This window comes from Flavobacterium sp. R1_16, assembly GCF_057652095.1.
The window spans coordinates 230686-288356 of sequence record NZ_JBYFCG010000002.1; the positions used below are offsets into that span (position 1 = coordinate 230686).

A 57671-nucleotide genomic window follows, 5' to 3' on the forward strand; every position below is an offset into this window, starting at 1 on the left:
ATATCTTTGAATTGAGTTGCATAGAAGATTACCTTTAGTTATAATTTTTTAAATATTTTTCTTTTTTGAAAATAGCTAAGTCCGCCTCCATCATTTCTTTAACTAACATGTCTAATGTATATTTTGGAGTCCAGCCTAATTTTGTTTTTGCTTTAGTATTGTCACCTATCAGCAAATCAACTTCGGTCGGCCTGAAATAAGCTGGATCAATTTGAACTACAACTTGACCAGGTTTAAACGCATACTCAGGATTAGAACTGGATACCACTATACCTTTCTCATTTACACCTTCACCTTCAAAATTCAACTCAACACCAACTTCTCTAAATGCCATTCTGATGAAATCTCTAACAGGAGTTGTTACCCCAGTAGATATTACGAAGTCTTCAGGCTTGTCTTGCTGCAATATCAACCACATGGCTTCTACATAATCTTTGGCATGCCCCCAATCTCTTTGAGAATCAATATTACCCATGAACAAGGTCTCCTGCATTCCCAGTGCCATTTGAGCCACACCGCGTGTAATCTTTCTAGTTACAAAAGTTTCTCCACGCAATGGACTTTCGTGATTGAACAGAATCCCATTACAAGCGAACATATCATAAGCCTCACGATAATTTACCGTAATCCAATACGCATACATTTTTGCCACTGCATAGGGTGAACGTGGATAAAAAGGAGTCGTTTCTTTTTGAGGAACTTCCTGAACTAAACCATACAATTCAGACGTTGATGCTTGATAAATTTTAGTTTTTTTAGTTAAACCTAACAATCGAACCGCATCTAGAATCCTTAATGTTCCTATTCCATCGGCATTAGCTGTATATTCTGGCACATCAAAACTTACTTTAACATGACTCATTGCTCCTAAGTTGTAAATTTCATCTGGTTGGGTTTCTTGAATAATTCGAATCAAATTGGTAGAATCACTCAAATCACCATAATGCAATTTAAAATGTTGATTATTGATGTGTGGATCCTCATAAATATGATCTATTCTTTGAGTATTAAATAAAGAACTTCTCCTTTTAATACCGTGAACCATATACCCTTTAGATAATAATAATTCAGCTAAATAAGCACCATCTTGACCCGTAACACCTGTTATCAATGCTGTTTTCATGTTTCGTATAACTATTTTTTAATAATTGTATGTAAAATATAAAAATTTTAATCTTAAATTTTGCCAAAGATAAATTATTTGACAAAAATACCTATGATTTATTTGTAACAAAAAAAGATAAGTTTTAGAAAGCTACCTAAAAGTAATACCTTTGTGCCCAATTTTTTCCAATAAAAATGCTAGAAAACAAGAATCCTGAAGTGAATGCTGAAGTTCATAAAGCGAATGAAGTGCTACAAAACGGTGGAATAATACTTTATCCAACAGATACCGTATGGGGAATTGGTTGTGATGCAACAAATCCCGAAGCTATAGCCAAGATTTACAAACTCAAACAAAGAGTAGAAACTCAAAGTATGATTTGCCTTGTTAATGGAGAAAAAATGATATACTCAATTTTCAAAGATATTCCTGAAGTAGCATGGCAAATTATGGATTTATCTGAAAAACCCACTACTCTTATTTTAGACAAACCCAGAAATGTAGCCCCAAACATAGTTGCTACTGACGATACCCTAGGAATAAGATTAGTAAAAGAGCCTTTTTGCTTCAAATTAATGGAACGAATGAAAAAACCATTGGTTTCCACTTCTGCAAATATTTCTGGGCAACCAACACCAAAAAGTTTCAAGGAAATTAGTCCTGAAATTATAAAAGGTGTTGACTATGTTGTAAATTTGAACCATGAAAAAATTTGCGATAAACCATCAACGATAATAAAACTCTCGTTAGACAATCAGGTTAAAATAATACGTAAATAAAATAACTTCATTTGTCATTTCAATTGGAGAAAAGATCAATTAATGAACTACGATAAAGCACTAAATAATCCTATTTTTAAAATCATTGCTCAAGCAAGTCAAGAACTTAATCTAGAAAGTTACGTTATTGGTGGTTTTGTGCGTGATTATTTATTGCAACGCGATTTCAAAAAAGACATTGATATTGTTGCAATAGGTTCAGGAATTGATTTAGCTTTAAAAGTATCCGAATTATTACCGAACAAACCCAAAGTTCAGGTTTTTAAAAACTATGGCACTGCCATGCTTCGTTATAAAGAAATTGATATTGAATTTGTTGGCGCAAGAAAAGAAAGTTATTTCGAAGACAGCCGAAACCCCTTGGTAGAAAACGGAACCCTTGAAGACGATCAAAATCGTCGCGATTTTACTATTAATGCTTTGGCATTCTCTTTGAATCCATCAGATTTTGGCACTTTAATTGACCCCTTTAATGGGCTAAATGATTTAGAAAACAAGATTCTAAAAACGCCATTATCTCCAGATATTACGTATTCTGATGATCCTTTGCGAATGCTCAGAGCCGTTCGTTTTGCTACACAACTAAACTTTACTATCGAAACGGCATCATTAGAAGCCATCTCAAGAAATGCAGAACGAATCAAAATTATTTCAGGCGAACGTATTGTAGATGAATTGAATAAAATTCTTTCTACAAAAAAGCCTTCAATTGGTTTTTTATTGTTGTATAAAACCGGTCTTTTAGACATTATTTTACCCGAATTAACTGACTTGAATCAGGTAGAAGAAATAGAAGGACAAACCCACAAAAACAATTTTTATCACACCCTAGAAGTTGTTGATAATATTTGCCCAAATACTGATGATGTATGGTTGCGTTGGGCTGCTTTATTACACGATATTGGAAAAGCACCTACCAAACGATTCCACAAAAAACAAGGATGGACCTTTCACGGTCATGAATTTCTTGGAGGTAAAATGACAAAAAAAATTTTTGAACGTTTACACATGCCTCTCAATCATAAAATGAAATTTGTTCAAAAAATGGTCACAATGAGTTCACGTCCCATTGTTTTGTCACAAGATACCGTCACTGATTCAGCAGTTCGTAGATTAGTATTTGATGCAGGCGAAGATGTAGATGATTTGATGACGCTGTGTGAAGCTGATATAACCACAAAGAATCCAAATAAATTCAAAAAATACCACCAAAATTTTGAAATCGTTCGTAAAAAAATCATCGAAGTTGAAGAACGTGATCATGTTCGAAATTTTCAACCACCAATTACTGGCGAAGAAATTATGGTTCTCTTTGACTTGAAACCGTCTAAGGAAATTGGAATCCTAAAAGAAGCCGTAAAGGAAGCTATTTTGGAAGGATTAATTCCTAATGAGTACCAAGCGGCATACCATTTTATAGTGGAAAAAGGTGAAAAATTAGGCCTCAAAAAAAATGATTCTAAATAACTAAAGATTAACTTTTGTTGATTCGCATTTTCAACAGATAAAAATAATTTTGCATAATAAATTACGTAATAATGGAAAATAATAAATCCGTCATCTATTGGTTACTTTCTGGATGTGTATTACTTTTTGTAATGGTAACAGTTGGAGGCATCACTCGTTTAACTAATTCTGGGCTTTCAATGACGGATTGGCATTTGGTCACCGATACTTTTCCACCATTAACCGAAGAAAAATGGAATGCCGCTTTTGAAGAATACAAGAAATTTCCGGAGTATCAAAAAATCAATATTCACAATGATTTTCAACTTTCAGATTATAAATTTATCTATTTCTGGGAATGGTTTCACCGCTTTATTGGTAGGATAATAGGTATTGTATTTATAGTTCCCTTTTTCTATTTTTTGTTAAAGAAAAAAATTGATGCCTCTACATTAAAAAAATGTTTTATCCTTCTGGGTATGGGTGCCTTCCAAGGATTCCTCGGGTGGTTTATGGTAAAAAGCGGTTTAATTGACAACCCTGATGTGAGTCATTTTAGATTATCATTGCACCTCACTTTTGCCTTTATAACATTTGCTTACACACTATGGGTGGCTTTAGACTTGATGTATCCTGAACGAAAAGAAGTTACTATTCCTCTTAAAAAGTTAGCACGCATAACGTTATTCTTTCTATTAATCCAAATTATTTACGGAGGATTTGTTGCGGGATTGAATGCAGGATTAATCCATAACCATTGGCCTTTGATGAGTGATAGTCAATTCTTTCATGAAAGCATCACTTTAGAAAAAAACTCTTGGTTGTTACGCTTGACTGAAGGCAAAAGTGGTGTTCAATTTGTACACAGAACTATGGCTTATATTGTGGTAGGTTTCATTTTATTTTTATACTACAAAAGTAAAAAATACACTCTCTCAACCCAACAACAAAATGGATTAAACACCCTAGTACTTATTGTATTTTTACAATTCACTTTAGGTGTTTTTACACTGTTATATAGTGTACCTTTGTGGCTTGGACTTATTCATCAAATAACTGCATTTATATTATTGGCTACCATGGTGTTTACCTTACATAGGTTGTCAAAATAAATACAATTTTTACAGATTTATTTGTAAATTTTACACAACCAATTAGATTACCCGACTATATTGTCACATTTACCTGATTACTTACTTTAAATGTCAAAACTTGCCGCTGAAGATAAATTTTTAGATCTATCAGATTACGGTAGAACTTTTGGAAAATTTATTGCTAATCTATTAAAAGACACCTCATTCACACCCATTCATATTACTTTACTTTTTGGACTTTCAGGCTTAATTGCCAGTTATTGTATCCTACAAAACCACTATTTCCTCGCTAGTTTTTTTATCATTTTAAAATCGTGTATTGATGCTGCCGATAGTGAATTGGCACGAATAAAAAGCACTCCTTCTTACACTGGGAGGTATCTTGACAGTGTATTTGACATCATCTTAAATTTTATATTTCTTACGAGCATTTGTTATGTCTCTGAAACTTCAATCCAACTAACTCTTTTTGCATTTGTATGCGTTCAATTACAAGGTACTTTGTATAACTATTACTATGTAATTTTAAGAAACAAGTCTGTTGGCGGTGATGCAACCAGTAAAATTTTTGAATATAAATCACCAAGAGCATTGCCTGGAGAAAGTCAAAAATCAGTTGATGTTTTGTATCAAATCTACAATATCGTTTATGGAACTTTTGATAAAATCATTCACACCTTAGACAGAGATGCTTACAAAGTAAAAACATTTCCAAATTGGTTTATGACTTTAGTTTCTGTTTATGGATTGGGTTTTCAATTGCTGCTCATAGCTCTAATGTTATGCGTAAATTTGATAGAATACATTATTCCGTTTTTAGTATATTACACATTATTGATTTTTGTAATTATTGGTATACGAAAAACAATTTTGAAGGTATAAAGTCGATATAGAATATATCTATAGTAGTAATTTAAAATATTGATAATTAATTATTTGAAAAATTTTAAATGAATTTATACTTTAGAATAAATTTATCCTATCCAAGACTTAAAATCTGTAACTTTTTCTCTGCTCACAATAACTTCTTCTTCCTTGTATGAAGGTAAAATTAGCTTTAATCTAGAATTATTGTACACTACAATTTCCTTAATTGCTTTGAAGGAAACGATAAATTTTCTACTGATTCTAAAGAAATCTTTTACATCTAATTCTTTTTCCAAAACTTCCAAACTACTATCGATTAGATAATTTCTATTATCAAAAGTATGTATGTAAGTACCTTTATTTTCACTAAAAAAACATTCTATTTCTTCTGCTGTAATTACCTTTAAATGCTGCCCTATTTTAATCGTAAATCGTTTTTTATACACTTTATCAAATGGATTGGAAAACATTTCTCTAATTTGATTAAAATCCAACTGCAACAACTCTTGTTTGGGTTGCCTATTTTTGAATTTAGTAATTGCCACCTCTAAATCTTCTTCATCAATGGGCTTTAGGAGATAATCTATACTATTCAATTTAAAAGCCCTAAGTGCATATTCATCGTATGCTGTTGTAAATATCACAGCGCTGTTTATACTTACTTTTTCAAAAATTTCAAAAGACAACCCATCTGATAATTGAATGTCCAGGAAAATCAAATCTGGATGTTGATGTATGGAAAACCATTCTATTGCCTCTTCAACTGAATGTAAAAGTGTTTTAACTTCCATACCAAGCTTTTCAATCTTTCGCTGGAGTAATCTGGCAGCAGGCTTTTCGTCTTCGATAATGATGATATTCATGGTTTGAACTTGATTATTTTTTACTACAAATTATTCCCATTTGTTATTTTTTTCTTTATCCATCAACTCTTTAATCTTTTTTTCTTCCCAATTTTTTCCCATTACCATGCTAGGTAAAAAAACGGACAATCCATGAGCAACTAAACCTATTCCCCAGAAGAAAGCTGTGGAAAAATTTTTGAATTGAAAATAACTTTCACCTTCACCTAGGTGTTGGATATTGACAATTGCAATCATCAGGTTTATTACCACATAAACAATAGCATGAGTGTAAAATCCTTTAATTTTTTTTACCCTTTTTAACGCCTCTTGGTATTTAATTTCGTCTAAATTTTCCATAACTTTTTCTTATTGTTTTTTGATATTTTCTTGCTCAATAAATTCCCTAATTTTTCTTTTTTCCCATTCTTTTATTGAAAACCAACGAAAAGCATGTGTAGCATGAAAAAAGAGTCCTATACCCCAACCAAACATAGTCCATAAAAACCATAAATACTCTGGAGTATACTTCAAATTAATATAGATTAACATTGCCATAATTATAAGATAAGTGGCAAAATGCACATAAAACCCCTTTATTTTCTCAACTTGTTTTCTGGCTCGTTGATATCTTTCGTATTCATTGTTTGCTTCCATTTTTAATTCCATTTGCTGTTATTCTCTTTATTTAATATCTCCTGAATTTTCTTTTCTTCCCACGATTTGCCATAACCAAAGGTTTCAAATGCATGAAAACTGAGTCCTAATCCCCAACCTAACATTGGGAACCAAAACCATTGAAAGCTTGTAGTACTAAGGTTAATTAGAATCAAAATGGGAATTACACAACAATACGAAATTAGATTACCGTAAAAGCCTTTGAGTTTCTCAACTCGTTCCTTAGCCCTAACGTAGGACATATTTTCTGTAAGTTTGTTTTTTGTTTCCATAAATGTGATTTGTTTGGTCAAAATTGGAATTAGCACTCTAAAAGCAAATTCGTTTTCGTCAATAAGCACTTTTCGCTCTGAAATAAGGGCGTAACGCGCAACGATATTCTGCAAGCCTACACCTTTTCTGTCTTGTAATACCTCTTTCTTTTGGAGATTATTTTCTATAACCAAATAATTATTTTCGATATAAATTTTAATGTATAAAGGTTTCTGCTCGCTAGCACTATTATGTTTAATTGTATTTTCTAAAAGAAGCTGCAATGATAGTGGTACAACTTTTGCCTCAGGATGATTATAATTAACGGGCAACTCATAGCTTATGCTATTTTCAAATCTCATTTTCAGCAAGTTCATATACGTTTTAGCAAAAGCCAATTCTTCTTCAACCAAAACCAATTCTTTATCTTTTTGTTCCAAAACATATCTGTAAATTTTAGATAAAGAAGTGGTAAATTTTTGGGCATTTTCGGGATTTTCCTCTATCAACGAGCTCAGTACATTTAAGCTGTTAAAAAGAAAATGGGGATCAATTTGATTTTTAAGACTTTCAAACTTAGCAGATGCATTTCCGGCTATTACTTTCTGTTCTTTGAGTTTATTTTCTTGATACCATTTATAGAGATAGATAAAGTGGACTATCAATAAAACTACAAATGTAAAAACCGATGCAACTATGTAATTTGAAGCCTTCTCCTCTTTAAAAAATATACTTAGTGATTGTTTTTCTATACCAACGCTAATAAAAAGTCTCAAAAGAAAAATCACAAATAAAGAAAGGACAAAAGAAGCTAAGAAACCAATGGCAATTCTTCGTCTTGAAAATCTTTCGTTGATAAAAATTTTATCTAACAATAGAAACAAATAGGTATTGGCAAGATGTAAAGCAAAACTGTACAAAAGTGTGTAGAAAAAAGTTAATCTTAATCGCTCATCAAATTGAACAGTTTCACCATTGAGAAACCTTATAAGATTAATTATTCCGAAAATAGTTAATCCTATAAAAAAGGCTCTTGGTAATTCTTTTATATAACTATTTTTCATTTCTTTCTTTTGCTTCTATTCTACTTGACTCAAACTTATTTACAATTTTTCAATGTTTCCTGAGCTCTTTCTAGTCCCCAGGTGGGAGAAAATGGTGTTTCAGGTTTAAAAGTAGCAAAAAGTCCAATAGCTTTTTCAATTTGAGCGCATAAAGGTTTTGTGTCAACTCCTGTCCATTTTGCTCCTCCCATTTGAAAATCGGCTTTGCCAAAAATCACTCGGGGATTATTTGGGTCAAGCGACTCTGCTTTATCATACATTTCCATTGTTTTGGCGGACAATTTCATCCCATTAGTCATTGGGTCATATACAATCCAAGCCGTATAAATTAGGGCTTGCAAAACATATAATTCAGCGTTATTTTGATTCTTTACCATCTCAATGTCTAAAGCATTTTGTGCTTTTGTAAGTAATCCATTTATTTTCTCTTTATCTTGAGTACCAAAAGAGGCAGTGGTGTTGACAAGTGCTACATAATAATTAGGCAACCAACTCGATTTTTCTGCTGATGCAATGCGTTCAAACAAGTCTGATGCTTCCGAATTTTTACCTTCGCCCCATAGTTGAAAAGCTTGTCCCATACCTTGCTCAAATTGACCTTGAGCTGACAATAAACTACTTATAAATAATGCGATTACAATACTAATTTTAGTCATGATTTTATTTTTTAATTGTTATTACTACTGATTTACTGAACAAATTTATTTTGAAAATTATTGCTTTAAAATTTAAACTTACTGAACTGTCGTTTTTAAAGGATGAACCGTTTATTCCTATAAATTTTTCAACTGATTGTCCTTCTTATTTTTACTTATCGTCCAAAAATAACCTATGAAGAAAAATTGATCTGCTGTTGGCTGTATCTCGGTTCTATCAAAAAAACCATTCGAATCAGGACTTGTTGAATAGTTGTATCCAAAAACATTCTTAGTACCTAAAACATTAGAAATAGATAAGTATAAAATCTTTTGAGAAGTTACTAAATAAGCCCAATTAAAGCTCAAACTGTTGTAGGATTTTGTTACTCCATTCATGAACTTCAATTCGTTGGGGTTATTGTAAGGTCGCCCGGAACTGAATGTATTAGTAAAACCAATTTGCGATTTCCAGTCTGTAATCCAATATTTTGTAACAATTGACAGATTATGATTGGAAACAAAGTTAGGTGTGGCTTGTATTGGAAAATTTTTATACTTTCTTTGGGTATCAATAAAAGAGTAAGAAATCCAATATTCTAAATTTTTAATCGTTTTCCCATCTCTCCAAAACAAATCCAAACCTTTTGCGAAGCCAGAACCCGTATTGGAATAAACTGAATTGAATTGTGGTACATCGTTTTCATATTTTACCAAATTATCATATTTTTTATAATACACTTCGGCTCTTAAGGTTTTATTTTCACGATTATATTGGTAATTAAAAATATAATGCTGTGCCTTTTCACTTTCAAACTGATGAAATTTAGAATACTTGATATAATCCACACTAGGCGTTTGAGTAAAATCACCATAAGCGAAAGACAATTGACTGCTTTTTGCTATTTTGTATGCCAATGAAACCCTTGGAGAAAAAGTAGTCTCACTTAATAAATCATTATTTGAAGCTCTTACACCTACTTTTGCAGCCATTTTTTTAGAGAAAAAAAGATCTGCTTCACTGTAAATAGCTGCAATAGAAGAATCATAACCACTAGTGCTAATTGCACTATAACGCTGTTTAAAATCTTCATCAAATTTCGTGATAAAATAGTCTGAACCAAACGATATCTTCAAACGTTCAAAAATACTCTTTTTAAGTTTCAGTTTCAAATGAACTGCGTTTTCTGAATTTGTAACTCTATCTAAATCAATATCTATATTATTTTTACTATAACCATAACTTAAACCAGAAACAATTTGCCAATTACCCCAAAAGTTACCTTTATAAGAAGCATTTGAATAAAAATTATTGTTTTTCAAATCAACTCTAGTTGTTTGCGGAAAATTAATATTCGTTTGATTAACATCAAATTGAGACGAGTCAAAAGCGGCATAGACTTTTAAAATTCCATTGTTAAAATTATACCGATACACCGACTCACCCGAAAGCGATTGAAAAGGAGAATTCCAACTCACATTTTGAGGAATCACAGCTTGATAAGGCGCAAGATTGATATAATTAGCATTAATACTCAATGAACTCTTGTTCCATTTTTGAGTATTCCCCAATCCAAGTCCAACGGTCATTAAACCTATATCTGTTTTACTTTGATCGGGTTCGTCTTGGGTATTCAACAATAAAACACTTGACAACGCTTCACCATATTCCGCTGAATAACCTCCAGTTGAAAACGAAATTCCACTAAATAAAAAAGGAGAAAATCGACCTCGAGTAGGCAAATTTTCGGTACTAGCGCCATAAGGTTGAGCCACTCTGATACCGTCTATAAATGTTTGTGTTTCGTTAGCTTCACCTCCACGAACGAACAGACGCCCATTCTCGCTCACATTTTGTGTACCTGGTAACGTTTGTAAAGCAGCAACAATATCGCCCAATGACCCTGCTGTAGTAACAATATCTAAAGGTTTCAGGACAGAAACCCTCGCCTTATCTCCAGCTTCTAGAGTTCCCGCAGTAATAACAACTGTATCAAGTGAAGTAACACTTTCTCTTAATTTGACCGTTTTATTTTTAAAATCTGAAACGTCTATTATTGTTCTTGAAGTTTCATAGATTAAAGAGCTTATAACCAAAGTATGATTCCCCTTTTGGTTCGTTACAAAAATAAAATCCCCATTATCATTACTAGAAGTACCATCATAAGTACCTTCTATAAAAATGTTCGCTCCAGCTATGGAGTTTCCCTTTTCATCCACTATTTTACCTGATAAGGTGTTTTGTGAAAAAATGATTGTAGTACAAAAAAGAATTAATAAAGTAAAAATTGCCCTCATAAATTTGAATTTTATGAAGCAAATGTATTACGGCTTTTTTTGTGATAAAATAGTAATGAACTGAACTGTTGAATTCTTGGGATGAATTGTAATTTTAATTGATTTCCATCAAAACCACTTCTTCTTTTTGAAATAATACACCATAGCTAATGCAATTGCTATCATTATCGCGATAACGATATAATATCCATAGGCATATTCCAATTCAGGCATGTGTTTAAAATTCATTCCATAGACTCCTACCAAAAAAGTCAATGGCATGAAAATAACTGAAACTACTGTTAGAATTTTCATGATCTCATTCATGCGATGGCTTTGAGAAGAAAAATAAAAACTAGAGGCACTATCCAACGTGTTCATGTCATACTCAATTTGCTCTAATATCTCTAATGATTTTTGGTGCAATCGAGCGAAAAAACTGTAATTTGCTTTATCAATTCCATCATAATCATCTTCATCATGCTCACTTTTTAAATTAAACAAAGCATCACGTAAAGGCAAAATAGAACGCTTTAAGAAATTCAAATCCTCTCTGTTTTTCTCAATTAGTACCAAAACATCTGGTTTATCGCTTGATTTGGCTTCTATCAATATCGCTTCTATACAATCTTCATAGTATTCTATAGTGATGTAAAAATTTTCCATAACAGCATCAAGAAGCAGATACAACAAATAATCGTTTCTTTTTTTACGAACAATTCCGCTGTGAGTTTTGATTCTCTCTCTTATATGGGTAAAAAAATCACTCTTTTTCTCCTGAAATGAAACTAATAAATTCTCTTTTAACAAAAAACTAATTTGTTCAACGTGCACATGGTCATCGTCTTCTCCTGGCAAAATGGATTTGATGCTAAAAAAAAGAATCTGATCCAATTCTTCCATTTTACTTCTTCTAGAAACATTTAAAATATCACTTATTATAAACGGTTCAATAAAAAGCATTTCACCTATTTTTTTTATTAGCTCCACATCATGTAATCCATGAATATTCAACCACTTTACATCTTCTGTTTGAAGTTCATCATTGATTTCCTTTTGAATTCTATCAAGAGAAACTTTTTTGTATTCTTCATAACCAGCATCATCATAAACAAACAACTGCATTTCTACAGGATCCGTTTTGTGAACACCCGTATATTCATAATAATTGGGCTGAATCTTTCTGACTTTTCTATATTTTATTCTTTTCATATGTGTAAATTTCATTTGTTTTGGGTCACATATGTAATCGCTTTCTTTTCATCGGAGTTTGTTTGCAACAAACTTATTAGTAATAGCGATGCCAAAACACAATAATTTGTCATAAAGATAGGAGTTTTTAAATTTCCATTTTACATTTACAGAAAAATCTCTTATGCAAACACTCATTGTCAATATAAAAGAATTACTGCAAGTAAGAGATACTACTATTGAAAAAGTATCTGGTAAAGAAATGGGAATCCTTCCTACTCTTAAAAATGCATTTTTATGGATAGAAAATGACGTTATTATTGATTTTGGGCCAATGGAAAATTGTCCAAAAATTAATCCCGACCAAACCATTGATGCATCAGGAAAAATAGTATTACCCTCATGGTGTGACAGTCATACCCATCTTGTCTATGCTGGCAATCGCGAACAAGAATTTGTTGACCGAATTAATGGATTGACCTATGAGCAAATAGCACAACGTGGCGGTGGTATTTTAAACTCAGCCAAAACACTACACAATACATCTGAGGAGGAGCTTTACAATCAATCTAAAATTCGATTAGAAGAAATCATAAGTCTTGGAACTGGAGCTGTTGAAATAAAATCTGGCTATGGACTTAGCCTAGAGGATGAATTGAAGATGCTTCGCGTTATTAGGCGTTTAAAAGAAGATTATCCTGTTGCTGTTAAAGCTACTTTTCTTGGCGCACATGCTTTTCCTGCCGAATTTAAAGAAAACCATCAAGGCTACATAGATGTAATAATTAATGAAATGCTTCCTAAAATTGCCGATGAACAGCTTGCAGAATTTATAGACGTTTTTTGTGAAAAAGGATATTTCTCTGTTGAAGAAACTGAACAAATTTTAAGTGCTGGAAAAAAATATGGATTGATACCAAAAATTCATGTGAATCAATTTAACGCTATTGGAGGAGTTCAGGCTGGAGTAAAACACCAAGCCCTTTCTATAGACCATTTAGAAATACTAACTCCTAGTGACATCGAGGCTATAAAAAACTCAGTAACTATGCCTGTTGCCTTACCATCTTGTTCTTATTTTCTTGGAATTCCGTATACCCCTGCAAGAGAAATAATTGATGAAGGACTACCTCTGGCACTAGCTACAGATTTCAATCCGGGTTCGTCTCCTTCGGGAAATATGAATTTTGTAGTTGCAACAGCCTGTATTAAAATGAAAATGACACCTGAAGAAGCCATCAATGCCGCTACAATAAATGGGGCTTATGCTATGGGAATTTCGCAAACTCATGGAAGTATTACCAAAGGTAAGAAAGCCAATTTAATTATTACCAAACCGCTACATTCGTTCTATCAATTACCGTATGCTTTTGGCAGTAATTTAATTGACCAAGTTATTATCAATGGAAAATAAAGTATAACATAAAAAAAGGAATCCAATTGGATTCCTTTTTCTAATTATTAATTCTTAACTCCTTCTATCTCAAACTAAAGCTTGATTTTGATACTAATTCACCATTGTCAAAAACATTTACAAAGTAAGTGCCTTTTTCAAAATCTTTTCCTGGTAAATCCTGAGAAACATCAACCGTTTTATTTTGGAATTTAACAGTAGTTACAAAACTATATGTTAATGAATTACTTCCGAAAGATTCGGTTTTCTTTTCACCTAAAACATTGTTTTTACTATCAATCACTTGAACATAGTAGGTTTTGTCACCTGATTTAGCTACTTTATTTTCAGCAATAGTGAAACTAATTTTTAAAATATCGGCTCTACTTGCTTTGTCAGTTTCAATTTGTTTTCCTGAACTTCTTAATTTATAAGCTGCTGTTTTCAAATTCAAAACACTTAATTTAGAAGCTATTTCAACTGTTTTAGCCAATTCTTCATTTTGACCAATAAGTACTTCATTGTATTTTTTAGATTCTCCTAGCACCATTACAGTACTATCTCTTTGTGTAGTAAGTGTTTCATTAGCTTTCTTTAATGCCTCATTTTCTTGCATCAACCCTTTCATTTTGGTTTCTAATGCAAAATATTGGCTTTTATACTTAGCCATTGAAGCGGCATCTCCTTTTGATTTTTTCAAATCAGCTAATAAATTCACCACTTTTTCTCTCTCAGCAATTAACTCATCAGACATCGAAGTATTTTCTGCAATTGCAGCATCATAGGTAGCTTTTAGCTCTTCTAAATCTTTCATAACCGCATCTTTTTCTGATATGGTCTTTGTCAATTCTGTTTGTTGCGCTTTGGCATCAGAAGTCATTTTAAAGATATACACCAAACTCCCTATAAGAAGTACCGCCAGTATTGCTATTACTGCTTTTAAATTTGAATTGTTTTTTTGTTCTTGATTTTCCATAGTTAAGTTTATATTGTTTTAACAAAAATAATAATATTTAAGGTAATAACGTATGTTTGTATTAATATATTATTTTTGAATGTTAAAAAAAGATACATGGAGAAATTAATTCCTTTTCATGCAAGTGATTTAACCAAGATTACTCACTACAGAAGCGGTGAGATAAAATTTGGAGAAAAAATGATTACTGTACCAAAAGGTGCTAACATTACAACATTTATAAAAAGTTGTCCCGCCAGATATGTTTTATTGGGCATTCCAGAAGATATTGGTGTTCGAGCCAATTTTGGCAGACCTGGAGCGGCTTCAGCTTGGGAATGCACCCTCAAAAGCATTGCTAATATTCAGTACAATCGTTTTTGCAAAGGAAATGAATTACTAATTTTAGGGCAATTAGATGTATCGGAAGAAATGAAAACTGTAGAAAATTTAAATTTTCATCATATCGCCGATAGAAAAAAACTTAGTGATTTAGTAGTTAGTATTGACAAAGAAGTTGCACATATCATCTCCATAATAGTTAAATCCGGGAAAATACCAATAGTTATTGGCGGTGGACACAACAATTCCTATGGAAACATAAAAGGAGCTGCATTAGCAAAAGGAAAACCCATCAATGCCATTAATTTTGATGCGCATTCCGATTTCAGAATTCTTGAAGGAAGACACAGCGGCAATGGCTTTTCCTATGCTTACGAGGACGGTTTTCTAAACAAATATTTTATCTTTGGTCTCCATGAAAACTATACTTCCAAAAAGGTATTAAGCAATATAAAAAAAATTCATAGTCGAGTTCGTTACAACACTTATGATGAAATTGCTATAAGAAAATATAAAAATTTTGAAAAAGAGCTCACAGTAGCCTTAGAATTTATAAAGAACGATTCATACGGTATTGAAATAGATTTAGATGCGATTCCGAACATTGCTAGCAGTGCGATGACCATCAGCGGATTCTCTGTTGAACAGTTGAGACAGTTTATCCATTTTTTTGGTAAAAATCAAAATGCTACTTATTTACATATTTGTGAAGGTGCTCCCGATTTATGCAGTGAAAAAGACAACAACCTCATAGGAAAACTTATAGGATACTTAATAACCGATTTCATGAAAGCCAATGACCCATTAGAGGGTATAATTAATGCTATAGAAGTGAAATTGTAACCATAATACACTGAAAATTAAATTATAATAAACAAAAACTAATCAATTATGTCAGACGATAAAAAAGTGATTTTCTCCATGCAAAAAGTGAGTAAATCCTATCAAGGAAGTGATAAACAAGTATTAAAAAACATCTATTTAAGCTTTTTTTATGGAGCAAAAATAGGTATACTTGGATTAAATGGTTCAGGAAAATCCTCTCTATTAAAAATTATAGCAGGAGTAGATAAAAATTATCAAGGTGATATCGTTTTTCAGCAGGGATACACAGTTGGCTACTTAGAACAAGAACCAAAATTAGATGAAAGCAAAACTGTAATTGAAATTGTCCGCGAAGGTGTAGCCGAAACAATGGCTATTTTGGATGAGTTCAATAAAATAAATGATATGTTTGGTTTGCCAGAAGTTTATGAAGATGCAGACAAGATGCAAAAACTAATGGACAGGCAAGCCGAATTACAAGACCGTATTGATGCTGCTGGAGCATGGGAAATAGATAACAAGCTAGAAGTAGCTATGGATGCTCTGAGAACTCCAGATGGAGATATGCCAATTAGTGTATTATCAGGAGGAGAAAAACGAAGAGTAGCTTTGTGTCGTTTGTTATTGCAACAACCCGATGTATTACTTTTAGATGAGCCTACCAACCATTTAGATGCTGAGAGTGTATTGTGGCTAGAACAACATTTGGCTCAATATGCTGGAACAGTTATAGCTGTAACTCACGATAGATATTTTCTAGACAACGTTGCTGGATGGATTTTAGAATTAGACAGAGGCGAGGGTATTCCATGGAAAGGAAACTATTCTTCTTGGCTAGACCAAAAGTCAAAACGTATGGAACAGGAAGAAAAAGTAGCCTCAAAGCGTAGAAAAACACTTGAAAGGGAGTTGGAATGGGTACGCCAAGGAGCAAAAGGACGGCAAACTAAACAAAAAGCGCGTTTACAAAATTATGACAAGCTTTTAAACGAAGATCAAAAACAATTGGATGAAAAATTAGAAATCTATATTCCAAATGGTCCGCGTTTAGGTACCAATGTAATTGAGGCTAAAGGTGTAGCAAAAGCATTTGGTGATAAGCTGTTGTATGATAATTTGAATTTTACTTTGCCTCAAGCTGGTATTGTAGGAATTATTGGTCCTAATGGTGCTGGTAAATCTACTATTTTTAGAATGATTATGGGTGAGGAACAACCTGACAGTGGTAAATTTACGATAGGAGATACTGTAAAAATTGCCTACGTAGATCAGTCGCATTCAAACATAGACCCTAATAAATCCATTTGGGAAAACTTTTGTGATGGTCAAGAGTTGATTATGATGGGGGGACGACAAGTCAATTCAAGAGCGTATTTATCTCGTTTTAACTTTGGAGGAAGTGAACAAAACAAAAAAGTATCGGCATTATCAGGAGGTGAACGTAACCGTCTGCATTTGGCGATGACATTAAAAGAAGAAGGAAACGTATTGCTACTCGATGAACCAACAAATGATTTGGATATTAATACACTTAGAGCACTAGAGGAAGGTCTAGAAAACTTTGCTGGCTGTGCCGTAGTAATTTCGCACGATAGATGGTTCTTAGACAGAATTTGTACCCATATACTTGCCTTTGAAGGCAATTCTGAAGTATATTATTTCGAAGGAGGTTTCTCTGAATATGAAGAAAACAAGAAAAAACGTTTAGGTGGTGATTTAACCCCAAAACGATTGAAATACAGAAAACTAATTAGAAATTAGGGCTCTACAATTTTTAACTTTCATTTAAAAAAAGCAGCACCATTTGAATTCAAATGATGCTGCTTTTTTAGTTGATTCTTATCAACTTCAATCAAGATTTATTTAACATCAATTCTTTTGGTTACTCTTTTTTTACTACCTTCTTTTTTAGCAATGGTAACATGAAGCACACCATCTTTGTAATTCGCATTAATTTTACTTTCGTCTATAGATTCTGGAAGATAAAATGAACGATAGAATGAATGATAACTGAATTCTTTACGAACATAATTATCTTTTTTTCTTTTTTCTTCGTGTTCTTCTTCTTTTTCAGATGAAATTTTAAGAATGTGATTTTCAATTTCTACTTTAAAATCTTCTTTTTTCATACCAGGAGCTGCCAATTCCACTTCTAATTGAGTATCTGTTTCTTTCAAGTTTGCAGAAGGTAAATTGCTACCAAGTGCAGTAAAATTTTTATCTGTCCAATCGAACAAATCTCTTGAAAAAAATTCGTCTAGAAAGGTGTTCACCATGGGGAACGATCCATTTCTTTTAACTAAAGTTTCCATAATTTTATATTTTAAAATGTTTATTTAATTTCCTTATTAAAGGTACTAAATAATTTCAGATTTCGAAACAAAAATCGAGGATATTTTTATGTTAAATAATTGACAGTAAGAACTTTAGTGTTAAAATATAAAACACCATTTAGAAGCATTTAAAAAGCTTTAGTACCAGCGTTTTTTATTCTGTTTTGAAGCTGTTGATTTTCTCGATTTATGAGATCCTCCACTCCTATTAGAATTTTTTTGTGGTGTTTTTTCTGTTGATTCTTGACTTCCAGAATGCCAAGGATAAGGATGATCTTTTATTGTGATGACCTCAACTTTTATTAATTTGATAATATCCTTCCAGTAAGGTTCTTCATCCTTGCTGCAAAAAGAGATGGCAATCCCCCCATTTCCTGCTCGACCTGTTCTACCTATTCTGTGAACATAGGTCTCAGGGATATTTGGTAAATCAAAATTGATTACAAATGGCAATTGGTCAATATCGATTCCGCGGGCAGCAATATCTGTGGCCACTAAAACTCCCACTTCTTTGTTTTTAAAGGCATCAAGAACTCTTTGTCTTGCGGTTTGCGATTTATCACCGTGAATAGCTTCAGCCGCTACTCCGTGTTTCCGTAAGGCCTTAACCACATTATCAGCACCATGCTTAGTTCTAGAAAAAACCAATACGTCCGATAGCTTTTCATTTCGAATTAAATGATATAATAAATTTCTTTTTTCTGATTTTTCAACAAAATAAATGCGCTGTTCTACCTTTTCTGCTGTCGATGATACAGGAGAAACTGTTACCGATGCGGGGTCTTTTAAAAACATCTCTGCCAATTCTCTAATAGCAATGGGCATAGTTGCAGAGAATAATAGGGTTTGCCTATTATTGGGTGTTAACTTTACTATTTTTTTTACATCATTAACAAAACCCATATCTAACATCTGATCGGCTTCATCCAATACTAAGGTGTGCAGGTGATTCAAGTCTATAAATCCCTGTTTGTGCAAGTCTAATAACCGCCCAGGAGTTGCTATCAAAACATCTATCCCTTTTCGCAAAACATTTACCTGCGGAATTTGAGAAACACCCCCAAAAATAGTCAGTTGAGTCAAATTGGTATACTTCCCATATTTATCAAAATTTTGACCTATTTGGACAGCTAATTCTCTCGTTGGTGTTATGATGAGTGCACGTATTGTTTTGGTTTTTTTGGAAGAACCCACCATTCGGTGCAATTGATGAATAATTGGTATAGCAAACGCTGCCGTTTTACCTGTACCTGTTTGTGCGCAACCTACCAAATCCCTTCCTGATAAAACGATGGGGATGGCTTGTTCTTGTATTGGAGTTGCTTCAGTATAGCCTTCTTCAAAAACGGCTTTTTGGATACTTTTGGAAAGTGATAAATCTTCAAATAACATTTTCTATATTTTAAAAATCCCTCAAAAGTGATAGGATTCAGGGCAAAGATAGTTTATTTAATTTACTTGTTTTTTTTGAATACCTTTATTACCAATTTTCATTTTACATATTTACTTGTTTCTACAGTTAAATCTAATTGTTTTTTCTAAAAATGAGTTTAAAAACACGAATGTCAAACAAGCTTCAGCGCCTATGGAAATTATTAGGTCCTGGTCTCATTACAGGTGCTAGCGATGACGACCCTTCTGGAATTGCTACCTATTCACAAGCTGGTGCTGCTTATGGCTTAGCTACACTTTGGACTGCTCCTATTGCTTTTCCTTTGATGGCTTCTATACAACAAATGTGTGCCAAAATTGGATTGGTCACTGAACAAGGATTAACGGGAACTTTAAAAGCCAATTATCCAAAACCTGTTTTATATTTAATGCTACTTTTCAGTTTTCCTGCTATCATAATGAATATTGGCGCAGACATTGCTGGAATGGGTGCAGTGGGTAATTTATTATTTCCAAATATCGAGGCTACTTTTTTTAGTGTTTTTTTTACAGTAGTGCTTTTAATTTTGATTATTTATTTACCCTATCAAAAAATAGCTTCTATCTTGAAATACCTATGTTTAGTTTTGTTGGTATACCTAATTGTACCTTTCTTATACCAACAAGATGTAATCAAAATTCTTAAAGCTACAGTGATTCCATCCATTGAACTCAACAAAGAGTACATAGGAATTCTTGTAGGCATCTTAGGAACTACTATTTCGCCTTATTTATTTTTTTGGCAAGCTTCCATGGAAGTGGAAGAGATGAAGCACAAGAAAAAACATTTAATGGTCAATAAAAAAATCATTCATGAAATGAAAGAAGATGTTGATTTTGGTATGTCATTTTCGGGTTTGGTCATGTTTTTTATAATTCTCACTACTGGTATCGTTTTGTACAATAGCGGTATTCATGAAATAAATACTGTTGAACAAGCCGCTAAGACCTTAAAACCATTAGCCGGAAATGCTGCCTATCTTCTATTTGCAATAGGAGTAATAGGCACAGGTCTTTTGGCAATTCCCGTATTAAGCGGTTCTTTATCGTATATTATTACCGAAACTTTCGGTTGGGAGCAAGGTCTAGATAAGAAGTTTCATGAGGCTAAAGCGTTTTATATCGTAATTGCTATCTCGTTATTATTAGGTTTATCCTTAAATTACATTGGTATTTCTCCAATCAAAGCTTTGATTTACACTGCAATTCTTTATGGCTTGACGGCCCCAGTTCTTATTGCAATTATTCTTCATATTTGCAATAACAAAAAAGTAATGGGGAGATTTACTAATGATAAAATAACGAATATTTTAGGATTCATAGCTCTAATTATTATGACTTTGGCAGCTATAACTTTGATATATCTTCAATTGAGGAGTTAGGAAAATTGGCTTAAAATCGTTAAAGAATTATTTAGTTGAAAATCTTGACCAACATTTCTTTAAGTAAATCACCAGTAGGCATCGCATTAGCACCAACTCCTTTGCTTTTTACATCAATATCTCTTAAAGTACCGACTATTTGACTCACTTTTTTCATGGGATACTGTTTTAAAGCGATATCATAATCTTTTAAAAAATAAGGATTGACTCCTAAAACAGTGGCAACATTTTTTGGATTTCTATCCTTCAATCCATGATATTTGAGAAGTTTTACAAAAAATCCAAAAACAGTGCTAGTAGTCACTACCATTGGATTTGCCTTTTCATTATCAGCAAAATAATTTGCAATTTGATAGGCCTTCAATTGATTTTTAGAACCCAATGCATTGATGAGTTCAAAATTATTATAATCCTTACTAAAACCAATATTATCCTCAATATGTTTAGGGCTTATGGTACTTCCTTTTGGTAAAATAATTTGTAATTTCTCTAATTCATTGTTTATTTTACTTAAATCGGTACCTAAAAATTCCACTAACATAGCAGAAGCCTTAGGTTCTATACCATAATTTTTTCCTTGTAACACTCTTTTAATCCACTCTCCTACTTGGTTTTCATATAGTTTCTTGCTTTCATAAATGAGACCAGATTTGGCTAGTTCTTTTGTTACTTTTTTACGCTTATCTAAGGTTTTGTATTTGTAACAAATCACTAAAACGGTAGAAGGCATAGGATTTTCGGCATAACTTTCTAATTTGTCAATGGTTTTGGATAAATCCTGAGCTTCTTTGACAATCACCACCTGACGTTCAGCCATCATAGGATAGCGTTTGGCAGTACCAATAATGTCTTCAATAGTGACATCTCTTCCGTAAATAACAGTCTGATTGAAGCCTTTTTCATCTTCAGTTAGCACATTTTCTTCTATAAAATCAGATAATTTATCAATATAGTAGGGCTCTTCACCCATCAAAAAATAAATAGGCTTGATATGACCGCTCTTGATATCGTTTACGATTTTTACGACTTCATCCATTATTTTAGTGTTCAGTTTTCAGTAACAGTGTTCAGACTGGATTTTATAATCAACCAGAACTTTAAACCTTAAACTTATTTAATACTTTTGTGCAATGCAACAACTCAATTTTCCATCCTATAACTTCCGTTTCAAAAATAGTGAAAATAAAGTCGCTATTTTTGACGAAATCAGGAAAAAATTTATCATTCTCACTCCTGAGGAATGGGTTCGCCAACATGTTGTACATTACTTTTTATTGGAAAAGAAATACCCTAAATCGCATATCAATGTCGAAAAACTACTTAAAATCAACGATTTAAAAAAAAGATATGACCTTGTTATTTTCAATCCAGACGGAAGTATACGCATTTTAGTAGAGTGTAAAGCACCCGAAATTACTATCACTCAAAAAACTTTTGATCAAATTGCTCGTTATAACTTGACTTTAAAAGCCCAATTTTTGATGGTGACAAACGGACATAATCATTACTTTTGCCAAATGGATTTTGAAAATGAAAAGTACATTTTTTTAAAAGAACTTCCTCATTTTGAGAGTAAATAATCTTAATACATCACTTTGAAAATAGCCGTAATCATACTCAATTGGAATGGAGAAAAACTGCTGGAACAATTTTTACCTTCGGTGGTAGAGCATTCTCCTGAAGCAACCATTTTTGTCGCTGATAATGCCTCTACAGACGCATCGGTATCTTTTATAAAATCCAATTTTCCCTCTGTAAAAATAATCGAAAACAAAGAAAATAGTGGCTTTGCTGGAGGTTACAATCAAGCTTTGATTCAAGTAGATGCTGATGTATATGCTTTGATTAATTCTGATATTGGAGTGACTGAAAATTGGTTAAATCCTATCCTAAAAACATTTGAAAAAGAGCCTAAAACAGCTATTATTCAACCTAAAATTTTAGATTTTAAGAATAAAGAATACTTTGAGTATGCTGGTGCTGCTGGAGGTTTTATAGATAAATTTGGTTATCCTTTTTGTCGTGGCCGAATTTTTGATACTATAGAGAAAGACAAAGGTCAGTATGATGATGATTGTGAACTTTTATGGGCTTCTGGCGCTTGCTTTTTTATCAGAAGTTCCGTCTACGAAGAATTACAAGGCTTTGATGCTGATTTCTTTGCGCATCAAGAAGAGATAGATTTATGTTGGCGTGCCTTCAACAAAGGATACAAAATTAAATACAACCATCAATCTACTGTCTACCATGTAGGTGGTGCCACACTACAACACCTAAATCCCAGGAAAACATTCTTGAATTTTAGAAATTCCTTGTTGATGTTGACCAAAAATTTGCCAAAATCTTCTTTATTTCATGTCTTGTTTGTACGTTTAATTTTAGACGGTATAGCGGGATTTCGATTTCTGATACAGGGAAATTTCTCTCATTGTTGGGCTGTTGTTAGAGCTCATTTTTCTTTTTACAGCCTATTTTTAAAAAATTACAACAAAAGAGAGCCATTTCAATCTAAAGCATACTATAAGACCAAAAGTATCGTTTTTAGTTATTATGTAAAAAATGGCACTATTTTTGAAAAATTGTTTTAACACTTTTTTATGTCTACATTAATTTCATTTTAATTTGTATTAACACTAAATTTGTAAAATAAACAAAAACACTTATTTATGAGAAAAATCATTTTAGCCTTATCAGTAGTTGCGTTGTTAACGACCTCGTGTGGTTCGAAAAAGAAAATCGCTGCCTTAGAAAGCAAAAACAAAGAAATTCAAGATTTATTGAACACTTGCACTGTAAAATTAAATACTTGTTTGACTGAAAAAGAAGCTATGGCAAGTCAGATGGAGTTTTTAAAGAAAAACAATTCCGATTTGATTAACAATATGGGAAACATGACTACTTTGTCTGCTAAAGGAGCTCAAAATATTGAAAAAGCATTGGAGACAATCAAAGAAAAAGATTTGAAAATCTCTAGAATGCAAGATGCTTTAACTAAGAAAGATAGCGTTACGCTCGCTTTAGTTACTAGTCTGAAAAGTTCTGTTGGAATTTCTGATCCAGACATTGAGGTTAATGTAGAAAAAGGAGTTGTTTTTATTTCTATCGCTGATAAATTATTATTTAAAAGTGGAAGTTATAACGTGAGCGACAAGGCTAAAACTGTTCTTGCTAAGGTTGCTAAAGTAATCAATGACAAACCAACTTTTGAATGTATGGTAGAAGGTCATACAGATAATGTTCCTTACATTGGAAATGGTGTTTTGATTGACAACTGGGATTTAAGTGTAAAACGTTCTACAGCCATCATTAGAGTATTGACGAAAGACTTAGGTGTTAAACCTTCACAATTAATTGCAGCAGGTAGAAGTGAATTTATTCCTTTAGTTGAAAATAATTCTGCTGATAACCGTTCTAAAAACAGAAGAACTCGTATCGTTGTATTGCCTAAAATTGATGAATTCTACGATATGATTGAAAAAGAAATGAAGAAAAAACAATAATATTAAAAAGTGATCAGTAATCTATAAAAGCTAAAACGCCCTGACAAATCAGGGCGTTTTTATTTTTATAAAAATTTGAAATCTGAAACAATTGAACACTATTTTTTTGAACACTGAACACTTTTTAAAGTATATCCAAACTTCCTTTTCCTTCTCTCACAACAATAGGTTCATATCCTGACAAATCGATTATGGTTGAACCAACGTTGTCTCCATAGCCTCCATCAATAACAACATCTACTCGATTTTGCCATTTCTCAAAAATCAATTCAGGGTCTGTTGAATACTCTAAAACCTCATCTTCATCACGAATAGAAGTTGAAACGATGGGATTACCCAACATTTTTACAATTTCTAGTGCAATAGAATTATCGGGAACACGAATTCCGACAGTAGTTTTCTTTTTGAATTCTTTAGGTAAATTATTATTTCCCGGCAAAATAAAAGTATACGGACCCGGTAACGCTCTTTTTAAAATTTTAAAGGTTGCAGTATCTATCTGTCTAACATAATCGGATAAATTACTCAAATCATGGCAGATGAAAGAAAAATTGGCTTTCTCCAACTTTACTCCTTTAATTTTAGCAATGCGTTCTAATGCTTTGGTATTAGTAATATCACAACCCAAACCATAGACCGTGTCGGTGGGATAAATCACCAAACCACCATTTTTAAGCACATCCACTACTTTTTTGATAGCAGCTTCATTCGGCTTGTCTTCGTATATTTTTATGAATTGTGACATCTCTTTTTGTTTAAAGTTTAAATTGTTTAAAAAGTTTAAAGTTGAATTGGCTTAAACAAGATTAAACCATCATTAAACAACCTTTAACCTTTTTCTACCCAATCACATCCAACTTCGCAAATCGCAATAATAACTTTTTAATTCCTCCCGTTTCAAACTTAATCTCCGCTTTTTTGTCGGCACCAGCTCCCTCAAGATTCAAGACTTCACCCTTACCGAAACGTTCATGCATAACTACATTTCCTATTGTGAGTTTGCTATCGAACAAATTAGTACTCGCAGAAGGCACATTTCCTGATACAGGTTTTAATTTGCGAATATTTACATTTGATTTCGGTTCATTGTCTGTGCTATATTTTGGAGGTGTTCCGCTAACAGGCTTTGATAGTCGTAGCTTCGACTTATCAACGTCACCAAAAATATCACTGTCAATCATGGGTTTATAGCGATAATTATTTTCTTCAGGAGTGAGGTATTCCAAATATTCTCCATTTATTTCTTCAATAAATCGAGAAGGTTCACTATCGGTCAGTTTACCCCAACGGTAACGCGATTGAGCATAGGTCAAATACGCTTGTTTTTCTGCCCTTGTAAGCGCCACATAAAACAATCGTCGCTCTTCCTCCAATTCACTTCGGGTGCTCATACTCATGGCGCTAGGAAACAAATCTTCTTCCATACCTACAATGAAAACATAAGGAAATTCTAATCCTTTAGCTAAGTGTATCGTCATTAGGGCAACTCTATCTTCATCGGCGGTATCTTTATCTAAATCGGTGGCCAATGCTACATCTTCTAGAAATTCTGATAGGGCTCCTCTCGCTCCGTCAACCTCTTTCTGACCTTCAGTAAAATCTTTAATACCATTTAAAAGTTCTTCAATATTCTGAATTCTCGCAATACCCTCGGGAGTAGCATCTTTCTTTAATTCTTGAACCAAACCTGTTTTTTTTGAAACATGATCGGCCAAGTAAAAAGCATCTTGCGTCTCATTGATGACTTGAAAACTTTGAATCATTGTCACAAAATCCAATAACTTCTGTTTGGTTCCCGAATTGAGTTTTAAATCTATTTTTTCGATGTTTTGCATCACTTCAAAAATAGAACGCTTGTAATGATTGGCTGCAATCGTCAATTTTTCGATAGTGGTATCCCCTATTCCTCTAGCGGGATAATTAATGACACGTATCAATGCTTCTTCATCTTTTGGATTAATAACCAATCGCAAATAACACAAAACATCTTTAATCTCTTTACGTTGATAAAACGACAATCCCCCATAGATGCGATAAGGAATATCTCGCTTTCGCAAAGCATCTTCCATCGCTCTCGACTGAGCATTCGTTCGATACAAAATGGCAAAATGTCCGTTGAGCATTTGGTTTTGCATCTTTTGCTCCCAGATAGTGCTGGCTACAAAACGTCCTTCTTCACCATCCGTAAGGCTACGATGTACTTTTATCTTATTTCCAAAATCATTGGCGGTCCAAACCACCTTATCTAATTTGGTTTTATTTTTGTCTATAATAGAATTGGCTGCTTCAACAATATTTTTGGTCGAGCGGTAATTTTGTTCCAATCGGTAGGTTTTTACGCCTTCGTAATCTTTCTGAAAATTCAAGATATTATTGATATTGGCACCACGAAAAGCATAAATACTCTGCGCATCATCGCCAACCACACAGATGTTCTGAAATCTGTCAGATAAGGCGCGCACAATCAAATACTGGGAATGATTGGTATCTTGGTACTCATCCACCAAAATATAGCGGAAACGATCCTGATATTTAGCCAAAACGTCTGGGAAACGATTCAATAACTCATTGGTTTTTAATAATAAATCGTCAAAATCCATAGCTCCAGCTTTGAAACAACGCTCGACATAGTTTTGATAAATTTCACCCAATCGAGGTTTTTTAGACATGGCATCGGCCTCTTGCAATTCAGGGTTATTGAAATAAGCTTTTACGGTAATCAGACTGTTTTTGTAGGAAGAAATTCTACCCAAAATTTGTTTCGGCTTGTAAATATCTTTGTCCAGTTGCATTTCCTTAATTATCGCCGAAAGCAGTCGTACACTATCTTGGCTATCGTAAATGGTGAAATTGGATGGATAGCCCAATTTATCCGATTCAGCTCTCAGAATTCGGGCAAAAACAGAGTGAAACGTTCCCATCCAAAGATTCTTTGCTTCGTTAGACCCTACAATATCTGCTATTCGCTTTTTCATTTCACGAGCAGCCTTGTTGGTAAAAGTCAAAGCTAGAATACTAAAGGCATCCACCCCTAGACTCATTAGATAAGCAATTCTTATGGTGAGTACACGTGTTTTTCCCGAACCTGCACCAGCAATAATAATCATAGGACCGTCCTTTTGGAGAACAGGTTCTTGTTGGGCTTCGTTGAGTTGGCTAATGTATTGTTGCATTTCAGGAATAGAATATTTGTATGCAAAAATAGCGATTTAGAATGAAGAATGCAGAGCTTGTATCGATTTCATTTTGAGATTTTATTTCTTCAAAAACACATCGTAAGCAAACCGAACTAAGGTGCCAATTACCACTATCAAAAAGAAGATGCGAATGAATGTATTTCCTTTAGTAATGGCTAATTTAGCACCGATAAATCCACCAATAGCATTGCAAATTGCCATAGGAATAGCAATCATCCAAATGATTTTTCCTTTGATAACAAACAAGCAAATGGATCCAAAATTTGTCGCTAAGTTGACCATCTTAGCATTGGCGGAAGCCTGAAGAAAATCGTAACCTAAAATGGTAATGAAAGCTACAACTAGAAAACTTCCTGTTCCAGGACCAATAAATCCATCATAAAAACCAATAAAAAAACTGATTGCTACACCATAAAAAATTTGTTGCTTCACAGAATGAGATTTAGCTACATGTAATCCAAAATTTTTCTTTATATAGGTGTAAATCACTAAAAGCGAAAGTACTACTAATAACAATGGTTTCATAAAATCATTACTCACATAGGTCAATACCGTAGAACCCAAAAAAGCAGCTATTACTGCCAATACCATCATGATGGACAGCAGTTTCCAATCCATCTTTATCGTTTTGAGATACTGAATGGCAGCAAAAAAAGTTCCGCTAAAAGACGGAATTTTTAAAGTCCCAATAACCGAAGCAACTGGCAAATTAGGCAATAGTACTAAACCTAAAGGCGTTTGAATCAATCCACCACCGCCGACTATAGCATCAACAAAGCCAGCCCCAAAAGCGGCTATGCACAACACGATTAGAATATAAGATTCCATGAAAGTTGAATTTTTACCAAAAGTACTCTTAAAATTGCAAAATAATATTCTTTTCCGTTTTAGTTCCAAGTGTAATATTCTATTTTTGCTTTCGTTTAAAAATAAAAATTTATGGATGCTTCAAAATTGTTAGAAATACTTGCTTACACTTTGCCTGCTTTAATTACTGGAACTGTAGCCTATTATTTTTTTGATTTACACACTAAAAACGAAGAAGGAAGAAGACGTTATCTGTTGAATAAGGAAGCTCAAAAAGATGCACTACCATTGCGATTGCAAGCTTTTGAACGCATGGTTTTATTTTTGGAACGCATCAACCCTACCAAGTTACTCATTCGCTTAACTCCTTTTTCTTCTGATAAAAATGATTATGAGAATTATGTCATTGCACAAATTGAACAAGAGTTTGAGCACAATTTGAGTCAACAAATCTATATGTCTGACGAATGTTGGACGATTATTGTTACTGCAAAAAATGCCACCATTCAAATGATTCGAAAAGCCAACATGAGTGAAAGAGTTGACAGCGCCGATAAATTGCGCGAGGTAATTTTGAGTGATTTGATGGAGAAAGCAACGCCTAGTAGTGCAGCTTTGAGTTTCTTGAAAAATGAGGTGAAAGAATTTTTATAATTCCTTACTATCACTCATCAACTCACTTTTGTTTTGAGCATATTGATATCCGTTGTCCCACCATTCTTTCATGTGCTTTTTATTAAAAACCAAAGCATTGTCAGTTAATTTTATTGGGGTATAATACAAATTGAGTTTGGCATCTTTATTCTTTGCTGCTAATTTGCCAATGGTAATGTCGTGTTTTTCCACCTGAATCAATAAGGTTTGAAATAAGTCCACCATCAACGAAAATGGATTTTTACCTATGGGTCGCTTCGAAATTTGAGTTTCTGTCTCTAAGATGATAACATCAATTTCTGTCGCTCCGCGGTTGATGGCTTCACGGATAGGAACCAGACTCGAAAATCCACCATCACCATAATCACATTCGTTTTTGTTGACTAAACTCATGAACGGAATATAGTTACACGAAATCCAAATCCAATCGCAAAATTCATCGTAATCAAAATCGCGAATGCACTTGTACTCGACTTCGTTTTTAGAAAGATTGGTAACGGTAACTACAATATTAGTTTTGGAAGCTTTGAGCGTATTGAATTCTGAGCGCGTAAAATTTTTTCTAATATAGTCCCTCAATCTATGGCTTTCACCAAAAGTTCTTCTTCCTCTCAAAAATTGCATAATAACATGAAAATGATTAATGGATACCGTATCTAATCCATCTTTATGCCTTACAACAAAAGGATTCACATCAAAAATCTTATCCATATTGACATTAGTATAAATACTATGAATCTTGTCAATTTTACCTAAAGCTAGATGAGGAATTAACAAACTTCCTGTTGAAGTTCCCAGAAGTAAATCGTATTGGTATTTTTTTTCTTGAAGCAAATATTGGGCAACGCCTCCAGCAAAAGCGCCCTTACTTCCTCCACCTGAAATGACTAATGCTCTCATAATTTACTATTTTCATCCAACAATCTCTGTAATTGTGTTTTTTCTCGAATGGGTAAATCGTCCAAAATCTTAACAAAAATCTCTCGGTATTGTGGTTCTTTAATTAGCTTTCTAATAGTATCTTTTGAAAACTTGACAAATTGCCAACGGTGATTTCCTGTGCCATAAGCTAGACTTTTGAAAACCGCTTCATTATATATTTTTAAATTCATTAAGCGCTCCAAAGCGTTCTGCTGTAGATTAGAATCGTTATTGGTTCCTGTGTAACTCAGCAATTCCGAATATGCTTTATTTTTTTCTTTTGTATCTTGGGCCGTTATAAAAGAAAGCGATAGGTACAACAATCTCAAATTTTTATTTTCAAATCCTATCCAGTTTTTAGCCAAGTCAAGATATCTTTTTTGATGTTGAGGAAATTGCTTCCACAAATTAAATAAAGCTATCTCTTGTGTTTCATAGGACTTATCATTCAGCAAGGTTTCATACTGCTCACGAAAGGTTTCTGGAATACTTGTCATGCTCGAAGCCACAGCTTGTCTCACTTTTACATCATTGGTTTGTAGAGCAGCTCTAAGAAGAAATTCTTTCGTTTCAAATGGCTTTGATGCCGATTGATAGACCAGCAATTCCTTAATGGGATAATAAACCTCGCTCTTCATAATTTTTAAAATCTCTTCTCTATCTTTCTCAATATCTAAAGGGTTTGACCTCAACTTGAGGTACTGCTTTAAGTACTCACTTTTTTGAAGTAAAGCCATAACTTCCTCTTCTGGAAATGCGGTTTGTTCCAACCAAACTTGACGAAACGACTTCACATCAAAATTAGAAACTAAAGCAATTTGTTCTAAAAAATCATCGGTAGTAACAGTCTTATAGGCAAAGGTTTCAAGATAGTTTTTAATCGCCAAGTCAAAAGTCGCATCACCTATAGCTTCATGTACAACGTGTAGCGCCCATGCCCCTTTTTGATAGAATGACAACGAACTGGCTTTTTCGTTTAGAACTGGAATAGAATCTTTTTTGGAAGCCTGTTTAATTTGCATTGCCATTTCATACAATCGATTGTAAAAATAGTCTTCGCCGAATACCTCTTTTTCAGCTAATAGTGCATAATAGCTAGCAAAGCCTTCTTGTAGCCAATGATCTTTTCCAGATTGAGCAGTGACCACATTTCCAAACCAATGGTGTGCCAATTCATGCGCATTAATATTGAGATAATTCCTATCGTTATAACCAATACTATCCACTACAAAATCTCTAGAGAAAAGTGTCGTAGTAGTATTTTCCATGCCGGCATACAAAAAATCCCGAACAGGAATTTGTCGGTAGATTTGCCAAGGATAAGTAAAACCAATCTTCTTTTCTAAAAAATCAAATGTCTTTTTGCTATAGCGGTACGTGGGTTCAATTCTGCTGCTGTCCTCTTTTTCATAATAATACTCTAAAGGAACTCCAGAACTTGCCGTTGATTTTTCGCTGTTAAAATGACCAATGCCTACCATCAACAAATAGCTACTCATAGGTTTATCCATTTGATAACTCCAAGTGAGATTATCACCATTTGGTGTTGTATTTACTAAAACCCCATTAGAGACAACCTGAAAACTCTTTTGAAAAGTAATTTCTAAGCCAAAAATCACTTTCTCATTTACATCGTCAAAACTGGGCAGCCAATTACTAGTATAACGTCCTTGTCCTTGAGTCCATATTTGCCCATTCACTTCTTCTGGGGTCGTAGTGGCTTTGGTAAAATCCCAATTCACGAAGTACATGGCTTGTGTGGGAAAGGCTTCATAATCAAAAGTGAGGGTGTTATTCCCCTTTTTAAAACCCTTAAAAAGTAGCAATTGTTTTTTGTTAGCTATGAATTTTACGGCAGCACCATTGATTTTCACATTCGAAAACTGCATCTTTTGAGCATCAATACTGATAGTGTCGGTTTTTTGTAGTACTTCAAAAGTGTAATTACACTTCCCTACTACATTGCGTTTTATGGGATTGATTTCTAAACTAGCGTGAATAGTCTTAAAATCAACTACTTTCGTTTGTTGGGCAAAAGTAAAAACCGAAACTAAAAGGAGCAGGAACTTCATTTTTTGTCTTAATCTAATTTGGGTAAACTAAAGGCATCCAAAACACTTTTCTCCTTCATTAAGGCTTCTATTGCATCCGATTTTCTTGGTGCCTCGGCTGATAAATTAATAGGGCCTTTCGTCGTTACCAGAATATCATCTTCAATTCGCACGGCAATTCCCCACCATTTTTTATCACAATTGCTCCCTATCGGAATATAAATTCCTGGCTCCACAGTAAGTACCATATTTTCTTCAAAGGTATTGTAAGCACCAGGGTCGTGAACATCTAAGCCAATATGATGAGAAGTCCCGTGCGGAAAATAAATTCTTGCATCTTCCAGCTTGTTGATGATTCCCAGTTTTAGCAAACCATTACTAATGATTTTTCGCGCAGCTTGATCGGGAGCGGCAAAACTCTTTCCTATTTGCACCTCTGCAATACCTGCCTCTTGAGCTTCATATACCAAATCATAAATCAATTTCTGCTCCTCTGAAAATTTGCCATTGGCAGGAATGGTTCGCGTAACATCGGCAGTGTAGCCATGATATTCAGCGCCCAAATCCATCAGCACCAATTCATTATCGACTTTAGTTTTACTGTTTTCTACATAATGCAACACACAGCCGTTGTTTCCGCCTCCTACTATCGAAGGATAGCCTTCGTATTCACTACCGTATTTTTTATAGATAAATTCATGAACCCCTTGTATTTCTGCCTCAGACATACCAGGATGCATGGCTTTCATGGTTTCGATTTGTCCTACTGCCGAAATGCGAATGGCTTTGGTTAGCAAAACCAGTTCTTCCTTAGACTTAATCTCGCGTAAACTCGCCATGTAGGTTTCTAAAGCCGATACATTGATATTCGCTCTTTTTGGTATTAGACTTTTTAGTTTGTTTTCATTTTGAAAATTGGAATCATTAGTAGCTCCAGTAGCAACATCATAACCTATTTGACTTTTAAATGAGCCAATCAATTTGAACAAATCAGCCTCTTCTCTTTTTTCATTTCGAACATCCTCTTCAAAATCGGTGAAGAGAACCGAATCAAAACTATAAAAATCGATACCCGATTTTAAGAACTCTTTTCCGTTCAAAGAATTCTCAAATCCCAACTTGTTTTTAGCACCTTCAACGCCAAGGCGAATGCCTGTCCACAGTTCTTTTTTAGGATTTTTTTCTTGTACATACAGCAGTTCGTTATAGGTCTTGCCCTCCTTGTTGGTTTGATTATCCGAGAAAATAAGCAATACGCTATTAGGCTCAGGATAACCTGTCAGATAATAAAAATTAGGGTCTTGATGGTACACATAATCCACATCATTGGCTCTGTTGCGAATGGGATTGGCGAAAAATACAGCCACACTGTTTTTAGGCATCTTTTTGCGCAAGGCTTCTCTTCTTTCCTTATGAAATTGATTGGTGAGATAATCTGTTGGTGTGCCACTTTGAGCCCAAGTCAAGGCTACGAACAAGATGCTGAATATGAGAGTAAGTTTCGATTTCATCGTAAAAAAGTTAGGTTTTGTTCTAGTAAATTTATGATTTTTAAAATACTAGCGTTGCATTTGATGCTTAATTAATAAATCTTTAGCATTTTTGGTAGTAGAAGCCTATCGTTCGTGGTACATTTTTAAGAGCTGCGTGACCGTATTCCAGTTGCGGATGGTAGCGGTGACGTTCAATTTCTTCTCAATATATTTTTGTTCCAATCGCGTTTTTCCTGCTCCAACTGCATATTTGATGTAAATTCTACTTCCATCAATATGGGCTTCATCGGGTTTAACCTGACTCATCTTTAAATCGTTGATGCTCTCGCTTCGCAGGCTGGTCGAGATAAAAGCCACATACAATTTCTTGGTATCGACTTCAGCCACTTTCAAAAAAGGATTGTTTTGGAAACAAGCTTCTAAGTCGGGTTTGCCAATGACGACAACGGGCACTTCATGACCAAAAACCCTGAAAATTTCCTGCTTGATGAGAAAGCCCACTTTGGCAGACTGCTCTTCTGGAGTATCTACAAAAACGTTGCCTGACTGGATGTAGGTCTGCACATTTTGAAAGCCCAAGCCCTCAAGAGTAGTTTTGAGTGCCTCCATTTTGAGGGTATTGTGACCAGAAACATTGATGCCGCGCAGCAGTGCAAGATGGGTTGTCATAGTGAGTTGTTTTCGTACCCAAATATAAGGATTCACACCAACAATAAAATTGAAGGGATTGAAAAAAATAGTATATATTGGAAATAATGGTCTGTCTTTAAATCATTTCGTTGAAATTTTATTTATCTTTATAATTCATTTTTAAGAAATCCAGCTAAAGAAGCTAAAATACAATACAACAACTGAACTTAATCAATTCAAAACTAAATTCATAAAAATTATGCATAATAGTAAAAAGACTGTAAGACTCACAAAAAGTATCAAATGGAAAGTAGTAATTCTATTTATTACTTACTCTTTTATAAGTATGAATAGCGCAAAAGCACAATTCACAGCGATACCTGATCCTGCTTTTGAAGCAGCTTTAGTGTCACTTGGGATAGATAATATAAACGGAGACCACCAAGTACTGACAACTGCTATTAGTAAAATAACAAATTTAAATGTGAGCAAAAAATATATAACTGATTTAACAGGAATAAAATCATTTACTTCTTTAACCGTTTTAGAATGTTATCAGAACGAACTAACAAGTCTAGACCTAAGTGGCATGACTAGTTTATCAAGTCTAAGTTGTGCTGAAAACCAACTTACAAATTTAAATCTAAACGGTTTGACTTCGTTGAACTGGGTTGCTTGTGGTTGGAATAAACTTCAAAGTTTAAATCTTAATGGCTTGTTGAATTTGGAAGTTTTGGGTTGTAGCAATAATCAACTACTAAATTTAGATTTGAGTGGATTAAAAAAATTACAATCTTTTAGTTGTAGTTATAACCAGTTAGCAAGTTTAAATCCAAGCGGACTAACTGCTTTAAGGACGCTGCATTGTAATGATAACCAGATTACTACACTTAATGTAAGTGATTTGACTTCGTTAAATACTCTTTTTTGCAATAATAATAATTTGGTAAGTCTTGATGTTTCTAAAAATGTAAAACTTAATGCCCTACTTTGTGATTCTAATAATCTGACAAATCTGAATATAAAAAATGGAACAAATACTGCTATGAGCACTTTCTATATGAATTTCAAAAACAATCCATCTCTAACTTGTATTCAAGTTGACAATAAAAGTTTTGCAGATCTCCATTGGTCAACATATAAAGATGCCTCTGTCAATTATTCGAATGATTGCATTGCTCTGGACATCAACAAGACTGATTTTGGGAGAATGTCGATTTATCCAAATCCATCTAAAGGAAAAGTGCATATTGATAATATAATTCTTAAAAAAGTAACTGTTTATGATACTTCGGGTAAATTAATACATTCGACTGGTTTTAATAGTAACTCTGAAACTAATACACTGAATTTGGGAAGTATGACTAGGGGCAAATATTACATTTTCATAGAAGCCGAAAAAGGTTCCATTGCTAAACAGATTATGATTGATTATTAGTTCTACAGTATCATATTGTAATATTTAAGAAAAAACAGATAGCGCGGATTTGTAATCCGTGCCCACAAAGTAAATCAAACAATCAAGAACCCAACAGTTCGGCTTGCCTAAAAATCTACCTTCAAAAGCAGCTAATTCAACACTAGTCTTGACGAATTCATAAAATGACCGCGGTCAATTAAATGAAAGATACGGACAAATGTTTAGCTTGGTCTTGTTGTTTATTTCAAATATGCTGTCGGTTACTTTTTATTTCCCTTTTTAGCATTCGCAAATCCTATTTCAATTTCTGTAAAATATAACTTTTTTTGTATTTTCGTTTTGCTTTACACTAACATATCAACAAACAACTAACCACTAAAAACCCATAAAAATGAAAAAAGAAAAAATACTATTTTGGACAGCAACCACTATCATCGCTTTATTTGAAGGTCTAATGCCTGCACTAACTTTTCAATCTGAAATGGCCAAAGAAGGGATTAAACATCTAGGATATCCAGAGTATTTTGGGAATGCCTTGGTGGTGTTTAAAGTGTTGGGTGTTTTGGCATTAATCATTCCTCAAATTCCTAAACGTGTCAAAGAATGGGCTTATGCTGGTTTTGCCTTCGACTTTATTTTTGCCACCATCAGCCACGGCGCTGTAGATGGCATTAACGGACAAACATTCTTCCCCTTGGTAGTGTTTGCAATATTGGCGGTTTCTTACATTTACTATCACAAATTGAACCCTGATAAAGTGAATTAATCCGTTGGGGGAAATTCAAATTAAATAAAAAAAGGAACCACATAGATGCATAGATTTACGATTAATCGTTAAAGAGTAGATAGAAATAATACTATTTTTCATATAGATTGGCTATGTAAAAAGTAAAATGCCTATCCAACTCTATTAAATACAAGCTACTTCTATGTGCCTATGTGGTTGAAAATTAATTTCACCCTAGGTGTTAAATTAAACTGTTTTTAAACCTTTTAGCAAAAATACTGTCCTACTAGCAAATTAAAACCGAAAAACGATGATAAAGTCTTTTGCCTATTTTATTCTGCTATCACTCACAATTTCAAGTTGCAGCAACAACGACTCTACTGACCAAACCACTCCAACAGAAGCGATGTATTTTCCTCCAACTACCACTTCTACATGGGAAACGAAATCAATCAGCAGTCTGGGTTGGAATGAAAGTGCAATACAAGACTTGAAAAAATTTCTTACTGATAAACACAGTAAATCCTTCATGATACTGGTCAACGGACGAATTGTTATGGAAGAATACTTCAATGGTCATACCGCAACTGACAGCTGGGAATGGAACAGTGCGGGTAAAACATTGGTAGCTACTACAACTGGTATAGCGCAAGAAGACGACTTATTGACTATCAACAACAAAGCTTCCGATTATTTGGGAACAGCATGGACAAATATGCCCTTGGCAAAGGAAAACTTAATCACTGTAAGAAACCTATTGACCATGACCTCCGGAATGGATGATACCAAACAATTGGTCATTAAACCGAATCTTACTTATGTCGCTGATGCAGGTACACGATGGGCTTACAGCAATGTTTTTCAGAAATTGACTGATGTAGTTGCCAGCGCAAGCGGAAAACCTTTTGAAACCTATTTCAACGAAAAGCTAAAGAACAAAATAGGCATGGACGGATTTTGGAATTTCGGTACCATTTTTACCATCTATCACAGTACGACTCGAAGCATGTCACGATTTGGTCTTTTGGCACTCAACAAGGGAAAATGGAATAATGAGCAGATTATCAACGAAACTTTTTTTAATGAAAGTACAACCACTTCACAAAGTATCAATCCTTCCTACGGCTACCTGTGGTGGCTCAACGGAAAAACAAAATACATGATTCCGGGTGAACAAACGGTTTTTCCGGGTTCATTAATACCCAATGCTCCTGCTGGTATGTTTGCAGCTATGGGAGCAAAAGACCAACGTATTTATGTGATTCCAAGCAAAAAAATGGTTGTTGTACGAATGGGTGATGCCTCTGACCCAGCCAATCCAAATTTTGCAGTATCAGGCTTTGACAGTGCGCTTTGGGAAAAAATAAATGCGGTGATAAACTAAATTGACTTTTTGAATCATTAAGAAAGTTAAGTTGGCTTCGCCACTTATTCTCGAAAGCTCTTTTTGTCCTAACTTCCTTAAATCTCTTAATGGTTTAAGGCGTTTAATAGTGGCTTTGATTAGATCTATCAATACACATCAATGGTATATTCTCCTTCCTCTCATTTCCAAATTTCCAAACAAAAAACTATCTTCGCTATCAATTAATTTAAAGATTGTAAGATTTAAAATTGAAAGATTTATGAAGTCCCTAAATTATAAATTTCTAAGCAGTCCAAAAATCTAAGATGTCGAATAATCTTCTTCAAACTCCCATCGAATACCTGAAAGGCGTTGGTCCCAGTCGGGGCGAATTGCTGCGAAAGGAATTGGGGATTCACAAATATGAAGATTTAATCAATTTGTACCCTTATCGCTACATTGACAGAACTCGATATTACAAAGTAAATGAGCTCCAAAATAATGCTGCCGAAGTGCAACTCATTGGTAAAATTATCCACATTAAAACGGTGGAACAAAAACGAGGCAAACGGCTTGTAGCCACTTTCACAGATGAAACGGGTCAAATGGAATTGGTATGGTTTCAAGGGCATAAATGGATTCGGGAAAGTTTGCAACTCAATGTGCCTATAGTAATTTTCGGGAAATGTACTTCGTTCAATGGCATTTTCAACATGGCACATCCCGAAATAGAACTGTTGAAAGAACACGAGCAAAACTTACGCTCTGCCATGCAACCCGTTTATCCATCAACCGAAACGCTAACCAATAGAGGGATATCTAATAGAGTGATTAACAAATTAATGCAGCAATTGTTTCTAGAAACGCAAGGTCTATTCACAGAAACACTTCCTGAGTATTTACTAAACGAATTAAAATTAATTCCAAAAAAAACTGCAGTATTCAACATTCATTTTCCTACCAACGCAGAGGCTTTAGCCAAAGCCCAATTCCGATTGAAATTTGAAGAACTATTCTTTATTCAATTGCAATTGATTACCAAAAACCTCATCCGAAAACAAAAAATAAAAGGACATCCTTTTACACATGTAGGCGAGTATTTTAATGATTTCTTTCAAAACCATTTGCCTTTTGGTTTAACCAATGCTCAAAAGCGCGTGCTCAAAGAAATCCGAAATGACATGGGCAATCCCGCACAAATGAATCGTTTATTGCAAGGCGATGTAGGTTCTGGAAAAACGATTGTCGCTTTTATGAGCATGCTTTTGGCTCTGGACAATGGCTTTCAATCCTGCTTGATGGCTCCCACAGAAATTCTGGCCAATCAACATTTTATTGGTTTGTCCGAATTGGTAAAAAATTTAAATATCAACATTAAAATACTAACGGGTTCTACCAAAACCACCGAGAAAAAAAATATTCACGAAGAACTCGAAAATGGCAGTTTGAATATCCTTATTGGTACGCACGCCTTGTTGGAAGATAAAGTACAATTTCAGAATTTAGGACTTGCTATTATAGACGAGCAGCACCGATTTGGTGTAGAACAGCGCTCTAAATTATGGAAAAAGGGAAGCAGCCTCCCCTCTGGGGAGGTTGGAGGGGCTACTATTCCTCCTCATGTTTTAGTCATGACTGCTACTCCTATCCCACGAACGTTAGCCATGAGTTTGTACGGCGATTTGGATATTTCGGTAATTGATGAATTACCACCGGGACGAAAGCCGATTCAAACCGTACATCGCTTTGACAGTAACCGATTGAAAGTATGGAAATTCATTCGAGATGAAATTGCAAAAGGCAGACAAATTTATATTGTGTATCCATTGATTCAAGAATCGGAAAAAATGGATTTCAAAGACTTGATGGACGGTTATGAGAGTATTTCTAGAGATTTTCCCTTGCCTCAATACGCTATTTCTATCGTTCATGGCAAAATGAAACCCGCCGATAAAGATGCAGAAATGAAACGCTTTGCCGAGGGAAAAACCAATATTATGGTAGCGACAACCGTGATTGAAGTGGGCGTTAATATTCCCAATGCTAGTGTAATGATTATTGAAAGCGCAGAGCGTTTTGGCTTGTCACAACTGCATCAATTACGTGGTCGTGTGGGTCGTGGTGCTGAACAAAGTTATTGTATACTAATGACCTCGCACAAACTATCTAGTGATACCAAAACCCGAATAGAGACCATGTGTCGCACCAATGATGGTTTCGAAATTGCCGAAGTAGATTTGAAATTGCGTGGTCCTGGCGACATAATGGGAACCCAACAAAGCGGTGTACTTAGTCTAAAAATTGCCGACATTGTTCGTGACAAGGACATCTTACTCTTAGCCAGACATCATGCTGTAAAACTATTAAAAGACGACGCCCCAATGCAAAAACCAGAACACGCTGCTTTAAGAGTTGCTTTTATGGAATTGTCTAAAAAGAAAACGATTTGGAATTATATTAGCTAAAATTATTACAAAATGATATCCTACAACACCAAAGATTGGTTCACCTTTATTTTTCGGTTTCATAAAGCCGATACGTTTAGAACGTTATTTCCAATAATGATAGCCATTGGGATTTATTCAGGAATTGTTGGCTACATGGAAGTAGAATATTGGCAGCTAACCGAAAAAAGCTATATCAAAAACATTACTATCATGCATGGCATGTTAGGATTTGTTATTTCATTATTACTTGTTTTTAGAACCAATACGGCATACGATCGCTGGTGGGAAGGAAGAAAAATGTGGGGCGCATTAGTTAATAACAGTCGAAATTTTGCTTTGAAGCTTGCGGTAATCATAAAAGATGAAAAAGAGAGACAATATTTCAAAAAGATAATTCCCACTTATGCAGCAGTCTTGCATCAGCACTTAAGTAATGATGAAACGAGTTTGCAATTATTTGATGATGTCGATTTAGAAATTAATCATCATTTGCATCAGCCCAATCAAGTAGCCAAAAAGATGTTTCAAAAAGTAAATGATTTGTATGAAACCCAAAAAATATCGGGTGACCAATTGATTATTTTGAACACCGAGATTCAATCGTTTACAGATATTTGTGGTGCTTGTGAACGCATAAAAAACACCCCTATTCCCTACTCCTACAGTGCTTTTATCAAGAAATTTATTTTCTTTTATGTGATGACCTTGCCTTTCGGATATTCCTTTAGTTTGGGGTATTACACAGCGCCAGTTGTCGTTTTTATCTTTTATGTTTTGGCCAGTTTAGAGCTTATTGCCGAAGAAATTGAAGACCCTTTTGGAGGAGATGCCAATGATTTGCCTACCCAAAAAATATCAGAAAATATCAAAAAGCATATAGAAGAATTGATGTAACTACAAAAACATTGTAATGATTACCCGTTGGGTATAATTAGTTTTTGATGAAAATTTTTCGTCAGTTCGAGTGATTTTTGATAAAAAATCGTATCGAAAACAAGAAAAATTTCATTAAAAACGATTCTCGATACCTGCCTGTGGCAGACAGGCATTTTTTGTTCCGTCCCGAAGCGTCGGGACTGCACAAAAAATACTCGAATTGACGTTTTTAATAATTACACCCAACGGGTTAATGATTATATTTGTGTAAAACAATAACACCATGGAAGAATGTATCTCCGTTTTTGATATGCTAAAAATAGGTGTCGGACCATCGAGTTCACATACCTTAGGACCATGGCGTGCTGCGGAGCGTTTTCTATCGGAATTGCGAAATCAGAAGATAATTGCACAGACCGATCGAATTCAAATCGATTTATACGGTTCGTTATCATTAACAGGAAAAGGTCATGCTACTGATTTAGCCATAATGCTGGGACTGAGCGGACAAGATCCTGAAACCATCCCTGTTCAAAATATTAATGGAATCATTCAATCCATCAAAGAGAAAAATGAAATTTATTTGGGAGAGGAACGTTGTATTCCTTTTCATTTTTCAGAAGATATTATTTTCAACAAGAACTTTCTTCCTTTTCATGCAAATGCGTTGACTTTTACCGCTTTTTTAGCTGATACAACAGCGTACTCCGCAACTTATTATTCCATTGGTGGTGGATTTGTTGTCAAAGAAGAACGAGTGAATGCCAAGAAGAAACTAGAATTAAAATGTGCCTTCCCCTTCCCAATTCAAAATGGAGAAGAACTATTAAACTACACCCGACAAGAACAGAAATCCATTTCAGAAATCGTATATGAGAATGAAAAATCGATGCGTTCCGAAGTTGAAATTCATAACGAACTGATGCGCATTTGGGAGACTATGCTGGAATGTATGTACATAGGATGTCACACAGAAGGAATTCTACCTGGAGGATTGAACGTTCATAGAAGGGCTTTTGATTTACATCAGGGATTGATTGGTTTGTCCCATTATAAAACACCACAAGAATGGTTACAGCAAATTAGAAAAACTGAAGTTAAATTTCGGCAAATTTTAAAATGGGTGTCTTGTTTTGCACTGGCTGTAAATGAAGTGAATGCCTCCTTAGGTCGGGTGGTTACCGCTCCAACAAATGGCAGTGCAGGTGTAATTCCAGCCGTTTTAATGTATTATCTAGTGATTGAAAATCATCAATCGGGCGAAAAAGAAATCAAGCAGTTTTTGATGGTGGCGGGAGAAATTGGCAGTATTTTCAAAAAAGGCTCCACCATTTCAGCGGCAATGGGTGGTTGTCAGGCAGAAATTGGCGTTTCCAGTGCTATGGCTGCTGGAGCATTATGCGAACTAATGGGCGGAAGCCCTGACCAAGTATTGATGGCAGCCGAAATCGCTATGGAGCACCATTTAGGATTAACCTGTGACCCTATAGGTGGTTTGGTTCAAATTCCTTGTATCGAACGAAATACCATGGGAGCCATCAAAGCCATACATGCAGCTGAGCTCGCTGTTGAATCGGATGCCAAAAATGCCAAAGTTAGCCTTGACGAAGTAGTCAATACCATGTGGCAAACGGCTAGAGATATGAATTCCAAATACAAGGAAACATCCGAAGGAGGACTGGCTGTCGCGGTGAATATGTCGGATTGTTAAATTATATCCTTCAATTAATCCATTGTCAAGATATTGCTTGTGCTAATTTTACATCAAAATAAACTAAAATAGTTCACCACAAAAACATTATCCAACAAATAGTATATCAAGACAAATACTATTTTCTTACTTTTACCAAATCAAATTGTAAAAAATGTCAGTATCCAAAAAAGATTACAAAAGAATTACTACCAAGTCATTGATAGAAATGAAAGCCGCTGGAGAAAAAATCTCTATGCTTACAGCCTATGACTACACAATGGCAAAAATTGTAGATACTGCTGGAGTAGATGTCATCCTTGTTGGTGATTCTGCTTCTAATGTGATGGCGGGACACGAGACCACTTTGCCTATTACTCTCGATCAAATGATTTACCATGCTTCAGGTGTGGTGCGAGGAATAGAACGGGCATTGGTTGTAGTGGATTTGCCTTTTGGAAGCTATCAATCTGATGCTAGAGAGGCTTTACGTTCTGCCATTAGAATTATGAAAGAAAGCGGTGGCCATGCTGTAAAATTAGAAGGGGGGAAAGAAATTAAGGATTCCATCAAAAAGATATTAAACGCTGGAATTCCAGTCATGGGACACTTGGGACTAACACCACAATCCATATACAAATTTGGAACCTACACCGTTCGAGCCAAAGAGGATGAAGAAGCTGAAAAATTAATGACTGACGCCATAATGCTTGAAAAATTAGGTTGTTTTGCCATAGTTGTCGAAAAAATTCCAGCTGCCTTAGCTGAAAGAGTAGCAAAAAGTATTTCAATTCCCGTGATTGGCATTGGTGCTGGTGGCGGAGTAGATGGTCAGGTTCTTGTTATTCACGACATGTTGGGTATGAATAATGAATTTAGTCCTAGATTCCTGAGACGCTACATGAACCTTTTTGAAGATATGACAAAAGCTATTGGTCAGTATGTTACAGATGTAAAATCTACTGATTTCCCAAATGAAAAAGAGCAGTATTAGTTTTTAGTATTCAGTGTTCAGTAAACAAAAAACCAGTGTCTGACAAAATCCTATCTAATAAAAATAATCTCCAAATTCTTCACGAAGACAATCATATTATTGTAATCAACAAGCGTGTGGGCGATATTGTTCAAGGCGATAAAACTGGAGATAAACCTCTAAGTGACATTGTAAAAGAATACATCAAAGACAAATACAAAAAACCAGGAGAAGTGTTTCTGGGAGTCATTCATAGACTTGACCGTCCCACCAGCGGCATCGTGGTTTTTGCTAGAACCAGTAAGGCACTAGCCCGAATGAATGAAATGTTTAGCAAAAGAGAAACCCAAAAAACCTACTGGGCTATTGTTAAAAATAAACCCGCAAAAAACCAAGACCAACTTGTTCATTACCTTAAACGCAACGAAAAAAACAATACCTCAAAAGCGCATGTAAAAGAAGTTCCTGACAGTAAGATAGCTAGTTTAGACTATACCATCATCAAAGAACTTACTTCCTATTTTGCCTTAGAAATTAATCTGCACACGGGACGTCATCACCAAATTAGAGCGCAACTTGCTGCTATTGGCTCACCTATAAAAGGAGATTTAAAATATGGCTTTGACCGAAGCAATCCTGATGGCGGTATCCATTTGCACGCCAGAAAATTGGTTTTTACTCATCCGGTTTCTAAAGAAAATCTAGAAATTATTGCTTCTACACCAAATGATGCAATTTGGAACGCTATTTAAAAAAAAACAGTAACTTTACGTTTTACGTTCTAGTTCAACACCAAAAGCTACACCAACTAAACTTTTAAATTATGAAACAGCTATTTCTAATTTCTTGCACATTATTATTTTTAAATGCCACTGCCCAAGATCACTTTGGAGGTATTACCACCTCTAAGCGAGTGGGAATTCTAAATGTTGGAATGAATCCATCAGAATTATCCAATTTAAAATCAAAATTCGAAGTGCAACTTTTTTCAACAAGCATCAACGTTGCTAATGATAAGATTGGATTTAAAGATATTACCAGTGACACCAATCTCGAAAACTTAATCTTTCAAGGTAATAAACCCGTAAATTTTAATATTGATACCGAATTTATGGGTCCTGGATTTGCAATGAAGGTTTTAAAATGGGGATTTGCCATTACCACTAAAGGTCACATAAAAGCCGATATTGTTGATGTCGACACCAATCTTGGTGCCGCATTAACCAATAGTACTATTAATTCTTCTGCTGATGGTGTGACCATTACCAATACATCAAACCAACGAATAAATTCAACCTCTTGGGGTGAAGTAGGATTTTCGGCAGCACATAAAATATTTGAAAACGACAAAAACATAATAAATGCTGGGGTGACCTTGAAACTTTTATTCCCTGGGTCTTTCGCCAATGTCGGTACAGGAGATTTTAATGGAACCATTACTACTGATAACAATGGGGATTTAATTCTTACCAATGCCAATGCTTACTTGAACATTGCCTATTCAGGAAGTTTAGGAAATAGTTTTTCTGATACTAGTGATTATACCCAATCTGTTTTTGGTAATTTAAATGGATTAGCAACTGATATAGGTATCAACTATCAACTAAAAGATGGTGATAAGAGCTATAAATTAAAAATTGGTGCTGCCATAAAAAACATGGGAAACATGACTTTTAAAGGCGATGATAATGTATCTAAAAATTACACATTGAAAGTTGATGAAAAAGGTTTTAATCTTAGTGATTTCGATAATGTAAACGGGATTAAAGACATTGAAAACGTATTGATTAATAGTGGTTTTGTTGATCTTAAAAATAGTAAAAAAGATTTTAAAGTAAAATTGCCAACGGTTTTTAATTTGTATGCCGATTTGAAAATTATTTCCAAATTGAATCTTACCCTATTCATGCAACAAAAAATGAATTCCAATAACGGAAACGACCAAATTACAGCACAAAATATGTTTTCTATAACTCCAAGAGTTTCACTAGGCTATTTTGAAGCCTATGTTCCTGTTTCATTCAATGAAGTATCAGGAACAACTGGCGGTATTGGATTTAGATTGGGAGGATTTTTTATTGGCTCAAACTCCATCCTAACTGCTGTGGCTTCAGATAGTAAGCAAGCTGATTTTTATACTGGCTTCCGCTGGGGGTTCCTATAAAACTGTTTTTTTATGACCTATAAAACGGATGTTTCTCATAGAAAAGAATCGTTAAAAAAATTATTGCATTCTATTTTAATCCATGAAGAAGCCATTATTGAGGCTTTGTATCAGGATTTTAAAAAATGCCCATTTGAGGCGATTGTAACAGAAACCAACTATGTTATTGCTGATTTAAAACATACCTTAAAGAACATCGATTCATGGGCTAAACCAAAGAGAATATTTCCTTCCATTTTAAATTTCCCTTCTCAGGATTTTATCTACAGTGAACCCTATGGGAATGTCTTAATTATAGCGCCCTGGAATTATCCTTTCCATTTGGCATTGTGCCCGCTAATAGCAGCAGTAGCAGCAGGAAACCAAGTGGTGGTAAAACCTTCAGAATTGACTCCTAACACATCTGCAATTATCAAAAAAATTCTGAGTCAATCTTTTGACATCCATCTTGTTGAAGTAATTGAAGGAGGTGTAGAAACTGCTACAAAACTATTAGCTCAGCGATGGGATTACATTTTTTTTACTGGAAGTGTCGAAGTAGGCAAAATTGTAGCTCAATCGGCAGCAAAATTTCTAACGCCCATTACCCTAGAACTTGGCGGAAAAAACCCTTGTATCATTGATGATTCAGCCGAATTACAATTGGCGGCCAAAAGGATTGTATGGGGCAAATTTGTAAATGCCGGGCAAACCTGTATTGCTCCAGATTATATTTTAGTTCATGCCAATGTAAAAGAAGAATTTATTTCTTTACTAAAAAATGAGATTAAAAATGCCTACGGAAAAAATCCCGAATTATCTCCTGATTTCCCGAGAATTATTAACCACAAAAACTGGCAACGTCTTTCGGAAATGTTGCAGAACAATACGATTCTATTTGGAGGACAAACTAACGAGGAAGCACTTTACATAGGTCCAACATTAATTGATGAACCATCAGAAAATCACGCGATAATGAAGAGTGAAATATTTGGTCCTTTGTTGCCTATCATCGCATTTAGCAACGAAGAGGATATTCAAAAAAGAATTTCAAAATATGAAAAGCCACTCGCTTTGTATGTTTTTTCAAAAAATTCTAGGTTTTCCAAGAAGATAATCCAAAACTATTCCTTTGGTGGTGGATGTATCAACGATACCATGATTCACTTTGCCAACAGACGATTGCCTTTTGGAGGTGTAGGACATTCAGGGATTGGGTCGTATCACGGTCGATTTGGTTTTGACACCTTTACTCATAAAAAATCTATTGTAAAAAAGAGTACTTGGATAGATATTCCCATCAGATATGCTCCATATAAAGACAAAATAAATTTTGTTAGAAAACTATTGAAATGGTTGTAAATTAGAACCAATTACTATTAACTTAAAAACTAAAGAAATGCCAACAACAACAGAAAAAATTTCCGCAATCAAAGAAAACGGTTTAGACATTGATTTCAGTAGAATATTTGAAAATGCTTTAGAGAATTATAAAAAAACAGCATTGATTTCTGGAATAGCTTTATTATTATTCATTCTCTTTATAGCTCTAGTAACAATTGGGCTTGTCGTCGTTTTCTATGGATTTAGTGCTATCTCTGAAAATATGGATTCCATGAATCCACAGCATCTTTCAGGCGTTGCTATCATAATTTATATTGGAATTATTGGATTAATTTCAGGTTTGGCAAGTCCTTTTACAGCGGGTCTTTTTAAAATAGCTCATTGTGCCGATACTGACACTGATTTTTCCTTAGGTACCGTTTTCGAATATTATTTTTCCCCTCATTTCAAGGAACTCTTTATAGCATCAACACTAATTGCCGTTGTTGGTACTGGTATAAATAGTTTGCTAGAAAGTTTTGGAATACGATTTTTAGGAATTATCATAACCTATGTCATTGCAATCTTTACTTTTCTAGTAATTCCTTTAATTATTTTCGGAAATCTTAAGGCAATTGAGGCAATCAAAGGAAGTTGTACTATTGTATCCAAACAGTTTTTTATCATATTAGGCTTAGTAATTGTAGCTGTAATAATAGCCTTCCTAGGACTTATCGGCTTTTGTATTGGAATATTCTTTACCCTTCCATTCATCTATTCGATGTATTATTCTATTTATAAAGATAGTATTGGATTTGATGAATAAACCCAAACTCAAATTAATAGCAAAATAATACATTCTATATTAAAAATAATTTCTTAAATTTCTAAACTTAAATTACAATTTAAAGTATATAAAATGGACTAAATTACCTTTATGTCATTTCAAAATTAGATTTAGATGTATCAATTTTAGTTTATTTTTTTTCATAAAACTCTGGTTTTCATGTTTATAAAAAACTTTCAAATGTTCAATCAGTCTATTCTGGATAGTACCACCCTATTCCTTTTTATACTAATAGTGATTGGTTTAGGAATTATTTTAATATACAACATCGTTAAAATCCGCTCCATCATAAACGACAAGTTTGAAGAAAAATCATCTGAAGCTGAATCAACCAATAAAGAGTACCAATTGTATCCTTTATTCATAGGATTACTTTTACCAATTATTGAAATTAGCTTTGAAATTTTCAATGTAAGACAAAAAAGTCTGCTGCTAATAAACTGTAGTATAGGGATATTTTTTATACTGCTCTATTTGGTTAGTAAAAAAATTGAATTTGTATTTCGACGAATGCGAATCATTTTCATCACTTTATTCTTTTTATATTTTTGCTTTGTATCGCGAAATATTATTCATCAGAACTTTAACCTTATAAGTATTATTGGATTCATTATCTTTTATTTCTTTTCCTATGATATTTTAAAATCAATAAAGTTATATTCCATTTTTTCTGGATTTATTTTCTGTTATATTTTTTTCCTATTTACTTATCATAAAACACAGCTAAAACTAAACGTTATTTTATTGAACTTTTCAGTAATTGTTTTGGTTATCAATTACATGAGAGACGTTATGTCTCAGAATACTAGAAATAAATTTCGGTTTTTGAATGAAATTATTAATAAAGGAAATACACTCACCATTGCTACTAACAAAAAAGGAGAAGTTACATTTTGTAGCGAAACCATAATTGATATTTTAGGATACACCCAAGAGGAAGTTAAAGGATTGAACTTTTGGATTCTAACCGAAGACCCCGATTTTATTGGAGAAGATTATCATATTGATTATAAAGATGACCGATTACATGTAAGAAAACTGAAATGTAAAAACGGCGAATACAAATACATCCAATGGAAAGATAAAAAATTTTCAAAGGATTTAATCATAGGAATTGGTCAAGATGTTACCAACGAGCATCGCATTCAAAATCAATACAAAAATCTTATTCAAAGTGCTACCGACATCATTTTTGAAGTAGATGATGATGGCAATTTTATTTTTGTTAATGATTTTACCATCAAAGTTCTAGGCTATTCTGAAAATGAAATTCTACACAAGAACTATTCTGAATTTATCCACAAAGATTATGTGGAAAAAATCATGCAATTCTATCAAAATTTAGATGGCAAAGAAGATAATTTCCCCACGACAGAATTTCCGTTAATGAAAAAAAATGGCGAAGAATTGTGGGTCTCTCAAAGGGTAATTATTCGCAGAAATGATTTAAATGAAATTATTGGATATTCTGGTATTGCTCGTGATATTTCTATTATTAAAAATATCGAGAAAGAACGAATTAAAAGACAGGAAAAGATTCAAAAGTACAATGAAACACTCAAAGATTTTACAGCAAAGAGCTATTCGAGCTACGAAAGTTTTGATACTTTACTAAAAAATATTCTCGAAATTACAACCAAAACATTAGGAGTACATAGAGCCAGCTACTGGGATTATTTTCCTAACGAAATTAGATGTCTCAATTTATACAACGCTAACACTAATGGATTTGAAAAAGGGATTATCCTTACAAAAAAACAATATCCAAACTATTTTTCAATCATAGAAAACGAAGAACAAATTGTCTCTTCAAACGTCTATTCTGACCAAACAACTCAAGAACTTTGTATCGATTATATTCCAGAAAATGAAATTGCGTCATTACTTGACACTCCTGTTTTTATCAATGGAGAATTGAAAGGCATTATCTGTTTTGAAACTATCAAAGAAAGTAAAAATTGGGATAATGAAGATATCAGTTTTGCTAGGTCGGTATCTGATTTGATTGTCATAGCTTTAGAATCACAAATGCGTTTGGAGAGCGAAGAAAAATTCCGATTGCTCGCAAACAATATTCCTGGAACAGCCTATTTATCTAAATTTGATGAAAACGCAACAAAAATTTATCTGAACGATAAAATTGAGATATTGACAGGATATCCGAGAGCAGACTTCGTCGAACATCATCTTTCCTTCCTTTCATTAATTCATCCCGATGATAAAGAGCGGGTTTTAAATGAACAAAAAAGTAGTTTAGAAACACGAACTCCTTTTCATTCGGTATATAGAATCAAAAGAAAAAGTGGCGAATATATTTGGGTAGAAGAATTTGGTGGCTTCATTATGAAAAATAATGTCATTGAATTCACGGTTGGAATTTATTTTGACATTACCAAACAAAAAGAATCTGAAGATGCAATAAAAGCTAAGGAATATGCCGTTGCAGCAAATAAAGCCAAGTCTGAATTCTTGGCCAACATGAGTCATGAAATTCGAACTCCACTCAATGGAATCATTGGTTTTACCGATTTGCTGATGAATACCAAATTAGAAGATTTTCAAAAACAGTATATGAACACCATCAATCAATCGGCTAATTCGCTGATGAGTGTGGTGTGTGATATTCTAGATTTCTCTAAAATTGAATCCGGAAAACTGGAACTCCATATCGAAAAATACAATGTTATTGACTTGTGTAATCAGGTGATAGAACTAATAGAATACGAGGCCAAATCAAAAGACATTGAAGTAATTCTCGACATCAAGGAAGATGTTCCAAAATCCATTTCTGCAGATTACATCCGACTGAAACAAATTTTAATCAACTTGTTGAGCAACGCACTAAAATTTACCGAAAAAGGAAAAATCGAGTTAACCATCTCACTGCTAGCATCCGAAAACAAAAAAAGCAAATTGCGATTTATGGTTAAGGATACCGGTATTGGAATTAAAAAAGCCAATCAGGAAAAAATCTTTCAGGCTTTTTCGCAAGAAGACAATTCCATGACCAAAAAATTTGGTGGAACAGGATTAGGATTGACCATTTCTAATCAATTATTGAATTTAATGGAAAGTCATTTACAACTGGAAAGCGAATTCGGAAAAGGAAGCTGCTTTTTCTTTGATGTCGAATTCCTAAGTTCTAAAAACAGTGTAAAAAGTCAAAACGAAAAAAATACTGCTGAAACTTCAGGAAAAGAATTGAACACTAAAAATCAACTCAAAAATGAACATATCCTAGTACTCATAGTAGAAGACAATAAAATCAATATGCTTTTAGCAAAAACTCTGATTAAACAAATTATACCACACTGCACTATTTTTGAAGCAGCTGATGGCATTGAAGCCATTGAACAATTTAAAAAAACCAATCCAAGCATCATTTTCATGGACATACAAATGCCTGAAATGAATGGCTATGAGGCTACCAAAGAAATTCGAAAATTGCAAGAAAAACACATCCCAATAATTGCCCTAACTGCAGGAACTGTTCTCGGAGAAAAAGAAAAATGCATTAACGCTGGAATGGATGATTATGCGTCTAAACCATTTGTAAAGGACACTCTAGAAAAAATTATTTCTAAATGGATTCAACTGTAAACAAATAATATTAAAAAATTAAATCGTATCTATATGAAATGGATTGGTAGAAGACAAAGCGACAATATGGAAGACCGAAGAGGACTTTCAGGAGGCAAAGTAGCTCTCGGAGGCGGTGCTATTGGAATCATTATTTTGTTAATCAACCTTTTTGGTGGACAAAATGCACAACAACTAACACCGCTGTTAGAACAACTACAACAAGGGCAACAAACCGAACAAACGACACAAGAATTATCTCCAGCCGATAAAGAAATGGGAGAATTCGTTAGTACTGTCCTAGCAGACACTGAAGATGTTTGGAAAAAAATATTTGAAGAAAACGGTCTAACCTATGAAGAACCTAAAATGGTATTGTTCAGAAATAATGTTGAAACTGCTTGTGGGTCTGCAACTTCAGCTTCAGGGCCATTTTACTGCCCAGCCGACAAAAAAGTATATATGGATTTGGCCTTTTTTGAAGAACTCAAAACCCGTTTTGGTGCTCAAGGTGGTGACTTCGCCATTGCTTATGTTATTGCCCACGAAGTAGGTCATCATGTACAAAATTTATTGGGAACTTCTACCAAAATGCGCCAATTGCAAGAAGGAAAATCAGAAGCCGAAGCCAATAAACTTTCTGTTGCCTTGGAGCTTCAAGCCGATTTCTTCGCTGGATTATGGACACACTACAATCAAAATCAGAATCAAATGTTAGAATCTGGCGATATTGAAGAAGCTTTGAGTGCCGCCAATGCCGTAGGTGATGATGCCATTCAAAGTAAAATGCAAGGTCATGTGGTACCCGATAGCTTTACGCATGGTACCTCAGAGCAACGCATGTATTGGTTTACTAAAGGATATAAATCAGGAGATATCAATCAAGGAGATACTTTTGCGGAGTTGATGAATTAAATACATTAACCCGTTGGATGTAATTAGTTTTTGATGAAATTTTTCGTCAGTTCGAGTGATTTTTGATAGAAAATCGTATCGAGAACAAGAAAAATTTCATTAAAAACGGTTCTCGATACTTTTTTTGTTCCGTTTTACTGCACAAAAAACACTCGAACTGACGTTTTTAATAATTACGCCTAACGGGTTACATTAATCATTTTCCTCCTCAACCCTATTCGATTTGGAATACCCTCTCCATTTCTCGATGGCATCTTTCATGTCTTGAGGTAATTCGGTATCAAAACGCATCATTTCTCCAGTAACAGGATGGGTAAATCCCAAGGTTTTAGCATGCAGTGCTTGGCGCGGTAGAATTTTAAAACAATTATCTACAAACTGCTTGTATTTGGTAAACGTAGTTCCTTTCAAAATTAAATCGCCTCCATAACGGGCGTCGTTGAACAAGGGATGTCCTATGTGTTTCATGTGAACACGAATTTGATGTGTTCTTCCCGTTTCCAATACACATGAAACCAAAGTCACATAGCCAAATCGCTCCAACACTTTATAATGTGTTATTGCAGGTTTCCCAATTTCAGGGTCGGCAAAAACGGCCATTTGCATTCTATCCTTTAGATGTCGGGCAATATTGCCTTCTATAGTTCCTTCGTCTTCTTTTACATTTCCCCATACGAGAGCAATGTATTCGCGTTCGGACGTTTTCGCTTCAAATTGTTTGGCCAAATGTGTCATTGCTGCTTCAGTTTTAGCAATCACTAAAAGTCCTGTAGTGTCTTTATCAATCCGGTGTACTAATCCTGGGCGTTCACTGCTGTTCATGGGTAGATTATCAAAATGATACGCCAACGCATTGACTAAAGTTCCCGTGTAATTTCCATGACCGGGATGCACCACTAAGCCTGCTGGCTTATTGATGAGCAACAAGGCGTCATCTTCATAAACAATATCTAGTGGAATATTTTCAGGATCAACCCGATTTTCAAATGGCGGATGCGACAACAAGATGCGCACCACATCAAAAGGTTTTACTTTATAATTGGATTTTACTGGAACATCATTCACATAAATGTCTCCTGCACTGGCTGCATTTTGAATTTTATTTCGGGTAGCATTGGGAATCAAATTCATCAAGAACTTATCAATTCGCAACAACAACTGCCCCTTTGGAACATCAAATCTAAAATGTTCGTACAATTCGTCTTCCAAAATGTCCTGATTATCATTTTTATTGTCCATCCACAGGTAGTTCTTCAGTTGCTGGTGCCAAGCTATCCAATTCAGTTTCTTCAAAGCCTACGTTTCCATCTCCAAGAACCAAGTCAATTTTTGAAGATTTGAAGACTTTATCTCCAGGATTTAGTTTCTTTCCATTATGATACATTTCAAGCACCATATCTTTACCTAAATAGGGTTTGTAGGTAATTTTTCCTTCTTCAAGTCCTAATGATTTAAGTGTGGGAATTGCCTGTCGATAGGTTTTCTCAATCAAGTCCGGAATACGAACGGTCTTAAACCCTGATGAATTAATTTTGATATAAATTTTTCTATCTTCTTTTACTTTAGCACCCGGCATTGGGTCTTGGTCTACAACACTGTGTTTTGGAAAATCTTTGTTGTAATCCACGCTATCTAAAAGAACATACTCCAGATTGAGTTCATCGAGTTTTTCTTCTACTTGTTGCTCGCTAAGTTTACGCAAATCAGGAACCGTAATTTCATGACCGTGTTGTGTGGTGTAAGTAATCCAATGCATAAACAAATAGCCTAAAATGGCAATAATCGCGGTAGCAATCAATAGTTGTATGAAAAAAACTCTACTTGTAAGATAATTTCGTAAACTCATATAAAATTTATTTGAAGCAAAGATATAAAAATTGTAGCGGCAATTCAGCTGTCTTTTTTATTGATTTATCTTTTCAACTTTTAAAAAAAGGATTAAATGAAAAACCGTCTCTTGGTTCCAAAAAAAATAATACTTTTGTTAAAAAATATAGGGAATTAACCCTGTTTCAGGAATTTCATCATTAGTATCACTCACAAAAAAGAAAAAGAAAACTGCATGAAAAACATTGCAATCATCATGGGAGGCTACTCCAGCGAATATAAAATTTCACTCATCAGTGGTAATGTCGTTTATAACTATTTAGACAAAACCAAATACACTGGTTTTCGCATTCATATTTTTAAAGAAAAATGGGTGTATGTTGATGACAATGAGGCTGAATTCCCCATGGATAAAAATGATTTTTCTGTGACTGTAAACGGAACCAAAATTACTTTTGATGCGGTTTTTAATGCGATTCATGGCACACCAGGTGAAGATGGTTTGATGCAAGCCTATTTTGAATTACTTCAAATTCCTCAAACCTCTTGCGATTATTATCAATCTGCATTAACGTTCAATAAAAGAGATTTACTCTCGGTTTTAAAACCTTACGGAATAAAAACGGCTACTTCCTATTACCTCAACAAAGGGGAACACATCGATACAAAAGAAATTGTGGACAAGGTGGGATTGCCTTGTTTTGTAAAACCCAATAAATCAGGCTCTAGTTTTGGAATTTCCAAAGTAAAAACTGAAGCGGAATTACCTATTGCTATAGAAGTAGCCTATAAAGAAGATAATGAAATCATCATCGAAAGCTTCCTTGATGGCACTGAGGTTTCTGTTGGTGTGATTAATTACAAAGGCACAATAACTGTTTTACCTATTACCGAAATCGTTTCTGAGAATGATTTCTTTGACTATGAAGCCAAGTATTTAGGAAAATCACAGGAAATCACTCCAGCGCGAATTTCTCCTGAAATGACTGAGAAAGTAAGTGCTATTGCCAAACGTGCTTATGAAGTTTTGAAAATGAAAGGCTTCTCTAGAAGTGAATTCATCATTGTAGATGGCGAACCTCATATGCTAGAAATGAATACCATTCCGGGATTAACCACAGAAAGTTTGATTCCACAACAAGCCAAAGCTGCTGGAATTTCATTAGAAGATTTGTTTACTAACGCTATTGAATTGGCTTTAGGTTAAATAAAACAATTATTTGGTTAACTTTGTGAAAAACGAAATCGTTATGATTGACTACGAACAATATATCGCAATAAATTCTGAAATCCGTTTTGGGAGACCAACTATAATTGGAACAAGAATAACAGTTTTTGATGTTTTAAATTGGTTGGCAAATGGAATCTCTGTAAAAGAAATTATTGAAGACTTTCCAGAGCTTAATGAAAATCAAATCAAGGCCTGTCTTTCTTATGCTGCTGATAGAGAGCATAAAATTCAAATTGCATCGTGAAATTATTGTTTAAAAATAAATTAAAAAATCCGTTAACATCTGCGTTTGAAAATCCGTTTCATCCGAGTTCCATTTTAATATTATAAAAATGAGAAAAGCGATATTCCCTGGTTCATTTGATCCCATTACTTTAGGGCATTATGACATCATTAAAAGAAGTATTCCTTTATTTGATGAAATCATCGTTGCCATTGGTGTCAATGCCGAAAAAAAGTATATGTTTTCTATTGAAGAAAGAACTCGTTTTATAAAGGAAGCCTTTGCCGACGAACCAAAAGTGAGTGTTGTCACTTATGAAGGTCTAACCATCGATTTGTGTCAAAAACTCAAAGCCAATTTCATCCTCCGTGGACTGCGCAACCCAGCAGATTTCGAATTTGAAAAAGCCATAGCGCACACCAATCGTTTATTATCTAAGATTGAAACCGTATTTCTATTAACAGCATCCAAAACGTCTTTTATCAGTTCGAGTATTGTTCGTGATGTGATTCGAAACGGTGGACAATATGAAATATTGGTTCCCGACTCGGTGAAAGTAAAATAAGAACTATTTTAAATAAATATAAAATAAAAGCCATTATAATGAGTATCGAAAGAGAATTAAACAAACGCAGCGGTTCAAAATGTGAACTTTGTGGCGCAACCGAAAACTTAAAAGTGTATACCGTACTTCCGACTAAAAAAGGAGGAATCGATGAAAGTATTTTAGCCTGTACAACCTGCATTGACCAAATAGAAAATCCAGACAAAGTAGATGTCAATCATTGGAGATGTTTGAATGAAAGCATGTGGAGTGAACACCTTCCTGTTCAAGTGGTAGCGTGGAGAATGTTGAGCCGATTGCGCAATCATGAATTACTAGACCAAATGTATTTAGACGAAGATACTCTAGCTTGGGCACAAGCAACGGGAGAAGGCGAGGATGATGACACTAAAATTGTTCACCGTGATAGCAACGGAGTAATTCTTGAACATGGAGATTCTGTAGTTTTAATCAAAGATTTAAAAGTAAAAGGTTCAAGTATGGTGGCTAAGCAAGGAACTGCTGTGCGCAACATCAGACTAGACCATGAAAACGCCGAATACATTGAAGGAAAGGTAGATGGACAGATGATTGTGATTATTACACAGTATGTGAAGAAGATATAAAACTGACACTACATAAATAATGTGTTTTAGTTATAATATTAAGTAGTAGAAAATTAATCAACTTATACCACCTTTTCCTCTTCAAATAATAACTTTATATTTTCATAGGAATTGGTCAAGGCTTCTTTGATTTGTTCTGGATTGAGCCAGGCTACTTTTTCGATGCCTTCTTCGGCTTGGCCTACAGTAGTGCCCTCAAAATCGGAGGTCATTTCAAACCAATGGGTAATTTTTAGTTTGTACCTACCATTACGCTTGAAGATATGGTAGGTTTTTTGCAGTTTTTTGGTAACTTTTAGTTTATTCACTCCTGTCTCCTCCTCTACTTCGCGTAGGGCAGCATGAGACATTTTCTCGCCTTTGTTCTTTCCACCTTTGGGCAAATCCCATTTTCCGTTTCTGAAAATAAATAAAACTTCCCCTTTTTTATTGTAAACAAACCCTCCACCCGCTCGCTGAACAGGGATTTTTTCCTTCAATTTTTTAAAAATCACCTTTTCGTCTGGGTAATATAAATAACATTTTTTGATTTTATTGTTAAACATCTTAACTATAATCTTCTTAATATCAATACTTTCCAATAAAAAGAGTTGAAAATCGGTTTCTTTTACGATTTCATTAGTTAAAAAAAGCGGTTTATCGTTGACAAAAACTTTATACATTTGTATTATGATTTTTAATAAAGACACAGCCGAAAAAACAGCCGAGTTGCTTTTGCAAATAAATGCAATTAAATTGAATCCGAAAAATCCTTTTACATGGACTTCGGGTTGGAAGTCTCCTATTTATTG

At 34.2% G+C, this 57671-nt stretch carries 54 protein-coding genes (2 of these 54 only partly in view); 30 read left to right on the plus strand and 24 right to left on the minus strand.

Translation table 11 applies throughout. The annotated features are described in order from the left end of the window. Nucleotides 1–22: the 5' portion of a GDP-L-fucose synthase family protein gene (locus tag AC23L6_RS05425; protein ID WP_487561037.1), read on the minus strand. The gene continues 905 nt to the left of window position 1, outside the view; the window shows 22 of its 927 coding nt (coding positions 1–22); the start codon lies at nt 20–22; its stop codon lies beyond the left edge, outside the window. A gap of 12 nt (nt 23–34) precedes the next feature. Beyond that, the gene (gene gmd / locus AC23L6_RS05430; protein ID WP_487561036.1) at nt 35–1123 is read right to left on the minus strand and encodes a GDP-mannose 4,6-dehydratase; all 1089 of its coding nucleotides are present in this window, start codon (nt 1121–1123) and stop codon (nt 35–37) included. A 176-nt stretch (nt 1124–1299) separates the two neighbouring features. Here gmd and AC23L6_RS05435 point away from each other — a divergent pair, with 176 nt between their 5' ends. The 4 genes from AC23L6_RS05435 to AC23L6_RS05450 all read left to right on the plus strand — a co-directional run bounded on the left by AC23L6_RS05435 (nt 1300) and on the right by AC23L6_RS05450 (nt 5306). Then, nucleotides 1300–1884: an L-threonylcarbamoyladenylate synthase gene (locus tag AC23L6_RS05435; protein ID WP_487561035.1), complete on the plus strand. Its 585-nt coding sequence runs from the start codon at nt 1300–1302 to the stop codon at nt 1882–1884. A 42-nt stretch (nt 1885–1926) separates the two neighbouring features. Next, entirely contained in the window at nt 1927–3351 is a 1425-nt protein-coding gene (locus AC23L6_RS05440) for a CCA tRNA nucleotidyltransferase (protein WP_487561034.1), read from the plus strand. A gap of 68 nt (nt 3352–3419) precedes the next feature. Beyond that, entirely contained in the window at nt 3420–4442 is a 1023-nt protein-coding gene (locus AC23L6_RS05445) for a COX15/CtaA family protein (protein ID WP_487561241.1), read from the plus strand. A 90-nt stretch (nt 4443–4532) separates the two neighbouring features. Further along, a complete protein-coding gene (locus AC23L6_RS05450) occupies nt 4533–5306 on the plus strand; it encodes a CDP-alcohol phosphatidyltransferase family protein (protein WP_487561033.1) in 774 nt (257 codons plus the stop codon). Between the two features lie 92 nt (nt 5307–5398). On the opposite strand, the gene AC23L6_RS05455 is transcribed toward AC23L6_RS05450, so the two are convergent. The 7 genes from AC23L6_RS05455 to corA all read right to left on the minus strand — a co-directional run bounded on the left by AC23L6_RS05455 (nt 5399) and on the right by corA (nt 12251). After that, the gene (locus AC23L6_RS05455) at nt 5399–6154 is read right to left on the minus strand and encodes a LytR/AlgR family response regulator transcription factor (RefSeq protein WP_487561032.1); all 756 of its coding nucleotides are present in this window, start codon (nt 6152–6154) and stop codon (nt 5399–5401) included. Nucleotides 6155–6184: 30 nt separating this feature from the next. Then, nucleotides 6185–6493, minus strand: a complete 309-nt coding sequence (locus tag AC23L6_RS05460) for a 2TM domain-containing protein (protein WP_487561030.1) — start codon at nt 6491–6493, stop codon at nt 6185–6187. Between the two features lie 9 nt (nt 6494–6502). Beyond that, the gene (locus tag AC23L6_RS05465) at nt 6503–6790 is read right to left on the minus strand and encodes a 2TM domain-containing protein (RefSeq protein ID WP_487561029.1); all 288 of its coding nucleotides are present in this window, start codon (nt 6788–6790) and stop codon (nt 6503–6505) included. 2 nt (nt 6791–6792) lie between these two features. Beyond that, nucleotides 6793–8127: a 2TM domain-containing protein gene (locus AC23L6_RS05470; RefSeq protein ID WP_487561028.1), complete on the minus strand. Its 1335-nt coding sequence runs from the start codon at nt 8125–8127 to the stop codon at nt 6793–6795. A 35-nt stretch (nt 8128–8162) separates the two neighbouring features. Further along, nucleotides 8163–8783: a hypothetical protein gene (locus tag AC23L6_RS05475; protein WP_487561027.1), complete on the minus strand. Its 621-nt coding sequence runs from the start codon at nt 8781–8783 to the stop codon at nt 8163–8165. Between the two features lie 117 nt (nt 8784–8900). Further along, nucleotides 8901–11060, minus strand: a complete 2160-nt coding sequence (locus AC23L6_RS05480) for a TonB-dependent receptor (protein WP_487561026.1) — start codon at nt 11058–11060, stop codon at nt 8901–8903. Between the two features lie 108 nt (nt 11061–11168). Continuing rightward, the gene (gene corA / locus AC23L6_RS05485) at nt 11169–12251 is read right to left on the minus strand and encodes a magnesium/cobalt transporter CorA (protein WP_487561025.1); all 1083 of its coding nucleotides are present in this window, start codon (nt 12249–12251) and stop codon (nt 11169–11171) included. A gap of 163 nt (nt 12252–12414) precedes the next feature. On the opposite strand from corA, the gene hutI reads away from it, so the two are divergent. Beyond that, on the plus strand, nt 12415–13644 hold the full coding sequence (hutI, locus tag AC23L6_RS05490) for an imidazolonepropionase (RefSeq protein WP_487561024.1): 1230 nt from the start codon (nt 12415–12417) through the stop codon (nt 13642–13644). A 64-nt stretch (nt 13645–13708) separates the two neighbouring features. Here the strand turns inward: hutI and AC23L6_RS05495 are convergent, their stop codons facing one another. Beyond that, nucleotides 13709–14599: a hypothetical protein gene (locus tag AC23L6_RS05495; RefSeq protein ID WP_487561023.1), complete on the minus strand. Its 891-nt coding sequence runs from the start codon at nt 14597–14599 to the stop codon at nt 13709–13711. A gap of 96 nt (nt 14600–14695) precedes the next feature. Between AC23L6_RS05495 and AC23L6_RS05500 the strand changes: the two genes are divergently transcribed. Further along, nucleotides 14696–15763, plus strand: a complete 1068-nt coding sequence (locus tag AC23L6_RS05500; protein ID WP_487561022.1) for a formimidoylglutamase — start codon at nt 14696–14698, stop codon at nt 15761–15763. Between the two features lie 48 nt (nt 15764–15811). After that, a complete protein-coding gene (gene ettA, locus AC23L6_RS05505) occupies nt 15812–17506 on the plus strand; it encodes an energy-dependent translational throttle protein EttA (RefSeq protein ID WP_487561021.1) in 1695 nt (564 codons plus the stop codon). A gap of 98 nt (nt 17507–17604) precedes the next feature. On the opposite strand, the gene AC23L6_RS05510 is transcribed toward ettA, so the two are convergent. Next, nucleotides 17605–18057, minus strand: a complete 453-nt coding sequence (locus AC23L6_RS05510) for an Hsp20/alpha crystallin family protein (RefSeq protein ID WP_487561020.1) — start codon at nt 18055–18057, stop codon at nt 17605–17607. A gap of 159 nt (nt 18058–18216) precedes the next feature. Next, on the minus strand, nt 18217–19470 hold the full coding sequence (locus AC23L6_RS05515) for a DEAD/DEAH box helicase (RefSeq protein ID WP_487561019.1): 1254 nt from the start codon (nt 19468–19470) through the stop codon (nt 18217–18219). Between the two features lie 170 nt (nt 19471–19640). On the opposite strand from AC23L6_RS05515, the gene AC23L6_RS05520 reads away from it, so the two are divergent. Next, nucleotides 19641–20891 carry an NRAMP family divalent metal transporter gene (locus tag AC23L6_RS05520; protein ID WP_487561018.1) on the plus strand — a complete coding sequence of 417 codons (1251 nt, stop codon included), beginning with the start codon at nt 19641–19643 and terminating at the stop codon, nt 20889–20891. Between the two features lie 31 nt (nt 20892–20922). Here the strand turns inward: AC23L6_RS05520 and holA are convergent, their stop codons facing one another. After that, entirely contained in the window at nt 20923–21927 is a 1005-nt protein-coding gene (gene holA / locus AC23L6_RS05525) for a DNA polymerase III subunit delta (protein WP_487561017.1), read from the minus strand. Between the two features lie 94 nt (nt 21928–22021). On the opposite strand from holA, the gene AC23L6_RS05530 reads away from it, so the two are divergent. The 3 genes from AC23L6_RS05530 (at nt 22022) to AC23L6_RS05540 (ending at nt 24391) form a co-directional block, all read left to right on the plus strand. After that, a complete protein-coding gene (locus tag AC23L6_RS05530) occupies nt 22022–22471 on the plus strand; it encodes a type I restriction enzyme HsdR N-terminal domain-containing protein (RefSeq protein ID WP_487561016.1) in 450 nt (149 codons plus the stop codon). A 15-nt stretch (nt 22472–22486) separates the two neighbouring features. Continuing rightward, nucleotides 22487–23479: a glycosyltransferase family 2 protein gene (locus AC23L6_RS05535; protein ID WP_487561015.1), complete on the plus strand. Its 993-nt coding sequence runs from the start codon at nt 22487–22489 to the stop codon at nt 23477–23479. A gap of 78 nt (nt 23480–23557) precedes the next feature. Continuing rightward, nucleotides 23558–24391: an OmpA/MotB family protein gene (locus tag AC23L6_RS05540; RefSeq protein WP_487561014.1), complete on the plus strand. Its 834-nt coding sequence runs from the start codon at nt 23558–23560 to the stop codon at nt 24389–24391. Nucleotides 24392–24515: 124 nt separating this feature from the next. On the opposite strand, the gene AC23L6_RS05545 is transcribed toward AC23L6_RS05540, so the two are convergent. The 3 genes from AC23L6_RS05545 to AC23L6_RS05555 form a co-directional block, all read right to left on the minus strand. Beyond that, on the minus strand, nt 24516–25136 hold the full coding sequence (locus AC23L6_RS05545) for an L-threonylcarbamoyladenylate synthase (protein ID WP_487561013.1): 621 nt from the start codon (nt 25134–25136) through the stop codon (nt 24516–24518). Between the two features lie 94 nt (nt 25137–25230). Further along, nucleotides 25231–27564, minus strand: coding sequence for an ATP-dependent helicase (locus tag AC23L6_RS05550; protein ID WP_487561012.1), 2334 nt, complete (start codon nt 27562–27564; stop codon nt 25231–25233). A gap of 81 nt (nt 27565–27645) precedes the next feature. Next, nucleotides 27646–28416: a sulfite exporter TauE/SafE family protein gene (locus AC23L6_RS05555; RefSeq protein ID WP_487561011.1), complete on the minus strand. Its 771-nt coding sequence runs from the start codon at nt 28414–28416 to the stop codon at nt 27646–27648. Between the two features lie 111 nt (nt 28417–28527). Here AC23L6_RS05555 and AC23L6_RS05560 point away from each other — a divergent pair, with 111 nt between their 5' ends. Further along, nucleotides 28528–29049, plus strand: a complete 522-nt coding sequence (locus AC23L6_RS05560) for a DUF7935 family protein (RefSeq protein WP_487561010.1) — start codon at nt 28528–28530, stop codon at nt 29047–29049. On the opposite strand, the gene AC23L6_RS05565 is transcribed toward AC23L6_RS05560, so the two are convergent. The 4 genes from AC23L6_RS05565 to AC23L6_RS05580 form a co-directional block, all read right to left on the minus strand. Then, nucleotides 29044–29949, minus strand: coding sequence for a patatin-like phospholipase family protein (locus AC23L6_RS05565; RefSeq protein ID WP_487561009.1), 906 nt, complete (start codon nt 29947–29949; stop codon nt 29044–29046). The two genes, AC23L6_RS05560 and AC23L6_RS05565, sit on opposite strands and share 6 nt — an antisense overlap. After that, nucleotides 29946–32042, minus strand: a complete 2097-nt coding sequence (locus AC23L6_RS05570; RefSeq protein ID WP_487561008.1) for a M1 family metallopeptidase — start codon at nt 32040–32042, stop codon at nt 29946–29948. Before AC23L6_RS05570 ends, AC23L6_RS05565 begins: the two co-directional genes overlap by 4 nt. A gap of 8 nt (nt 32043–32050) precedes the next feature. Further along, entirely contained in the window at nt 32051–33532 is a 1482-nt protein-coding gene (locus AC23L6_RS05575) for an aminopeptidase P N-terminal domain-containing protein (protein ID WP_487561007.1), read from the minus strand. A gap of 105 nt (nt 33533–33637) precedes the next feature. Then, a complete protein-coding gene (locus tag AC23L6_RS05580) occupies nt 33638–34183 on the minus strand; it encodes a DUF1697 domain-containing protein (RefSeq protein ID WP_487561006.1) in 546 nt (181 codons plus the stop codon). Between the two features lie 220 nt (nt 34184–34403). Between AC23L6_RS05580 and AC23L6_RS05585 the strand changes: the two genes are divergently transcribed. The 11 genes from AC23L6_RS05585 (at nt 34404) to AC23L6_RS05635 (ending at nt 47914) form a co-directional block, all read left to right on the plus strand. Continuing rightward, entirely contained in the window at nt 34404–35582 is a 1179-nt protein-coding gene (locus AC23L6_RS05585; protein WP_487561005.1) for a T9SS type A sorting domain-containing protein, read from the plus strand. 373 nt (nt 35583–35955) lie between these two features. After that, a complete protein-coding gene (locus AC23L6_RS05590; protein WP_487561004.1) occupies nt 35956–36330 on the plus strand; it encodes a DoxX family protein in 375 nt (124 codons plus the stop codon). A gap of 271 nt (nt 36331–36601) precedes the next feature. Further along, entirely contained in the window at nt 36602–37675 is a 1074-nt protein-coding gene (locus AC23L6_RS05595) for a serine hydrolase domain-containing protein (RefSeq protein WP_487561003.1), read from the plus strand. 287 nt (nt 37676–37962) lie between these two features. After that, complete coding sequence (gene recG / locus AC23L6_RS05600; RefSeq protein ID WP_487561002.1) at nt 37963–40101, plus strand: ATP-dependent DNA helicase RecG; 2139 nt, start codon at nt 37963–37965, stop codon at nt 40099–40101. A gap of 12 nt (nt 40102–40113) precedes the next feature. After that, nucleotides 40114–40977 (plus strand): bestrophin family protein, encoded by an 864-nt coding sequence (locus AC23L6_RS05605; protein ID WP_487561001.1) that lies wholly within the window; start codon nt 40114–40116, stop codon nt 40975–40977. Nucleotides 40978–41242: 265 nt separating this feature from the next. Then, a complete protein-coding gene (locus AC23L6_RS05610) occupies nt 41243–42670 on the plus strand; it encodes an L-serine ammonia-lyase (protein WP_487561000.1) in 1428 nt (475 codons plus the stop codon). A 154-nt stretch (nt 42671–42824) separates the two neighbouring features. Then, entirely contained in the window at nt 42825–43643 is an 819-nt protein-coding gene (gene panB / locus AC23L6_RS05615; protein ID WP_487560999.1) for a 3-methyl-2-oxobutanoate hydroxymethyltransferase, read from the plus strand. A 35-nt stretch (nt 43644–43678) separates the two neighbouring features. Then, nucleotides 43679–44374 carry an RluA family pseudouridine synthase gene (locus AC23L6_RS05620; RefSeq protein ID WP_487560998.1) on the plus strand — a complete coding sequence of 232 codons (696 nt, stop codon included), beginning with the start codon at nt 43679–43681 and terminating at the stop codon, nt 44372–44374. Nucleotides 44375–44445: 71 nt separating this feature from the next. Continuing rightward, a complete protein-coding gene (locus AC23L6_RS05625; RefSeq protein WP_487560997.1) occupies nt 44446–45786 on the plus strand; it encodes a DUF5723 family protein in 1341 nt (446 codons plus the stop codon). A gap of 12 nt (nt 45787–45798) precedes the next feature. Next, nucleotides 45799–47127 carry an aldehyde dehydrogenase gene (locus tag AC23L6_RS05630; RefSeq protein ID WP_487560996.1) on the plus strand — a complete coding sequence of 443 codons (1329 nt, stop codon included), beginning with the start codon at nt 45799–45801 and terminating at the stop codon, nt 47125–47127. A gap of 37 nt (nt 47128–47164) precedes the next feature. Then, nucleotides 47165–47914 (plus strand): hypothetical protein, encoded by a 750-nt coding sequence (locus AC23L6_RS05635; protein WP_487560995.1) that lies wholly within the window; start codon nt 47165–47167, stop codon nt 47912–47914. Between the two features lie 209 nt (nt 47915–48123). Here the strand turns inward: AC23L6_RS05635 and AC23L6_RS05640 are convergent, their stop codons facing one another. Next, nucleotides 48124–48300 carry a hypothetical protein gene (locus AC23L6_RS05640; RefSeq protein WP_487560994.1) on the minus strand — a complete coding sequence of 59 codons (177 nt, stop codon included), beginning with the start codon at nt 48298–48300 and terminating at the stop codon, nt 48124–48126. A 379-nt stretch (nt 48301–48679) separates the two neighbouring features. Here AC23L6_RS05640 and AC23L6_RS05645 point away from each other — a divergent pair, with 379 nt between their 5' ends. After that, complete coding sequence (locus AC23L6_RS05645) at nt 48680–51535, plus strand: PAS domain S-box protein (RefSeq protein WP_487560993.1); 2856 nt, start codon at nt 48680–48682, stop codon at nt 51533–51535. A gap of 33 nt (nt 51536–51568) precedes the next feature. Next, nucleotides 51569–52429, plus strand: a complete 861-nt coding sequence (gene ypfJ, locus AC23L6_RS05650) for a KPN_02809 family neutral zinc metallopeptidase (protein ID WP_487560992.1) — start codon at nt 51569–51571, stop codon at nt 52427–52429. 192 nt (nt 52430–52621) lie between these two features. Here ypfJ and AC23L6_RS05655 read toward each other — a convergent pair whose 3' ends face one another. Both AC23L6_RS05655 and AC23L6_RS05660 read right to left on the minus strand, forming a co-directional pair. Further along, entirely contained in the window at nt 52622–53668 is a 1047-nt protein-coding gene (locus tag AC23L6_RS05655) for an RluA family pseudouridine synthase (RefSeq protein ID WP_487560991.1), read from the minus strand. Further along, nucleotides 53658–54275 carry a PASTA domain-containing protein gene (locus AC23L6_RS05660; protein WP_487560990.1) on the minus strand — a complete coding sequence of 206 codons (618 nt, stop codon included), beginning with the start codon at nt 54273–54275 and terminating at the stop codon, nt 53658–53660. The genes AC23L6_RS05655 and AC23L6_RS05660 overlap by 11 nt, the downstream gene beginning before the upstream one ends. Nucleotides 54276–54491: 216 nt before the next feature. On the opposite strand from AC23L6_RS05660, the gene AC23L6_RS05665 reads away from it, so the two are divergent. From AC23L6_RS05665 to AC23L6_RS05680, 4 genes are all read left to right on the plus strand, one after another. Then, nucleotides 54492–55463: a D-alanine--D-alanine ligase gene (locus AC23L6_RS05665; protein ID WP_487560989.1), complete on the plus strand. Its 972-nt coding sequence runs from the start codon at nt 54492–54494 to the stop codon at nt 55461–55463. A 43-nt stretch (nt 55464–55506) separates the two neighbouring features. Continuing rightward, a complete protein-coding gene (locus AC23L6_RS05670) occupies nt 55507–55731 on the plus strand; it encodes a DUF433 domain-containing protein (RefSeq protein ID WP_487560988.1) in 225 nt (74 codons plus the stop codon). A gap of 88 nt (nt 55732–55819) precedes the next feature. Then, the gene (gene coaD, locus AC23L6_RS05675) at nt 55820–56275 is read left to right on the plus strand and encodes a pantetheine-phosphate adenylyltransferase (RefSeq protein WP_487560987.1); all 456 of its coding nucleotides are present in this window, start codon (nt 55820–55822) and stop codon (nt 56273–56275) included. 38 nt (nt 56276–56313) lie between these two features. Continuing rightward, entirely contained in the window at nt 56314–56880 is a 567-nt protein-coding gene (locus tag AC23L6_RS05680) for a PhnA domain-containing protein (RefSeq protein ID WP_487560986.1), read from the plus strand. A gap of 62 nt (nt 56881–56942) precedes the next feature. Here AC23L6_RS05680 and AC23L6_RS05685 read toward each other — a convergent pair whose 3' ends face one another. After that, on the minus strand, nt 56943–57542 hold the full coding sequence (locus AC23L6_RS05685; RefSeq protein WP_487560985.1) for an NUDIX hydrolase: 600 nt from the start codon (nt 57540–57542) through the stop codon (nt 56943–56945). 7 nt (nt 57543–57549) lie between these two features. On the opposite strand from AC23L6_RS05685, the gene pyrE reads away from it, so the two are divergent. Further along, a protein-coding gene (gene pyrE / locus AC23L6_RS05690) for an orotate phosphoribosyltransferase (RefSeq protein WP_487560983.1) crosses the window boundary here: on the plus strand, nt 57550–57671 show its 5' portion. 526 nt of this gene lie beyond the right edge of the window; the window shows 122 of its 648 coding nt (coding positions 1–122); the start codon lies at nt 57550–57552; its stop codon lies off the right edge, out of view.

Excerpts from the sequence above, each read along its gene's own strand:
- panB (WP_487560999.1), top strand. The coding sequence starts at position 42,825 with ATGTCAGTATCCAAAAAAGATTACAAAAGAATTACTACCAAGTCATTG.
- AC23L6_RS05575 (WP_487561007.1), bottom strand. The coding sequence starts at position 33,532 with ATGAAATCGAAACTTACTCTCATATTCAGCATCTTGTTCGTAGCCTTG.
- holA (WP_487561017.1), bottom strand. The coding sequence starts at position 21,927 with ATGGATGAAGTCGTAAAAATCGTAAACGATATCAAGAGCGGTCATATC.
- AC23L6_RS05455 (WP_487561032.1), bottom strand. The coding sequence starts at position 6,154 with ATGAATATCATCATTATCGAAGACGAAAAGCCTGCTGCCAGATTACTC.
- AC23L6_RS05475 (WP_487561027.1), bottom strand. The coding sequence starts at position 8,783 with ATGACTAAAATTAGTATTGTAATCGCATTATTTATAAGTAGTTTATTG.
- AC23L6_RS05660 (WP_487560990.1), bottom strand. The coding sequence starts at position 54,275 with ATGAGTTTACGAAATTATCTTACAAGTAGAGTTTTTTTCATACAACTA.
- AC23L6_RS05450 (WP_487561033.1), top strand. The coding sequence starts at position 4,533 with ATGTCAAAACTTGCCGCTGAAGATAAATTTTTAGATCTATCAGATTAC.
- AC23L6_RS05635 (WP_487560995.1), top strand. The coding sequence starts at position 47,165 with ATGCCAACAACAACAGAAAAAATTTCCGCAATCAAAGAAAACGGTTTA.
- ettA (WP_487561021.1), top strand. The coding sequence starts at position 15,812 with ATGTCAGACGATAAAAAAGTGATTTTCTCCATGCAAAAAGTGAGTAAA.
- AC23L6_RS05630 (WP_487560996.1), top strand. The coding sequence starts at position 45,799 with ATGACCTATAAAACGGATGTTTCTCATAGAAAAGAATCGTTAAAAAAA.
- AC23L6_RS05460 (WP_487561030.1), bottom strand. The coding sequence starts at position 6,493 with ATGGAAAATTTAGACGAAATTAAATACCAAGAGGCGTTAAAAAGGGTA.
- gmd (WP_487561036.1), bottom strand. The coding sequence starts at position 1,123 with ATGAAAACAGCATTGATAACAGGTGTTACGGGTCAAGATGGTGCTTAT.
- AC23L6_RS05540 (WP_487561014.1), top strand. The coding sequence starts at position 23,558 with ATGAGAAAAATCATTTTAGCCTTATCAGTAGTTGCGTTGTTAACGACC.
- AC23L6_RS05580 (WP_487561006.1), bottom strand. The coding sequence starts at position 34,183 with ATGACAACCCATCTTGCACTGCTGCGCGGCATCAATGTTTCTGGTCAC.
- AC23L6_RS05480 (WP_487561026.1), bottom strand. The coding sequence starts at position 11,060 with ATGAGGGCAATTTTTACTTTATTAATTCTTTTTTGTACTACAATCATT.
- AC23L6_RS05680 (WP_487560986.1), top strand. The coding sequence starts at position 56,314 with ATGAGTATCGAAAGAGAATTAAACAAACGCAGCGGTTCAAAATGTGAA.
- AC23L6_RS05495 (WP_487561023.1), bottom strand. The coding sequence starts at position 14,599 with ATGGAAAATCAAGAACAAAAAAACAATTCAAATTTAAAAGCAGTAATA.
- AC23L6_RS05590 (WP_487561004.1), top strand. The coding sequence starts at position 35,956 with ATGAAAAAAGAAAAAATACTATTTTGGACAGCAACCACTATCATCGCT.
- AC23L6_RS05610 (WP_487561000.1), top strand. The coding sequence starts at position 41,243 with ATGGAAGAATGTATCTCCGTTTTTGATATGCTAAAAATAGGTGTCGGA.
- AC23L6_RS05670 (WP_487560988.1), top strand. The coding sequence starts at position 55,507 with ATGATTGACTACGAACAATATATCGCAATAAATTCTGAAATCCGTTTT.
- AC23L6_RS05560 (WP_487561010.1), top strand. The coding sequence starts at position 28,528 with ATGGATGCTTCAAAATTGTTAGAAATACTTGCTTACACTTTGCCTGCT.
- hutI (WP_487561024.1), top strand. The coding sequence starts at position 12,415 with ATGCAAACACTCATTGTCAATATAAAAGAATTACTGCAAGTAAGAGAT.
- AC23L6_RS05500 (WP_487561022.1), top strand. The coding sequence starts at position 14,696 with ATGGAGAAATTAATTCCTTTTCATGCAAGTGATTTAACCAAGATTACT.
- recG (WP_487561002.1), top strand. The coding sequence starts at position 37,963 with ATGTCGAATAATCTTCTTCAAACTCCCATCGAATACCTGAAAGGCGTT.
- AC23L6_RS05550 (WP_487561012.1), bottom strand. The coding sequence starts at position 27,564 with ATGCAACAATACATTAGCCAACTCAACGAAGCCCAACAAGAACCTGTT.
- AC23L6_RS05605 (WP_487561001.1), top strand. The coding sequence starts at position 40,114 with ATGATATCCTACAACACCAAAGATTGGTTCACCTTTATTTTTCGGTTT.
- AC23L6_RS05520 (WP_487561018.1), top strand. The coding sequence starts at position 19,641 with ATGTCAAACAAGCTTCAGCGCCTATGGAAATTATTAGGTCCTGGTCTC.
- AC23L6_RS05555 (WP_487561011.1), bottom strand. The coding sequence starts at position 28,416 with ATGGAATCTTATATTCTAATCGTGTTGTGCATAGCCGCTTTTGGGGCT.
- AC23L6_RS05530 (WP_487561016.1), top strand. The coding sequence starts at position 22,022 with ATGCAACAACTCAATTTTCCATCCTATAACTTCCGTTTCAAAAATAGT.
- AC23L6_RS05565 (WP_487561009.1), bottom strand. The coding sequence starts at position 29,949 with ATGAGAGCATTAGTCATTTCAGGTGGAGGAAGTAAGGGCGCTTTTGCT.
- AC23L6_RS05435 (WP_487561035.1), top strand. The coding sequence starts at position 1,300 with ATGCTAGAAAACAAGAATCCTGAAGTGAATGCTGAAGTTCATAAAGCG.
- AC23L6_RS05665 (WP_487560989.1), top strand. The coding sequence starts at position 54,492 with ATGAAAAACATTGCAATCATCATGGGAGGCTACTCCAGCGAATATAAA.
- AC23L6_RS05625 (WP_487560997.1), top strand. The coding sequence starts at position 44,446 with ATGAAACAGCTATTTCTAATTTCTTGCACATTATTATTTTTAAATGCC.
- corA (WP_487561025.1), bottom strand. The coding sequence starts at position 12,251 with ATGAAAAGAATAAAATATAGAAAAGTCAGAAAGATTCAGCCCAATTAT.
- AC23L6_RS05595 (WP_487561003.1), top strand. The coding sequence starts at position 36,602 with ATGATAAAGTCTTTTGCCTATTTTATTCTGCTATCACTCACAATTTCA.
- AC23L6_RS05685 (WP_487560985.1), bottom strand. The coding sequence starts at position 57,542 with ATGTATAAAGTTTTTGTCAACGATAAACCGCTTTTTTTAACTAATGAA.
- AC23L6_RS05465 (WP_487561029.1), bottom strand. The coding sequence starts at position 6,790 with ATGGAAGCAAACAATGAATACGAAAGATATCAACGAGCCAGAAAACAA.
- AC23L6_RS05585 (WP_487561005.1), top strand. The coding sequence starts at position 34,404 with ATGCATAATAGTAAAAAGACTGTAAGACTCACAAAAAGTATCAAATGG.
- AC23L6_RS05510 (WP_487561020.1), bottom strand. The coding sequence starts at position 18,057 with ATGGAAACTTTAGTTAAAAGAAATGGATCGTTCCCCATGGTGAACACC.
- AC23L6_RS05640 (WP_487560994.1), bottom strand. The coding sequence starts at position 48,300 with ATGAATAAAGGATACAATTGGTACTCTTTATTGGTTGATTCAGCTTCA.
- AC23L6_RS05470 (WP_487561028.1), bottom strand. The coding sequence starts at position 8,127 with ATGAAAAATAGTTATATAAAAGAATTACCAAGAGCCTTTTTTATAGGA.
- AC23L6_RS05545 (WP_487561013.1), bottom strand. The coding sequence starts at position 25,136 with ATGTCACAATTCATAAAAATATACGAAGACAAGCCGAATGAAGCTGCT.
- AC23L6_RS05515 (WP_487561019.1), bottom strand. The coding sequence starts at position 19,470 with ATGTTATTTGAAGATTTATCACTTTCCAAAAGTATCCAAAAAGCCGTT.
- coaD (WP_487560987.1), top strand. The coding sequence starts at position 55,820 with ATGAGAAAAGCGATATTCCCTGGTTCATTTGATCCCATTACTTTAGGG.
- AC23L6_RS05440 (WP_487561034.1), top strand. The coding sequence starts at position 1,927 with ATGAACTACGATAAAGCACTAAATAATCCTATTTTTAAAATCATTGCT.
- AC23L6_RS05655 (WP_487560991.1), bottom strand. The coding sequence starts at position 53,668 with ATGGACAATAAAAATGATAATCAGGACATTTTGGAAGACGAATTGTAC.
- AC23L6_RS05570 (WP_487561008.1), bottom strand. The coding sequence starts at position 32,042 with ATGAAGTTCCTGCTCCTTTTAGTTTCGGTTTTTACTTTTGCCCAACAA.
- ypfJ (WP_487560992.1), top strand. The coding sequence starts at position 51,569 with ATGAAATGGATTGGTAGAAGACAAAGCGACAATATGGAAGACCGAAGA.